At 71.1% G+C, this 57,671-nt stretch carries 39 protein-coding genes (2 of these 39 cut by a window edge); 16 read left to right on the forward strand and 23 right to left on the reverse strand.

Features of this window, described 5'->3' with window-relative positions; genetic code table 11:
* The 4 genes in view from AB0L53_RS29775 to AB0L53_RS29790 are tightly spaced (at most 22 nt apart) and all read left to right on the forward strand, a layout consistent with a single transcriptional unit that may run on beyond the window.
* A protein-coding gene (locus tag AB0L53_RS29775; protein ID WP_364000572.1) for an activator-dependent family glycosyltransferase crosses the window boundary here: on the forward strand, positions 1-756 show its 3' portion. 528 nt of this gene lie to the left of the window's left edge; the window shows 756 of its 1,284 coding nt (coding positions 529-1,284); its start codon lies beyond the left edge, outside the window; it ends in the stop codon at positions 754-756.
* 3 nt (positions 757-759) lie between these two features.
* Positions 760-7,224 (forward strand): SDR family NAD(P)-dependent oxidoreductase, encoded by a 6,465-nt coding sequence (locus AB0L53_RS29780; RefSeq protein WP_364000574.1) that lies wholly within the window; start codon positions 760-762, stop codon positions 7,222-7,224.
* A complete protein-coding gene (locus AB0L53_RS29785) occupies positions 7,214-13,645 on the forward strand; it encodes a type I polyketide synthase (protein ID WP_364000577.1) in 6,432 nt (2,143 codons plus the stop codon). Before AB0L53_RS29780 ends, AB0L53_RS29785 begins: the two co-directional genes overlap by 11 nt.
* 22 nt (positions 13,646-13,667) lie before the next feature.
* A complete protein-coding gene (locus AB0L53_RS29790) occupies positions 13,668-19,196 on the forward strand; it encodes a type I polyketide synthase (protein ID WP_364000580.1) in 5,529 nt (1,842 codons plus the stop codon).
* Between the two features lie 5 nt (positions 19,197-19,201).
* On the opposite strand, the gene AB0L53_RS29795 is transcribed toward AB0L53_RS29790, so the two are convergent.
* The 3 genes from AB0L53_RS29795 to AB0L53_RS29805 all read right to left on the reverse strand — a co-directional run bounded on the left by AB0L53_RS29795 (position 19,202) and on the right by AB0L53_RS29805 (position 22,825).
* Positions 19,202-20,401: a cytochrome P450 gene (locus AB0L53_RS29795; protein ID WP_364000583.1), complete on the reverse strand. Its 1,200-nt coding sequence runs from the start codon at positions 20,399-20,401 to the stop codon at positions 19,202-19,204.
* A gap of 36 nt (positions 20,402-20,437) precedes the next feature.
* Positions 20,438-22,054 (reverse strand): FAD-dependent oxidoreductase, encoded by a 1,617-nt coding sequence (locus tag AB0L53_RS29800; RefSeq protein ID WP_364000585.1) that lies wholly within the window; start codon positions 22,052-22,054, stop codon positions 20,438-20,440.
* Positions 22,055-22,147: 93 nt separating this feature from the next.
* Positions 22,148-22,825 (reverse strand): hypothetical protein, encoded by a 678-nt coding sequence (locus AB0L53_RS29805; protein WP_364000588.1) that lies wholly within the window; start codon positions 22,823-22,825, stop codon positions 22,148-22,150.
* 125 nt (positions 22,826-22,950) lie between these two features.
* Here AB0L53_RS29805 and AB0L53_RS29810 point away from each other — a divergent pair, with 125 nt between their 5' ends.
* Positions 22,951-24,624 carry an SMI1/KNR4 family protein gene (locus tag AB0L53_RS29810; RefSeq protein WP_364000590.1) on the forward strand — a complete coding sequence of 558 codons (1,674 nt, stop codon included), beginning with the start codon at positions 22,951-22,953 and terminating at the stop codon, positions 24,622-24,624.
* A gap of 12 nt (positions 24,625-24,636) precedes the next feature.
* On the opposite strand, the gene AB0L53_RS29815 is transcribed toward AB0L53_RS29810, so the two are convergent.
* Positions 24,637-25,536, reverse strand: coding sequence for a hypothetical protein (locus tag AB0L53_RS29815; protein WP_364000593.1), 900 nt, complete (start codon positions 25,534-25,536; stop codon positions 24,637-24,639).
* Positions 25,537-25,643: 107 nt separating this feature from the next.
* On the reverse strand, positions 25,644-26,429 hold the full coding sequence (locus AB0L53_RS29820; protein WP_364000596.1) for a DeoR/GlpR family DNA-binding transcription regulator: 786 nt from the start codon (positions 26,427-26,429) through the stop codon (positions 25,644-25,646).
* A 97-nt stretch (positions 26,430-26,526) separates the two neighbouring features.
* Between AB0L53_RS29820 and AB0L53_RS29825 the strand changes: the two genes are divergently transcribed.
* A complete protein-coding gene (locus AB0L53_RS29825) occupies positions 26,527-28,458 on the forward strand; it encodes a DUF5107 domain-containing protein (RefSeq protein WP_364000599.1) in 1,932 nt (643 codons plus the stop codon).
* Here the strand turns inward: AB0L53_RS29825 and AB0L53_RS29830 are convergent.
* Complete coding sequence (locus AB0L53_RS29830; RefSeq protein WP_364000602.1) at positions 28,445-29,341, reverse strand: hypothetical protein; 897 nt, start codon at positions 29,339-29,341, stop codon at positions 28,445-28,447. The two genes, AB0L53_RS29825 and AB0L53_RS29830, sit on opposite strands and share 14 nt — an antisense overlap.
* 112 nt (positions 29,342-29,453) lie before the next feature.
* On the reverse strand, positions 29,454-30,689 hold the full coding sequence (glgC, locus tag AB0L53_RS29835) for a glucose-1-phosphate adenylyltransferase (RefSeq protein ID WP_364000604.1): 1,236 nt from the start codon (positions 30,687-30,689) through the stop codon (positions 29,454-29,456).
* A gap of 153 nt (positions 30,690-30,842) precedes the next feature.
* On the opposite strand from glgC, the gene glgA reads away from it, so the two are divergent.
* A complete protein-coding gene (gene glgA / locus AB0L53_RS29840) occupies positions 30,843-32,018 on the forward strand; it encodes a glycogen synthase (RefSeq protein WP_364000607.1) in 1,176 nt (391 codons plus the stop codon).
* 4 nt (positions 32,019-32,022) lie between these two features.
* On the opposite strand, the gene AB0L53_RS29845 is transcribed toward glgA, so the two are convergent.
* Together AB0L53_RS29845 and AB0L53_RS29850 are read right to left on the reverse strand one after the other, a co-directional pair.
* On the reverse strand, positions 32,023-33,327 hold the full coding sequence (locus tag AB0L53_RS29845; protein ID WP_364000610.1) for a hypothetical protein: 1,305 nt from the start codon (positions 33,325-33,327) through the stop codon (positions 32,023-32,025).
* Between the two features lie 115 nt (positions 33,328-33,442).
* Positions 33,443-33,811, reverse strand: a complete 369-nt coding sequence (locus tag AB0L53_RS29850; protein ID WP_214638874.1) for a PH domain-containing protein — start codon at positions 33,809-33,811, stop codon at positions 33,443-33,445.
* Between the two features lie 102 nt (positions 33,812-33,913).
* On the opposite strand from AB0L53_RS29850, the gene AB0L53_RS29855 reads away from it, so the two are divergent.
* Complete coding sequence (locus AB0L53_RS29855; RefSeq protein ID WP_364000613.1) at positions 33,914-35,392, forward strand: Nramp family divalent metal transporter; 1,479 nt, start codon at positions 33,914-33,916, stop codon at positions 35,390-35,392.
* Positions 35,393-35,397: 5 nt separating this feature from the next.
* On the opposite strand, the gene AB0L53_RS29860 is transcribed toward AB0L53_RS29855, so the two are convergent.
* Complete coding sequence (locus tag AB0L53_RS29860; protein ID WP_364000616.1) at positions 35,398-35,880, reverse strand: OsmC family protein; 483 nt, start codon at positions 35,878-35,880, stop codon at positions 35,398-35,400.
* 145 nt (positions 35,881-36,025) lie between these two features.
* Positions 36,026-36,433, reverse strand: a complete 408-nt coding sequence (locus AB0L53_RS29865; protein WP_364000619.1) for a nitroreductase family deazaflavin-dependent oxidoreductase — start codon at positions 36,431-36,433, stop codon at positions 36,026-36,028.
* Between the two features lie 144 nt (positions 36,434-36,577).
* On the opposite strand from AB0L53_RS29865, the gene AB0L53_RS29870 reads away from it, so the two are divergent.
* Genes AB0L53_RS29870 through AB0L53_RS29895 form a run of 6 tightly spaced genes read left to right on the forward strand, consistent with a single transcriptional unit; the run spans position 36,578 to position 43,904 of the window.
* On the forward strand, positions 36,578-37,576 hold the full coding sequence (locus AB0L53_RS29870) for a LacI family DNA-binding transcriptional regulator (protein ID WP_364000622.1): 999 nt from the start codon (positions 36,578-36,580) through the stop codon (positions 37,574-37,576).
* The gene (locus AB0L53_RS29875) at positions 37,573-38,835 is read left to right on the forward strand and encodes a sugar ABC transporter substrate-binding protein (protein ID WP_364000625.1); all 1,263 of its coding nucleotides are present in this window, start codon (positions 37,573-37,575) and stop codon (positions 38,833-38,835) included. Before AB0L53_RS29870 ends, AB0L53_RS29875 begins: the two co-directional genes overlap by 4 nt.
* Positions 38,836-38,837: 2 nt before the next feature.
* The gene (locus tag AB0L53_RS29880) at positions 38,838-39,716 is read left to right on the forward strand and encodes a sugar ABC transporter permease (RefSeq protein WP_364000627.1); all 879 of its coding nucleotides are present in this window, start codon (positions 38,838-38,840) and stop codon (positions 39,714-39,716) included.
* The gene (locus AB0L53_RS29885) at positions 39,713-40,534 is read left to right on the forward strand and encodes a carbohydrate ABC transporter permease (protein WP_364000630.1); all 822 of its coding nucleotides are present in this window, start codon (positions 39,713-39,715) and stop codon (positions 40,532-40,534) included. The genes AB0L53_RS29880 and AB0L53_RS29885 overlap by 4 nt, the downstream gene beginning before the upstream one ends.
* A 13-nt stretch (positions 40,535-40,547) precedes the next feature.
* Entirely contained in the window at positions 40,548-42,074 is a 1,527-nt protein-coding gene (locus AB0L53_RS29890; protein WP_364000633.1) for a glucoamylase family protein, read from the forward strand.
* Between the two features lie 27 nt (positions 42,075-42,101).
* Positions 42,102-43,904, forward strand: coding sequence for a hypothetical protein (locus AB0L53_RS29895; protein ID WP_364000636.1), 1,803 nt, complete (start codon positions 42,102-42,104; stop codon positions 43,902-43,904).
* Positions 43,905-43,942: 38 nt separating this feature from the next.
* Here the strand turns inward: AB0L53_RS29895 and AB0L53_RS29900 are convergent, their stop codons facing one another.
* The 5 genes from AB0L53_RS29900 to AB0L53_RS29920 form a co-directional block, all read right to left on the reverse strand.
* Complete coding sequence (locus AB0L53_RS29900; protein ID WP_364000639.1) at positions 43,943-44,398, reverse strand: hypothetical protein; 456 nt, start codon at positions 44,396-44,398, stop codon at positions 43,943-43,945.
* 139 nt (positions 44,399-44,537) lie between these two features.
* Positions 44,538-45,905, reverse strand: coding sequence for a cellulase family glycosylhydrolase (locus AB0L53_RS29905; protein WP_364000641.1), 1,368 nt, complete (start codon positions 45,903-45,905; stop codon positions 44,538-44,540).
* A 2-nt stretch (positions 45,906-45,907) separates the two neighbouring features.
* Positions 45,908-46,726 (reverse strand): carbohydrate ABC transporter permease, encoded by an 819-nt coding sequence (locus AB0L53_RS29910; protein ID WP_364000644.1) that lies wholly within the window; start codon positions 46,724-46,726, stop codon positions 45,908-45,910.
* Positions 46,723-47,685, reverse strand: a complete 963-nt coding sequence (locus AB0L53_RS29915) for a sugar ABC transporter permease (RefSeq protein ID WP_364000647.1) — start codon at positions 47,683-47,685, stop codon at positions 46,723-46,725. Before AB0L53_RS29915 ends, AB0L53_RS29910 begins: the two co-directional genes overlap by 4 nt.
* Complete coding sequence (locus AB0L53_RS29920) at positions 47,682-48,962, reverse strand: extracellular solute-binding protein (protein WP_364000650.1); 1,281 nt, start codon at positions 48,960-48,962, stop codon at positions 47,682-47,684. The genes AB0L53_RS29915 and AB0L53_RS29920 overlap by 4 nt, the downstream gene beginning before the upstream one ends.
* A 148-nt stretch (positions 48,963-49,110) precedes the next feature.
* Between AB0L53_RS29920 and AB0L53_RS29925 the strand changes: the two genes are divergently transcribed.
* Positions 49,111-50,133: a LacI family DNA-binding transcriptional regulator gene (locus AB0L53_RS29925; protein WP_357951517.1), complete on the forward strand. Its 1,023-nt coding sequence runs from the start codon at positions 49,111-49,113 to the stop codon at positions 50,131-50,133.
* Between the two features lie 45 nt (positions 50,134-50,178).
* On the opposite strand, the gene AB0L53_RS29930 is transcribed toward AB0L53_RS29925, so the two are convergent.
* On the reverse strand, positions 50,179-50,886 hold the full coding sequence (locus AB0L53_RS29930; RefSeq protein WP_364000654.1) for a hypothetical protein: 708 nt from the start codon (positions 50,884-50,886) through the stop codon (positions 50,179-50,181).
* 257 nt (positions 50,887-51,143) lie between these two features.
* Entirely contained in the window at positions 51,144-52,373 is a 1,230-nt protein-coding gene (locus AB0L53_RS29935; RefSeq protein WP_364000657.1) for a transposase, read from the reverse strand.
* A 166-nt stretch (positions 52,374-52,539) separates the two neighbouring features.
* Between AB0L53_RS29935 and AB0L53_RS29940 the strand changes: the two genes are divergently transcribed.
* Positions 52,540-53,811, forward strand: coding sequence for an MFS transporter (locus tag AB0L53_RS29940; RefSeq protein ID WP_364001038.1), 1,272 nt, complete (start codon positions 52,540-52,542; stop codon positions 53,809-53,811).
* Here AB0L53_RS29940 and AB0L53_RS29945 read toward each other — a convergent pair.
* From AB0L53_RS29945 to AB0L53_RS29965, 5 genes are all read right to left on the reverse strand, one after another.
* Complete coding sequence (locus tag AB0L53_RS29945) at positions 53,791-54,528, reverse strand: hypothetical protein (RefSeq protein ID WP_364000660.1); 738 nt, start codon at positions 54,526-54,528, stop codon at positions 53,791-53,793. The two genes, AB0L53_RS29940 and AB0L53_RS29945, sit on opposite strands and share 21 nt — an antisense overlap.
* Positions 54,525-55,931 carry a hypothetical protein gene (locus AB0L53_RS29950; protein WP_364000662.1) on the reverse strand — a complete coding sequence of 469 codons (1,407 nt, stop codon included), beginning with the start codon at positions 55,929-55,931 and terminating at the stop codon, positions 54,525-54,527. The genes AB0L53_RS29945 and AB0L53_RS29950 overlap by 4 nt, the downstream gene beginning before the upstream one ends.
* Positions 55,932-55,999: 68 nt before the next feature.
* Positions 56,000-56,836 (reverse strand): ATP-binding cassette domain-containing protein, encoded by an 837-nt coding sequence (locus tag AB0L53_RS29955; RefSeq protein WP_364000665.1) that lies wholly within the window; start codon positions 56,834-56,836, stop codon positions 56,000-56,002.
* Positions 56,836-57,624 carry a zf-HC2 domain-containing protein gene (locus AB0L53_RS29960; RefSeq protein ID WP_364000668.1) on the reverse strand — a complete coding sequence of 263 codons (789 nt, stop codon included), beginning with the start codon at positions 57,622-57,624 and terminating at the stop codon, positions 56,836-56,838. Before AB0L53_RS29960 ends, AB0L53_RS29955 begins: the two co-directional genes overlap by 1 nt.
* A protein-coding gene (locus tag AB0L53_RS29965) for an RNA polymerase sigma factor (protein ID WP_364000670.1) crosses the window boundary here: on the reverse strand, positions 57,621-57,671 show its end. 561 nt of this gene lie beyond the right edge of the window; the window shows 51 of its 612 coding nt (coding positions 562-612); its start codon lies off the right edge, out of view; it ends in the stop codon at positions 57,621-57,623. Before AB0L53_RS29965 ends, AB0L53_RS29960 begins: the two co-directional genes overlap by 4 nt.

The raw sequence follows: 57,671 nt of genomic DNA on the forward strand, positions 1-57,671 counted from the left end.
CCGCGTGAGGACCCCGTGGTCGAGTGGATCACGGCGAAGCTGGCCGCGTACGGCTGCGACTTCGACGAGGAGGTGATCCTCGGCCAGGCCACGGTCGACTCCATGCCGGCCTGGCTGCGCTTCCCCGGCGAGGAAGACCACCTGCGCGTCCGTTTCATCCCCTACAACGGCCCCTCGACCATCCCGGCCTGGCTCAGGGAGCCGCCGTCCCGGCGGCGCGTCTGCTTCACCCTAGGGGTGTCCGGCAGGGAGGTCTGGGGTGGGCGCGGCAGCGTCAGGGCCGCCGAGCTGTTCGAGGCCGTGGCCGACCTGGACGTCGAGGTGGTCGCGACCCTGAAGGAGAACCAGCTGGACGGCGCGAAGGTCCCGGCGAACGTCCGCATCGTGGACTTCGTCCCGCTCAACTCCCTGCTGCCCGGCTGCTCGGCCATCGTCCACCACGGCGGCACCGGGACCACCTGCACGGCCATCACCCAGGGCGTGCCCCAGCTCATCGTCCCCGCCCAGCTCTACGACGAGACGGGCATGGCCCTTCAGATAGCCCAGCAGGGAGCGGGCCTGGTCATCGAGCCCGATCAGCTCTCGGCGCGGACGCTGCGCGACGGGCTGGTGCGGCTGCTGGACGACGAGGGGTTCCGTCGGAACGCGGTCCGGATCCAGCAGGACATGGCGAAGACGCCGACCCCCGCCGACGGCGTACGTGATCTAGAAGAGCTGGTCGCCCGTCACCAGGCGGCTTCCCCGACCCGGAGATGAGCCGTGGACAACGAGACCAGGCTGCTGGAATACCTCAGGCGGGCCACCGCCGACCTGCGGGAGACCCGCCGCCGGCTGCGGCAGGCCGAGGACAGGGACGCCGAGCCCATCGCGATCGTCGGGATGAGCTGCCGCTTCCCCGGCGACGCCGGCACGCCCGAGGAGCTGTGGCGGCTGCTGGTCGCCGGGACCGACGCGATCTCGCCGTTCCCCTCCGACCGGGGCTGGGACGTCGACCTCTATGACCCGGATCCGGACAGTCCCGGCAAGAGCCTGACGAGTTCCGGCGGATTCCTTCACGACGCCGCTCAGTTCGACCCGCACTTCTTCGGGATCAGCCCGCGGGAGGCCCTGGCGATGGATCCGCAGCAGCGGCTGCTGCTGGAGACCGCGTGGGAGGCATTCGAAGGCGCGGGCATCGATCCGGCCTCGGCCCGGGGCAGCTCCACGGGCGTCTTCGCCGGAGTCATCTACCACGACTACGGCTCCAGGGTCCGCGCCGTGCCCGCCGACCTCGGCGGCTACATCGGCAACGGCAGCGACGGCAGCATCGCCTCCGGCCGGGTCTCCTACCTGATGGGCCTGGAAGGCCCGGCGATCACGGTGGACACGGCGTGCTCGTCCTCCCTGGTGGCGCTGCACCTCGCGGCCCAGGCCCTGCGCCAGGACGAATGCGCCATGGCACTGGCCGGCGGGGTCACGGTGATGTCGACCCCGAGCACGTTCGTGGAGTTCAGCAGGCAGCGCGGGCTGTCGCCGGACGGCCGGTGCAAGGCGTTCTCGGCGGCCGCCGACGGGACGGGCTGGGGTGAGGGCGCGGGCATGCTCCTGCTGGAGCGGCTCTCGGACGCCACCCGCAACGGCCACCAGGTGCTGGCCGTGATCCGCGGCAGCGCGATCAACCAGGACGGCGCCAGCAGCGGGCTGACCGTGCCCAACGGCCCGTCCCAGCAGCGGGTGATCGCCCGGGCGCTGGCCGCCGCGGGCCTGACGCCCGCCGAGGTCGATGTGGTCGAGGCGCACGGCACCGGTACGACGCTGGGCGACCCCATCGAGGCGCGCGCCCTGTTCGCCGCCTATGGTCAGGGCCGCCCGGAGGACAGACCCCTTTACCTGGGCTCGATCAAGTCGAACATCGGCCACACCCAGGCCGCCGCCGGCGTGGCCGGTGTGATCAAGATGGTGCTCGCGATGCGGCACGGCACCCTGCCCAAGACCTTGTACGCCGACGAGCCCTCGCCGAACGTGGACTGGTCGTCCGGCAGCATCGCCCTGCTGACCGAGAACGTCCCCTGGGACACGGCGGAGGACACCCCGCGCCGCGCGGCCATCTCCTCGTTCGGCGTCAGCGGCACCAACGCGCACGTCATCATCGAGGAACACCCGCGCGCCGAGACCCCCCGCGCAGAGACGGCCTGCCCCGTGGTGCCTTGGATGGTCACGGCCAAGAGCGAGCAGGCGCTGCGGGCCCAGGCCGGGCGACTGGCCGCCCGCGTCGAGCAGGACCCCGGGCTGTCGCCGGTCGACGTCGGCCACTCCCTGGTCAGCTCGCGCGCCGCCCTCCCGTACCGCGCGGCGGTGATCGGCGACGACCGTGACGCCCTCCTGGCGGGCCTGCGCGCCGTCGCGGACGCGGTCCCCGCGCCGAACGTCGTGTACGGCACGGCGACCGCCTCGCCCCGGGTGGCCTTCGTCTTCCCCGGCCAGGCTGTCCTGTCGAAGGACATGATCCTCGGGCTGCTCGACGCCGCGCCGCCGTTCGCCGCCCGCATGGCGGAGTGCGCGGACGCGCTCGAGAAGTTCGTGGACTGGAAGCTGATGGACGTCCTGCGCGGCGAGTCGCCCGCGTGGCCACTCGACCGGATGGACGTGATCCAGCCCGCGGCCTGGGCGGTCATGGTCTCGCTGGCGCACCTGTGGCGCTCCTACGGCGTCGAACCCGAGGCCGTCGTGGGGCACTCCCAGGGCGAGATCGCCGCCGCCTGCGTGGCGGGAGCGCTGTCCCTCGAAGACGCGGCCAAGGTGGTGGCCCTCCGCAGCCGGGCCATCACCGAGGACCTGTCCGGCCGCGGCGGCATGCTGGCCGTCTCGCTCCCGCCCGCCGAGGCGCTCGACCGGCTCGCCCCCTGGGCGGAGCGCCTGTCGATAGCGGCGGTGAACAGCCCGACCGCGGTCGTGGTCGCCGGCGACTCGGCGGCACTGAACGAACTGCTCGATCTCCTGAAGGCCGAGGACGTCAGAGCCAAGATGATCCCGGTCGACTATCCTTCGCACACGGCCTACGCCGAGCCGCTGCACGACCGGCTGCTGGCCGACCTGGCCGGGATCGTCCCCTGGACGGCCGAGGTGGCGTTCTGCTCCACGGTGACCGGCGAGCCGCTCGACACCGCCGAACTCGACGCCGCCTACTGGTACACCAACCTGCGCCGCCCGGTGCGCTTCGAGCAGGCGGTCCAGAGCCTGGTCCAGCAGGGCTACGGAATGTTCGTCGAGGTCAGCCCGCACCCGACGCTGACCGCCGCGGTCCAGGAGACGGCCGAGGCCGCGGGCGTCACCGTGGTGGCCATCGGCTCGCTGCGCCGCGACGAGGACGCGGCGGCCAGGTTCGTCACCTCGGTCGCGGAGTCCTGCGCGCACGGCGTGCCGGTCGACTGGACCCCCCTGTTCGCCTCGGCCGACGCCCGCAGGGTGGACCTGCCCACGTACGCCTTCCAGCGCGAACGCTACTGGCTGGAGGCCGGCGACTCGGCCGACGTCGAGCACGCGGGCCTGACCGCGGCCGACCACCCCTTCCTCGGCGGGGCGCTGTCCCTGGCCGACTCCGACGAGGTCGTCCTCACCGGCCGGCTGTCGCTGCGCTCCCACCCCTGGCTGGCCGGTCACACGGTGTCCGGCACGGTCCTGTTCCCCGGAGCGGCCTTCGCCGAGCTGGCCGTCAGCGCGGGCCGCCAGGTCGGCTGCGCCCTGCTGGAGGAGCTGGTCCTGGAGGCGCCACTGGCGCTGCCCGCGCAGAGCGCCGTGGTGGTGCAGGTACGGATCGACGCGCCGGACGAGACCGGCCGCCGGCCGCTGACGCTGCACGCGCGCCCCGAGGACGACACGGACTGGACCCGGCACGCGACCGGCGTCGTGTCGGCCGCCCGTCCCGCCGCGGACTTCGACCTGTCCGCCTGGCCGCCGCCGGGCGCCGAGGCCGTCGACGTGACCGATGTCTACGACCGCCTCGCCGAGCGTGGTCTGGACTACGACGGGCCGTTCCGCGGGCTCCAGGCCGCGTGGCGGCTCGGGGACGAGGTGTTCGCCGAGGTCACCCTGCCACAGCGGGAGGCGGGGGGCTTCGGCCTGCATCCCGCCCTGCTCGACGCCGCGCTGCACGCGGAGTCCCTGCTGGACGACGCCGCCGCCGGGGCGAGCCTGCCGTTCACCTGGTCCGGCCTGTCGCTGTACGCGGAAGGCGCGTCCACGTTGCGGGTCCGCCTGACCCCGTCGGGGCCCGACGAGATCTCGCTGCGGCTGGCGGACCCCTCGGGAGCCCCGGTGGCCGCGGTGGAGTCGCTGCTGTCCCGGCCGCTCGTGTCGTCGGCGCCGGATCCGCGCCGCGAGTCGCTGTTCCGCGTCGGCTGGATCGCCTCGCCGTACACCGGCGACCCGACGCCGACGCCGAGCCGCTGCGCCGTGGTCGACGCGAGCGGGCTCGCCGACGCACCCGGAGCGGGCGAGAGCGGGCTGGGTTCTGGGCTCGCCGCCGCCTTGGGTGCCCCCGTCCATCCCGATCTAGCTTCCTTGCCGTCGGCTCCCGAGCTGGTGTTCGTCACCTTCTCGGGCGGCGGAGACGTGCGGGAAGCGATCCATCGGGCCCTGGCCACCGTACGGTCCTGGCTGGCCGACGACCGGTTCGAGGAGTCCACGTTCGCCCTGGTCACCAGGGGAGCGGTCGCCCTGGACGGCGAGGACGTGACCGACCTGGCCGCCGCCGCGGTGCTCGGCCTGATGCGGTCCGCGCAGTCGGAGCACCCCGGCCGGTTCGTGACGCTGGATCTCGACGACTCCGAGGTCCCGGTGCCCGCCGTGCTCGCCGCGCTCTCCGAGCCGCGGCTGGCCGTACGCGGGGGAGCGGTATGGGTGCCCAGGCTGGCGCGGGCCACGACCGGCGAGGCGCTGCTGCCGCCCTTGGGCGGCGAGCCGTGGCGGCTCGAAGCCACCGGCGCGGGCACGCTGGACGGCCTGGCGCTGGTCTTGTGCCCGGAGGCGGCGCGCCCGCTGGAACCGGGCGAGGTACGGCTGTCGATACGGGCGGCCGGGATGAACTTCCGCGACGTCGTCGTGGCGCTGGGCATGGTCCCGGAGCGCGACGTCCCGATCGGCGGCGAGGTCGCCGGTGTGGTGCTGGAGGTGGGCTCGGCCGTGGCCGACCTGGTGCCCGGTGATCGGGTGCTGGGGCTGCTGGACGGCGCGTACGGTCCCGTGGGAGTGACGGATCGGCGGTTGCTGGCTCCCATGCCCGCCGGTTGGTCGTTCGCGGAGGCCGCGTCGGTGCCGGCGGCGTTCCTGACGGCGTTCTACGGCCTGGTGGACGTGGCCGGTGTGCGGGCCGGTGATCGGGTGCTGGTGCACGCGGCCGCCGGTGGGGTCGGCATGGCCGCCGTACAGGTGGCTCGCTGGCTGGGCGCGGAGGTGTTCGGTACGGCGAGTCCCGGCAAGTGGGCGTCGCTGCCGCTGGATGAGGAGCATGTGGCCTCGTCGCGGACGCTGGCGTTCGCGGAGAAGTTCGGCCAGGTGGACGTGGTGCTCAACTCGCTGACCGGGGAGTTCATCGACGCCTCGCTGGACATGTTGCCGGTCGGTGGCCGGTTCGTGGAGATGGGCAAGACCGACATCCGGGAAGCGGAGACGATCGCCCCCGGAGTCCGTTACACCGCCTTCGACCTGATCGACACGGGGCCAGACCGTCTGGGCGAGATGCTGGCAGAGGTCCTGGGCCTGTTCGAGGAGGGCGTGTTCGAGCGGTCGCCCATCCAGGTGTGGGATGTGCGGCGGGCGCGGGAGGCGTTCCGGTTCATGTCGCAGGCCCGGCATGTCGGGAAGGTCGTACTCACGCTGCCGGTCCCGTTCGACCGGGACGGCACCGTGCTCGTGACCGGAGGCACCGGGATGATCGGCGGGCTGGTGGCCCGGCACCTGGTGGCCGAGCACGGCGTACGCGATCTGGTGCTGGTAGGACGCAGGGGCATCGAGGCCCCCGGCGCGGAGGAACTGCGCGCCGACCTCGCGGCCTCGGGGGCGCGGGCCGAGATCGTGGCGTGCGACGTCGCCGACCGTACGGCGCTGGCCGGGCTCCTGGACCGTCTGCGTGCGGAACACCGGCTGTCGGCCGTGGTGCACGCGGCCGGGGCGCTGGATGACGGAATGGTGGAGTCGCTCACGGCCGAGCAGGTCGACGCGGTGGTGGGCGCCAAGGCGGAGGCGGCCTGGCAGCTGCACCAGCTGACCGAGGGCCTGGATCTGTCGGCGTTCGTGCTGTTCTCCTCGGCGGCGGGCGTACTTGGTGAGGCCGGGCAGGGCAACTACGCGGCGGCGAACGCGTTCCTGGACGCGCTGGCGGCCCACCGGCGGGCGCACGGCCTCGCCGCGATGTCGCTGGCCTGGGGCTTCTGGGAGCAACGCAGCGGCATGACCGCGCACCTCGACGACACCGCCATGAGCGGCATGGCACGGTCCGGCTTCGTCCAGATCCCCTCCGCCGACGGCCTGGCGTTGTTCGACGCGGCGCGGACAGTGGACGAGCCTGTGCTGCTGCCGATCCGGCTGGACCTCGCCGCGCTGCGGGCGAGCGCCACCCCGCCGCCGGCGCTGCTGCGCGGCCTGGTCCGCGACCAGACCCGCACCCACGTACGGCGGGCCGCCCAGCCCGGCGTCTCGACACTGAAACACCGGCTCGACGGCCTGCCCGAGGAGGAACGCAAGGCCGAACTCGTGCGGCTCGTCCGCGCCGAGGCGGCCGGCGTGCTCGGGCACCCGAGTCCCGACTCGGTGCTGCCCGACCGGGCCTTCAAGGAGCTGGGCTTCGACTCGCTGACCGGCGTCGAGCTGCGCAACCGGCTCAGCGCCGCCACCGGCCTGCGCCTGCCCAGCACCCTCGTCTTCGACCACCCCACGCCGAACGCCCTCGCGGACCGGGTGGGAGAGGCGTTCCGCCCGGCCGCCCAGGACTCCGCCGCCACCGTACTCGCCGAGGTCGACCGGCTGGAAGCCGCACTCGCCGCGGTGACGGCGACCGGCGACCGGCCCGCGATCACCGCCCGGCTGCGGTCACTGGTCCGCAAATGGAACGACCTGGGGGGCGAGACCCCCGAGTCCGAGCAGGACGAGTCCGAGCAGTACGAGTCGGCCACGGACGACGAGCTCTTCACAATTCTCGACAACGCGATTGGCTCCTCGCGACGGAGGTCTGAGTCTGATGGCGAATGACGGCAAGCTCCGCGAATACCTGAGGCTGGCGACCGCCGAACTCCAGTCGGTCCATCGCCGGATGGACGAGATGGAGGCCCGGCGGCACGAGCCCATCGCGATCGTGGCCATGAGCTGCCGCCTGCCCGGCGGAGTGAACGACCCCGAACAGCTCTGGCGCCTGGTCGCCGAAGGCCGGGACGCCATGTCGGAGTTCCCCGCCGACCGGAGCTGGGACCTGGAGCGGCTCTACGACCCCGATCCCGAGCGCGCGGGTACGTGCTATGTCCGCACGGGCGGCTTCCTGACGGACGCGGGTGACTTCGACGCGGGCTTCTTCGGGATGAGCCCGCGAGAGGCCCTGGCCACGGATCCGCAGCAGCGGCTCCTGCTGGAGACCTCATGGGAACTGCTCGAACAGGCCGGCCTCGACCCGGCGGCGCTGCGGGGCAGCGAGACGGGCGTCTTCGTCGGCGCCGCCTCCACCGGCTACGGCGTCGGCCCGGCCGGATTCCCAGACGGGGTCGAGGGCCATCTGCTGACCGGCGGCTCCACGGCCGTGATGTCCGGCCGCATCGCGTACGTCCTCGGCCTGGAGGGTCCGGCCGTCACCTTGGACACGGCGTGCTCGTCGTCCCTGGTCGCGCTCCATCTTGCCTGCGAGTCGCTGCGCAGGGGCGAGTGCGCCTTGGCCATCAGCGGCGGCGCCACCATCATCTTCACGCCGGAGATCTTCGTGGAGTTCAGCCGGCAGCGGGGTCTGGCGCGGGACGGGCGGTGCAAGGCGTTCGCGGAGGCGGCGGACGGTACGGCGTTCGCCGAAGGTGTGGGTCTGCTGCTGCTGGAGCGGCTGTCGGACGCGCGCCGTCACGGTCACCGGGTGCTGGCGGTCGTACGGGGGAGCGCGGTCAATCAGGACGGTGCGAGCAATGGGCTCACGGCGCCGAACGGGCCTTCCCAGCAGCGGGTGATCCGCCAGGCGCTGGTCGACGCCGAGCTGTCTCCCGCCGACGTGGACGCCGTGGAAGCCCACGGCACCGGTACGACCCTGGGCGATCCGATCGAGGCGCAGGCGCTGCTGGCCACGTACGGCAGGGACCGGCCGCAGGATCGGCCGCTGTGGCTGGGCACGGTCAAGTCCAACATCGGGCACACCCAGGCCGCCGCCGGCGTCGCCGGTGTGATCAAGATGGTCATGGCGATGCGGCACGGCGTACTGCCCAGGACGCTGCACGTCGACACCCCCTCCTCGCACGTGGACTGGTCGGCCGGGAACGTCCGGCTGCTGACCGAGCCGATCCCCTGGCCCGGTGGCGAGCGCCCGCGCCGGGCCGGGGTGTCGTCGTTCGGCATCAGCGGGACCAACGCCCATGTCGTCCTGGAAGCGGTCGAGGCCGAACACGAAGAGCCGGCGGCCCTGGCTTTGCCGGCCCTGCCGCTGCCGATCTCCGGGAGGAGCGCGGCGGGGCTGCGCGCTCAGGCGGAGCGGCTGAGGTCCTACCTGGAGGAGCGGGAAGACGCTTCTCTGCCGGACGTGGCCTACTCGCTGGCGACGGCGCGGGCGGCTCTGGAGCATCGTGCCGTGGTGACCGCGTCGGATCGCGCCGGGCTGCTGGCGGGTCTGTCGCAGGTGGCCGACGGCGTGGTGAGCGGCGGGAAGCTGGCGTTCCTGTTCACCGGACAGGGGAGCCAGCGCGTGGGGATGGGGCGCGAGCTGGTGGCGGCCTATCCGGTGTTCGCCGAGCACCTGGCGGCGGTGTGTGCGCGGCTGGACCCGCTGCTGGAGCGTCCCCTGACGGAGGTGATGTGGGAGCGGCCGGAGCTGCTGGACCAGACGGGGTACACCCAGGCCGCGTTGTTCGCGGTGGAGGTGGCGCTCTATCGGCTGGTCGAGTCGTGGGGCGTCGTTCCCGACTTCCTGCTCGGGCACTCCATCGGGGAGGTGGCGGCCGCGCACGCGGCGGGAGTGCTGTCGCTGGACGACGCGTGCACGCTCGTGGCGGCCCGGGGCAGGCTGATGCAGGCGTTGCCGACCGGCGGGGCGATGGTCGCGGTCCAGGCCGGAGAAGAGGAGGCCAGGCGGATTCTCGCCGAGGTTGGCGAAGAGGACGCCGGGCAGGTTCTTGCGGGCGCCGGTGGAGTGGTGATCGCGGCGGTCAACGGGCCCGCCTCGGTGGTCCTGTCCGGTGACGAGGAGGCGGTGCTGCGGGTCGCGGGCCGGTTCGCCAAGTCCCGCCGGTTGCCGGTCAGTCACGCCTTCCACTCGCCCCGGATGGAGCCGATGCTGGCCGCCTTCCGCGAGGTGGCCGAGGGCCTGTCGTACGGGAGCGCGTCGGTCCCGGTCGTATCGAACGTGACCGGTGCGCCGGTGCGGGAGTTCACGGCCGAGTACTGGGTGCGCCATGTCCGCGAAGCGGTGCGGTTCGCCGACGGCGTCGCCTTTCTCCATGGCCAGGACGTACGGACCTTCGTCGAGCTTGGCCCCGACGGGGTGCTGTCGGGGATGGGGCAGGAGTGCGTGCCCGAGCCCCAGGACGGGCGCGGCCCGGTGTTCGTACCGGCGCTTCGTCGCGGCCGGGACGAAGCCGAGCAGGTGGTGACGGCGGTCGGGCAGGCGCACGCCGGTGGCGCGGCGGTGGACTGGGAACGGTTCTTCGCCGGGACCGGCGCCCGCCGGGTGGACCTGCCCACGTACGCCTTCCAGCACCGGCGCTACTGGCTGAACCCCGCGCAGTCGAGCGGCGATCCCTCGTCCATCGGGCTGGACGCCCCGGACCATCCGCTGCTGGGCGCCGGGGTCGAGCTGCCCGACTCGGGCGGATTCCTGTTCACCGCCCGACTCTCCCTCGCCTCGCACCCCTGGCTTGCCGATCACGTGGTCGGCGAGGCGGCCGTGTTCCCCGGCACCGGCCTGGTGGAACTCGCCATCAGGGCGGCCGACCAGGTCGGCTGCGGGAAGGTCGAGGAGCTGACCTTGGAGCGGCCGCTGCTCGTTCCGGGACACGGCAGCGTCCGGCTGCAGATCGTGGTGAGCGATCCGGACGACTCGGGCACCCGAACGATCACGATGTACTCACAGACCGACGACGCCCCATGGGACAGACACGCCACCGGCGCCCTCGCCCCGGCCTCCCCGGGCACCCCGGCCACCGCGTTCGAGGCGAGTTCGTGGCCGCCGGCCGACGCCCAGCAGGTCGAGGTGGATGGACTCTACGAGCGGCTTGCCGATCTGGGGCTTCCTTACGGTCCGACCTTTCGTGGGCTGCGGGCTGCCTGGATCCGTGGCGAGGAGGTCTTCGCCGAGATCGAGCTGCCCGAGCACGCGGCGGCGGACGCGGCCCGCTTCGGTCTGCATCCCGCACTCCTCGACGCCGCGCTGCACGCCTTCGGGTTCAGCCCCTCCTCGGCCGAGCACACCGCGTTGCCGTTCACGTGGGCCGATGTGGAACTGCACGCCGCCGGGGCGTCCAGCCTGCGCGTACGGGTGACCCCGATGGGAGAGGACTCCTTCCGCCTGGAGGCGGCCGACCCGCTCGGTCAGCCGGTGGTGTCGATCGGCTCGCTGGTCCTGCGCCAGATCACCCTCGACACGCTCACCGGTCCACGACCCGGCGCGGAACGCTCGCTGTACCGCCTGGACTGGACGCCGATCCCGGCCGAGCCGGTGTCCCTGCCGCGGTGCTGGACCATCGGCGGCGGTGAGATCGCCGGCGCCGAGGCGTACGACGACCTGGCCGCGCTGCTCCGGGCCATCGACTCGGGAGAGGACCCGCCCGAGCTCGTCATCGTGAACCCCGTCGACACTGCCGACGCCACTGTCGACGCGGTCCGTTCGGCGGTTCATCGCGCGCTCGACCTGGTGCGGACCTGGATCGCCGACTCGCGCCTCGCCGAATCGCGGCTCCTCTTCGTGACCAGGAAGGCGGTCGCCCCCGACAGCGGGCGCGACCTCGCGGGCGCCGCGGTGTGGGGCCTGGTCCGGTCCGCGCAGGCCGAGAACCCCGGCCAGTTCGTCCTCCTGGACCTCGACGACCGAAACGGCCGCGACGACCCCAACAACCGCAACGATCGCGACGACCTCAGCGACCACGCCGCCGCCGGTCTGATCGCCGCCGCGGCCCTCAGCGGCGAGCCGCAGCTCGTCCTGCGAGAGGGCACCCTGCTCGCGGCCCGACTCACCCCCGCGCCCGACCCCGGCCTCACACCGCCGGCCGACGGCGCCACTTGGCGGCTGGACAGTCGCGCCAAGGGCACGCTGGACGGTCTGGCCTTCGTCGACGCGCCCGAGGCCGTCGCGCCCCTGCGGCCGGGAGAGATCCGGATCGCCGTACGCGCGGCCGGCATGAACTTCCGCGACGTCCTCAACGCCCTCGGCATGTACCCGGGCGAGAGCGGCGCGATGGGGCTCGAGGGCGCCGGCGTGGTCGTCGAGGTCGGCTCCGGCGTCACCGGGTTCGCTCCCGGAGACAAAGTGTTCGGGCTGTTCGACGGCGGCGCGTTCGGCCCGTTGATGGTCACGGATCACCGGCAGGTGGCGCCGATGCCCGCCGGTTGGTCGTTCGCGGAGGCGGCGTCGGTGCCGGTGGCGTTCCTGACCGCCTACTACGGGCTGGTCGATCTGGCCGGCCTCCAAGAAGGGGACCGGGTGCTGGTGCACGCGGCCGCCGGTGGGGTCGGCATGGCGGCGGTGCAGCTTGCCCGCTGGCTGGGCGCGGAGGTGTTCGGTACGGCGAGTCCCGCCAAGTGGGCGTCGACGACCCTGGACGACGCGCATGTGGCCTCCTCGCGGACGTTGGAGTTCGCGGAGAAGTTCGGCCAGGTCGATGTGGTGCTCAACTCGCTGGCCGGGGAGTTCATCGACGCCTCCCTGGGCATGCTGTCTGCGGGCGGCCGGTTCGTGGAGATGGGCAAGACCGACATCCGGGACACGGAGCCGATCGCCCCCGGGGTCCGCTACACGCCGTTCGACCTCGTCGAGGCCGGTCCCGAGCGGATCGGTCACATGCTGCGCGAGATTCTGCGCCTGTTCGAGCAGGCTGAGATCCAGCCGCTCCCCATGAGGGCCTGGGACCTCCGGCGCGCCCCCGAGGCGTTCCGGTACATGTCGCAGGCCCGGCATATCGGGAAGGTCGTGCTGACGGTCCCGGCGCCCCTCGATCCTGAGGGGACCGTGCTGGTGACCGGCGGCACCGGCGCGCTCGGCAGGCTCGTCGCCCGCCATCTCGTCGCCCGGCACGGCGTACGCGATCTGCTGCTGACCAGCCGTCGCGGCGCCGCCGTCGAGGGTGCCGAGAAGCTCCGCGCCGAGCTCGCGGAGCTCGGTGCGCGGGTCGAGATCGCGGCCTGCGACGTCGCCGACCGCGACGCGCTCGCCGAGCTGCTCGCGGGCCGTCCGCTCACGGCCGTGGTGCACGCCGCGGGCGTCCTGGACGACGGACCGATCACCGCGCTCTCCCCCGAGCGGATGGACGGTGTGCTGCGGCCCAAGGCGGACGCGGCGCTGAACCTGCACGAGCTGACGCACGACCTCGACCTGTCGGCGTTCGTCATGTTCTCCTCGGCCGCCGGGACGATGGGCAGCACGGGACAGGGCAACTACGCGGCCGCCAACGCGTTCCTGGACGCGCTGGCCCACCGGCGGCGGGCGCAGGGGCTCCCGGCGACCTCGCTGGCCTGGGGTCCGTGGACAGGCGGCGGAGGCATGCTCGACACCCTCGCCGAGGCGGAGGTCGCCCGGATGGCTCGCGAGGGCATCGTCCCGTTCACCCCGGAGACGGGCCTGGCGCTGTTCGACACCGCCCTGCTCCGACCCGAGGCGGCCCTGGTGCCGATTCGCCTGGACGTCAAGGCGCTGGGCGCGCGCGGCGACTCACTGCCGCCGATGCTCAGCGAGCTGGTACGCGCCCGCCCGCGCCGCGCCGCCTCCGCCGACCGCGGCTCCGGCGCCGGTCTGCAGGCCAGACTGGCCGGGCTTCCGGAACCGGAGCGGCGGCGGATCCTGCTCGACCTGGTGCTCGACCAGGTCACCGCCGTGCTCGGGCACGCCTCCGCCGAAGAGGTGGACCCGCACCGGCCGTTCGATGAGCTGGGGTTCGACTCGCTGACCGCGGTGGAGCTGCGCAATCGGCTGAACGCCGCCGTCGATCGGCGGCTGCCGTCGACGCTGGCGTTCGACCACGCCTCGCCGATCGCGCTGGCCGAATACCTGCTCACGGAGATCGCGCCCGACGACCGGCCCACGGGCGAGCGGGCGCTGGAGGAACTCGACCGGCTGGGACGCCTGCTCGGCGCGCTCACGCCCGACGAGGAGACACGGTCGACGGTCACCGCCCGGCTGCGCGGATTGCTGGCGCAATGGCGCGGCGAACAGGCGGACACCGGCCAGACCGTGGAGTCGGCGAGCGCCGACGAGCTGTTCGCGTTGATCGACAAGGGGCTCTGAAACTTCCGGAAGGTGACGTGACGTGGCGGACGAGCAGAAGCTCCTCGACTACCTCCGGCGGGTGACCGCCGATCTCCAGCAGGCCAGGGAACGGCTGCGCGAGGCTGAGGCCCGCGAACACGAGCCGATCGCGGTGGTCGCCATGAGCTGCCGGTTCCCCGGGGACGTGCACGACCCCGAGGCGCTCTGGCAGCTCGTGGCGGACGGCCGCGACGGTGTGTCGCTGTTCCCCGACGACCGGGGCTGGCAGCTGTCCACCCTGTACGACCCGGATCTGACCCGTCCGGGCACCACGTACACGCGCGAGGGCGGGTTCCTGCACGACGCCGCCGACTTCGACGCCGGATTCTTCGGCATCTCGCCCCGGGAGGCGCTGGCCGCCGACCCGCAGCAGCGCCTGATGCTGGAGGTGGCGCTGGAGGCGTTCGAGCGAGGCGGCATCGACCCGCGCTCGCTGAAGGGCAGCCAGGTGGGCGTCTTCGTCGGCGCCTTCGCCGACGGGTACGGAGGCAGCCTCGGCGCACCCGCCGAAGGAGCGGAGGGCCACCTGCTGACGGGCAACTCCACCGCGGTCATCTCGGGCCGGATCTCGTACGTGTTCGGGCTCAAGGGCCCCGCGGCCACCATCGACACCGCCTGCTCATCGTCGCTGGTGGCGCTGCACTGGGCGTGCGAGTCCCTGCGCAGCGGAGAGAGCACGCTCGCGCTGGCCGGCGGGGTGACCGTCATGCCCACCCCCGACATCTTCGTGGAGTTCAGCCGCCAGCGCGGCCTGGCGCCCGACGGGCGATGCAAGGCCTTCTCCGACGACGCCGACGGCACCGGCTGGGGCGAAGGCGCCGGTCTGTTGCTGCTGGAGCGGTTGTCCGACGCGCGCCGCAACGGTCATCCGGTGCTCGCGGTCGTCCGCGGCTCCGCGATCAACCAGGACGGCGCCAGCAACGGCCTGTCCGCCCCGAACGGGGTGTCCCAGCGGCGGGTCATCCGCCGCGCGCTGGCCGACGCCGGAGTCGCAGCGGCCGACGTGGACCTCGTCGAGGCGCATGGCACCGGCACCACGCTGGGCGATCCGATCGAGGCGCAGGCGTTGCTGGCCACCTACGGCGCCGACCGCCCGGCCGACCGGCCGCTCTGGCTGGGGTCGATCAAGTCCAACATCGGCCACACCCAGTCCGCCGCCGGGGTCGCCGGAGTGATCAAGGCGGTGCTGGCCATGCGGGCAGGTCTCCTGCCTAAGACGTTGCACGTGTCCGAGCCCTCGTCCCACGTGGACTGGTCCGCGGGGAACGTCCGGCTGCTGACCGAAGCCGTCGACTGGCCGGACAGCGGCGGGCCCCGGCGCGCCGGGGTGTCCGCGTTCGGCGTGAGCGGCACGAACGCGCACGTGATCCTCGAACAGGCCCCAACAGACGACACCGCCCCGACCGACCCCACCTCGACCGACCCCACCCCAACCGACGCCGCCCCGGCCGCCCTCGCATCTCCGGCGGACGCGACGGCGGCTGCGGGCGCGGTCGCGTGGACGGTGTCGGCCAAGAGCGCGGCCGCCCTGCGTGCCCAGCTCGACCGGCTCGGCGCCCACGTGGAGCGTCACCCCGGCCAGTCCGCCGCCGACATCGGCTTCTCCCTGGCCACCACCCGTACGGCCTACCGTCATCGCGTCGTAGCAGTGGGCCGGGACCGTGCGGAGCTGCTGGCCGCCGTCCGCGCACTCGCCGCGGGCGAACAGGTCCCCGCCGGGGTCGGCGGGGTTGCCGGAGCGCCGGGTAAGACGGTGTTCGTCTTCCCCGGCCAGGGCTCGCAGTGGACGGGCATGGCCACCGAACTGCTCGACGAGTCGCCGGCCTTCGCCGAGCACTTCGCCGCCTGCGAGCGCGCGCTCCAGCCGTTCGTGGACTGGTCGCCGGCCCAGGTGCTGCGCGGCGAGCCGGGCACGCCGCCGCTGGAGCGGGTGGACGTGGTCCAGCCGCTGCTCTGGGCGGTCATGGTGGCGCTGGCCGGGCTGTGGCGCTCGTACGGCGTGCTTCCCGACGCGGTGATCGGCCACTCCCAGGGCGAGATCGCCGCCGCCACGGTGGCGGGCGGCCTGTCGCTGGAGGACGGCGCCCGCGTGGTCGCCCTGCGCAGCCAGGCCATCGGCGCCGTGCTCGCGGGCCGTGGCGGCATGGCGTCCGTCGGGCTGCCGGTCGAGGAGCTGACCGAGCGCCTTGCCCGGCGTCCGGGTGAGTGCTCCCTGGCCGCGGTCAATGGAGCACGCTCGGCCGTGGTCTCCGGGGCGCCCGGCGCGCTCGGCGACCTGGTCGCGGAGCTAACCGCCGAGGGGATCCGGGCCAAGCTGATACCGGTCGACTACGCCTCACACTCGGCCCAGGTCGACGAGCTGCGCGAGCGCCTGCTGCGCGACCTCGCGCCGATCACCCCGAAAACGGGCGACGTGCCGATGATGTCGACGGTGACCGGTGACTGGATCGGCACCTCCGGGCTCGACGCCGCGTACTGGCACGCCAACCTGCGTCAGACCGTACGGTTCGACGCGGCCGTACACGAGCTGGTCGGGCAGGGACACACGGTCTTCGTCGAGTCCAGCCCGCACCCGGTGCTCACCATGGGCATCCAGGAGACCCTCGACGCGCTCGGCCGGGACGCCGTGGTCATCGGCACGCTCCGCCGTGAGCAGGGCGGGCAGGTCCGCATGCTCACCTCGCTCGCCGAGCTGCACGTACGCGGCGTCGGCGTGGACTGGTCCGCGCTCTACCCCGGCGCCCGCCGGGTGGACCTGCCGACCTACGCCTTCCAGCGGGAGCGCTACTGGCTGGAGTCCGCGCCCGCGATCGCCGCGCCCGCCGACCCGCTCGACGGGCGGTTCTGGGAAGCGGTGGACCGGGGGGAGGTGCCGCGGTTCGCCGAGGTGGACCCGGCCGCCCTGGACGAGGTGTTGCCGGCGTTGTCCGCGTGGCGACGCCGGCTGCGGCAGGCGGCGACGCTGGACTCCTGGCGCTACCAGGTGGCCTGGCGGCCGGTACGGGAGGCGGCCGACGCGACGCTGACCGGAGCCTGGATCGTCGCCCTGCCGGACACCGACGGCGTCGACGCCGCTTCGATCGTCAACGGGCTGGCCAAGGCGGGCGCCCAGGTGGTGCCGCTCCAGGTGCGGGACCACGACCGGGCCGCGCTCGGGCGTACCCTGCGCGACGCGCTCCCCGACGAGCCGGTCACCGGAGTGCTGTCCCTGCTGGCACTCGACGACCGCCCCCACCCGGCCCACCCCGTCCTGTCCCGCGGCTCGGTCATGACCGTCACGCTGGTGCAGGCGCTCGCGGACGCGGAGATCTCCGCGCCGCTGTGGGCGCTCACCTCGGGCGCGGTGGCCGTGGAGCGCGCGGCCGAACTCCAGTCCCCCGCCCAGGCGGTGGCGTGGGGCATCGGCACGGTCCTCGCGCTGGATCATCCCGACACCTGGGGCGGACTGATCGACATGCCCGCCGAACTGGACGAACGCGGCGTCGCCCGCCTCTGCGGCGCGCTGTCCGGGCTGGACAGCGAGGATCAACTGGCGGTACGGGCGGCGGGCGTCTTCGCCCGGCGGATGGAACGCGCGCCGCTCAGCGAGGCGGCACCCGAGACCCCCTGGAGGCCGCACGGCACCGTGCTCATCACCGGCGGCACCGGCGGCGTCGGCGCCAACCTCGCCCGCCGCCTGGCGGCCCGAGGCGCCGAGCACCTCGCGCTGATCAGCCGCCGCGGCCCGGCCGCCCCGGGCGTGGCCGAGCTGGAGGCCGAGCTGACGGCGCTCGGCGCCAAGGTCACCGTCACCGCCTGCGACGTCGGCGACCGCGACGGGCTGCGCCGCGTGCTCGGCTCCCTGCCCGACGGGCACCCGCTGACCGCGATCGTGCACGCGGCCGGGGTCGTGGGCGACGACGTGCCGCTCGCCGACAGCACGCTCGCGGAGTTCGCGGAGACGGTCGAAGGCAAGATCACCGGAGCGCTGCTCCTCGACGAGCTGTCGGCCGGCCACCCGGTGGAGCGATTCGTGCTGTTCTCCTCGGGTTCGGCGGTGTGGGGCCAGGCGGGACAGGCCGCGTACGCGGGAGCCAACGCGTTCCTGGACGCGCTGGCCCACACGCGACGCGCCCGAGGGCTCCCGGCCACCTCGGTCGCCTGGGGCGCGTGGGGCGGCGGCGGCATGGTGGACGAGGAGGTCGGCGCGCGGCTGCGCCGGCTCGGCGTCCGCGTCATGGAGCCCGACGCGGCGGTGAGCGCCCTGGAGCAGGTCCTCGACCACGACGAGTCGCACCGCGTGGTGGCCGACATCGACTGGACCCGCTTCGCCTCCGTGTTCACCCTCGCCAGGCCGCGGCCGCTGCTCCGCGCGCTGCCCGACGTACAGGCGATCCTGGCCGCCGACGGCGAAGCGGCCGGTCAGGACGCGCACGACCCGTCGCTCGCGGCGGAGCTGGCCGGGCTGCCGGCCGACCAGCGGGTCGAGCGGCTGCGTGACCTGGTGCGGGCGCACGCCGCGCGGGCGCTGGGTCATTCCGGGGCCGACTCGATCGCCCCCGACCAGAACTTCCTGGAGGCCGGGTTCGACTCACTGACCTCGGTCGAGCTGCGCAACAGCCTCGCCGCGGCCACCGGGCTGCGCATGCCCGCTACCGTGGTCTTCGACCACCCCAGCCCCGCCGCCCTGGCCCGGCACCTGTCGGAGGAGTTCGGCGGTACGCGGACCGGCGACCCGCACGCGGGCGACAGCCTCAGCGCGTTGTTCGGCGAGGCGGCCCGCACCGGCAAGACGCACCAGGGCCTGGCCGTGCTGCGGGCCGTGGCCGACCTGCGCCCCTCCTTCGACTCGCCCGACGAGCTCGGTGAGATCCCGCCGCCGCTCAAGCTGGCGACCGGTCCCGCCGAGCCCGCGCTGTTCTGCTTCAGCACGCCCATGGCGCTGGGGGGAGCCGCCCAGTTCGCCCGGCTCGCGGCCAACTTCCAGGGGGTGCGCGACCTGCTCGCCCTGCCCGTCCTCGGCTTCGCCCCCGAGGAGAGCCTCCCCGGTACGGCCGACGCCGCGGTGCGCATGTGGGCGCACAGCGTGCTCAACGCGGCGGACGGCAAACCCTTCGCCCTCCTCGGCTACTGCGCCGGCGGGATCTTCGCGCACGCCGCGGCCACCTATCTGGAGGGCATCGGCGTCCACCCGGCCGGGCTGATCCTGCTCGACACCTTCATGCCGGAGGACAAGGTGATCGACGACCTCGGGACGCAGATGGTCGAGGGCATGTTCGACAGGGAAGACGCGTTCGGGCCCTTCACCAACTCCCGCCTGTCGGCGATGGGCCGCTACTACAAGCTGTTCCGCGAATGCGAGCTCGGCGAGGTGGCGGCGCCCATCCTCTTCCTCCATCCGGACACGCCGCTGTCGCAGACCCCCTCGGGGGACTGGCGCGCCACCTGGCACACCGAGCACACCGAGCGGGAGGTGAAGGGCGACCACTTCACGATGCTGGAGGACCAGGCTCCGTCCATGGCGCACGCCATCGAAACCTGGCTCTCCTGACCGGGCTACGTGGCCGGTAGTTCGCTGTACGGGTTGACGCCGTCGTACTGGACCTCCAGGTGACGCGGACCCCGCAGGGTGGAGCTCGGGCGGTAGGGCGGCGGGTCGGTGACCAGGCGGGGGTTCACCAGCCGCCGCGCGAGCTCGCGGAGCGCGATCTGGGCTTCCAGGCGCGCCAGCGGAGCGCCGAAGCAGTGGTGGACGCCACCGCCGAAGCCCAGATGCTGGATGTAGGGACGGTCGGGGTCGAAATGGTCGGGATCGCGCAGGTGCGCGGGGTCGCGGCTGCCCGAGGCGAGCGCGAGGATGATGTGGGCGCCCTTGGGGATGGTGACACCCGCGATGGGGATGTCGTCGAGGGCGACCCGGTTGGGCAGGAAGTGCACCGGCGGCTCGTAGCGCAGCAGCTCCTCGATGGTGTGGATGGCCAGGTCCGGCTCCTTGCGCAGCCGGTCGAGCAGCCACGGATTGCGCAGCATGGTGAGCATGCCGTTGGTGATGAGGTTGACCGTGGTCTCGTGGCCGGCGATCAGCAACAGCGTGCCGGTCGCGATCACCTCGTGCTGCGACATCGTCCCGTCGGGGCCCTCGTCGGTGATCATCCCGGACAGGAGGTTGTCGCCCGGGTTCTCGCGGTGGGCGTCGATCAGCCCGGCCAGGTACTCGCCCAGCGTGAGCAGCACGGCCTGGCGTCTCTTCACCCGCTCCACCAGGTCGTCCTCACCGGGGCCGAGGGCCTCCACGAGCTCGTCCGCCCATTGGTGGAAGCGGGGTTCGTCCTCCAGCGGCACGCCGAGCAGGCGGCAGATCACCGTGACCGGGAACGGGTAGGCGAAATCGTCGACGATATCGGCCTGTTCCCGGTTCCCGAGGCCGTCGATCAACTCCGTCACGATCTGGAGCAGCTCGCCGCGCAGGCTGTCGACCTTGCGCGGCGAATGCGGCGGCCCGAAATGACGCATCGCCAGCCGCCGGAGCCGGTCGTGCTCGGGCGGATCGGTGGAGATGAAGGAGGGCAGCTGCCCCGCGGTGGAGCTGACCCGCGGATCGTGCAGCAGCGCCACGATCTCCTCGTACGTGCTGACGACGTAGCTGCCGTCCTCCTGCCGCGCGACAGGCGTCTTGCGCAGCTCGGCGTACAGCGGGTACGGGTCGGCCCGGTTGGAGTACTGGAGAATCTGCTGGTAGCTGCTTGCCGGCTCCACGAAGTGCCTCCCTGGACGCGTGGGTTCGAGATGGTCTTACCGCTGGGGGCGTACGAGCGTGACGCGGCGTTCGCCCGGATCGTGGCCGGTCACCACCACGGTCGCTCCTTCGGCGGGCTTGATCCGCTCCGGCACTTCGGCCGGAACGGGCCGTGATCCGTCGAGCCGGTCGACCGTACGGAAGTCAGGCGGGAACGGCGCGGCCTGCTCGATCAGGCGCCGGTAGAAGTCCAGCCACATCCCGTGGTCGAAGGTGACCGCGGCGGTGATCCTGCCCCGGTAGCCGTAGACGGCGACGAACCGCCGCTCGGCCAGCGAACCCTGCGCGATCATGAGCTCGTCGGCGAAGCTCGGCACGCCGACCGACTTGATGTTGACGCCGAACTGGTTGGACCAGAAGACCGGCAGTGACAGATGCGGCCAGCGATGCGCCTGGTCGCTGATCATGTTGTGGGCCGCGACCTCGGCTTGGGCGACGGCGTTGCCCCAGTGCTCCAGCGCGAGGAACTGGTAGTGGAAGACCGGGTGCGGGAAGCGGGCCACATCACCGGCGACGAACACGTTGTCGGTGACCACGCCGTTGACGTCGAAGGCCCGGCAGCCCGCGTCGGTGGCGACCCCCCACACCCCGCACGCCAGCCCGGACCCTTCCAGCCATTCGATGTTGCGGACCGCGCCGAGCGCGACCACCGCCACGTCGGCCTCCACGGTGCTGCCGTCGGACAGCCGAGCGCCGCGCAGCCGTCCGTCCGCGTCCCCTTCCAGCTCCGCCACCGTGACCTCGCAGCGCAGGTCGACACCGGCCGCGCGCTGCATGTCCGCCGCGACCGCGCCGATCACGCCGCCCAGCGCGCCGCGCAGCGGAACGGGCCCGTGGTCGACGAGAGTCACCGGCAGGCCCATCTCGCGGCAGACCGACGCCACTTCCGACCCGGTGAATCCGCCCCCGATGATCAGCACCCTGCTGGCGCCGGCGGCCAGCCGCTCCCGCAGGCGTCTGGCCTCGTCGAGCGTGCGCAGGACGTACACACCGTCGAGCGCGGCCTCCGCCTCCTTCGGCCACGGCCGGGCCCGCGCGCCGGTGGCGATCAGGACCTTGTCGAAGCCGATCTCCCCGCCGTCGGCGAGTCGTACTTTCTGGGCGGACAGGTCCAGCCCGGTCGCCCGGGTCTCCGGCAGCCAGGTGACATCGACCTCGCGAAGCTGGGGGAGCAGGGTGCGCTCGGCGGGCACCTTGCCGGTCAGGACCTGCTTGGACAGCGGCGGCCGGTCGTACGGCTGGTACGGCTCGTCCCCGATCAGGGTCAGCGAACCCGTGAAGCCGTCTCTGCGCAGCACTCCGGCGGCCCGCCCGCCGGCCAGGGAGGCGCCGACGATGACGATGCGGCCCTGGCGTTTGAACGCCTCGCCGTCGCCCGTGGGGGAGGGGCCCAGCTCCGGCCGCATGGTTCTGTGCTGGGTGGTCATCCGGTCGAGGTGGATGGCCTGGACCGGGCAGGCCGCCGCCGCCTGGAGCACCCGCTCGCGCTGGTCGTCGTCCGGGCCGGTGTCGTACATGAGCGCTTCCTGGCCGTGCATCGAGAACACGTCCGGCGCCAGGAAGACGCACTGCCCGTAGCCCTGGCAGCGCGTGAGATCAACGACAACTCGCACAATGAACTCCCCGTCGGGCCGGGCGGCCACCTGCCGCCGAGCCGCCCTCACCAGCACGTACCCGACGCAACATGGCTGATATGGCGCTAAGGGTCATTTGTTGGGCAGGTCTGCGGAGATCATCCGGGAATGGGCGACGATCAGGAAGCAGCCCACGATCAGGACCCAGACGGGGAAGAGGATCTCCGACCAGGCGACGTGGCTGACGACCAGGAGGAGCACCAGCCCGACGAGGTAGCCGAGCCAGGACAGCCACCGGGGGAAGATGCCGAGACGCGTCGCGATGGTCGTGGTCGTCAGGGTGAACACCGCGGCCATGCGCGGCGCGTACTCGGTCAGCAGGGCCAGGGTGAGGTGGCGCCCGTAGTGCCAGAAGGCCATGGGCTGCGACGGGTCCCGCATCGTGCCGATCGTGGCCAGAAAGGCGTCCGCCGCCGCGCCGAAGACGAAGAGCGTGGCCACGAACAGCAGGCCGGAGCCGAGGAAGACGGTCGCGAAGAACCGGTCCTCCCTGGCCCCGATGGAGTCGCGTACGGCGCCCATGAACCACAGGAAGAAGATCCCCCCGAACGGCAGCAGGACCAGCGCCACCCGCAGGGCGTGATGGCCGGTGGCGTCGGCGAGATAGGCGGCCGCGCCGATCGGCTGGTCGGGCACCGCCCTGCGCACCAGGATCATGGCGCCGCCCAGCGGCAGGGCGGCGAGGATCCCTGCGGCTCCCGCGGCGCGCGGCGTCCGCAACGCCGCCGGCGATCCGGCAATGCCCTGCATGGAGCCCTTCCTCCCACGACGCCAAAGCCTGTACAGCCTGTACGACGCTACGTGTCCAGCCGATACGCTCGGTAATCATCGTGCGTGGTACGAAGCGGGCGCCTGGCGATGATTAGGTGTGTCCTGTGACCCATGATCGTGATTCCGAGATCGCCGATGTGCTCCGTACGATGGCCGAGAAGATCGCGGCCGGAGCGCCCGCGGGATGGCGGCGGGCCGAGCTGCAGGGGTTCGCGACCGGCCCGGACGGGTCCGGCCACCGCGGACTGAGGGTCGAGCCCGGTGAGGCGGATGACATCGACCTGCACGCGGAGATGTGCGAGATCTATACCCTGGCCGGGGCGAGCGGCGACCACCTCGCCATCGAGCTGGTGGTCGAGGCCAAGGGCCGGTTCGAAGCGGTGGTCAGCGAGTCGCTGGACCGCATGGATCACGGCGAGCACGGCTTCCTGTACGTCCTCGATCGGGGCGTGTTGCCGCCCGAGCCCGCGGAGTTCCAGCGGGGCCGGCCGGATGCCGCCCCGGCGGGCGATCCGAAGGAGGCCGTCGCGCTGCTCGGCGCGTACTTACGCGAGCGTGACCGGGTCCTGGGCGGTCCCGGCACGGACAAGTACGCCCCGCCTCCCGCGCTCCCCGAAGCGCGCCGCGCCTGGCTGGAGGCCCAGCTCCGGGTCCGGTACGGCGTGACGCTCCCCGAGGACCTGCGCGCCCTTTACGCGCTGGTCGACGGTGACGGCGGTGAGGGCCTCCTGGACCGGCACCCCTGGTTCGGCCTCGAACTGCTGGAGGACCAGAGCCGCCCGGAGAACCGCTGGTGGGCGGCCGGTCGTAGCTGGAGCCACCAGCCGTTCATCACCGGCGTGGGCCCCTCGCTGGCGATGCGGCGGGCCTCGGACCACCCGTGCTGGATCCCGTTCGCCACCAGCACCGGGGGCGACTTCCTGGCGGTGGACCTGGCGCCCGGCCCGGACGGGCGGCCGGGCCAGGTCATCCGCATGGGCACGCACCACGACGAAGGCCCTGTCTATGTCGCCGACTCCGTGACCAGCCTGCTGCGGCGGCACGTCACCGCCTTGCAGGCCGGCGCCTACGCGGTCGAGAACGGCGAGTTGTGGATCGACCTCGGTGACATGAAGGAGCCGAACCGGCACGCCCATGAGCAGACCCGTTCACTGACGGTCGCCGGCCCCGACGCGGCCTCCATCCGGGGCTGGGAGCCGCGGATCCAGCGCCTGTCGGTGCTGAACGCCCCCTGGGTCGACTTCGGGCCCGTGCGCGGGGCGCCGGTGCTGTGGCAGGTGAAGGTGGACAACTGCCCGGGCGCGGACCTGACCCCGCTGCGCGACACTCCGGTGGAACTGCTCGACCTGGCCATGGACGGGATCGACCTGGCGCCGCTGGCGGGCCACGCCACGCTGCGGTCGCTGACCCTGCGCACCGAGCGGCCCGTGGACCTGACTCCGCTGCTGTCCTGCCCGCGGTTGTACGCGCTGGACCTGTCCCGCGCCGCCGTCAGCGACCTCGGCGTGCTGAGCGAGCTGAAGGGCCTGCTCTACCTCAACCTGCGCCGGGGGCAGTGGGCGGAGCTGTGGGAGCGGGGCGGTCTCCCGGCGGGGCTGGCGGCGGCCGGGCTCGCCGCCGAGCCGCGCCGGGAGAAGACCTGGTGGTGGTCGGTCGACCGGGCCTACCACGCCCCGGAACCGTCGCTGAAGACGGCGGTCAGATGGGCGAGCGACCTGGCCGGGGAGGCGGCGGACGTACGGGTCTTCACGGGCCGCTTCCCCCGGCGGCGGCGCTGAGACTCGCGCGGGTCAGCCTCGGGTGGAGATCAGCCGCAGGGCGAGGTCGTGCTGCTCCTGTGACGGCGGCCGGGTCCACGTGATCCCGGGGCGTCGCTCGGTGAGCATCCGCGCCAGGGCGGCGGACATGACGTCCACGGGCTGGGCGTGCGGCATGTGCGGGCGAAGCTCCTGGTAATCGGCGAGCACCCGGCTGTAGTCGTACATCAGCGTGTTGGTGAAGCGGCTCTGCTCGCCGTCGGCGCGTTCGAGCCCCGCGACGAACTCGGGCTCCGGCTCCTCGATCACCGCCTTGTAGACGTCGAGGCGGTTGCGGATCTCGCCGGGCGAGGCGTGGCTGTGCGCTTCGTCGTACATTCTCCGCACATGCGCCGGCACCTCGGTGAGCACCGTGAGCATGCCGTAGCCGGCGTCCTCGTTCCCATAGCCGCCGACGCCCCCGTCGACACCCTGTGCGTGCGTGGCCATGCCCATCTCGCGGGTGAAGTCGTACTTGTCCAGGCCGTCGACGGGCTCCTCGATCCACTCGTCGTCGATGTAGAGCACACCGTCGATCTCCGCCTCCGCGGCGCGGCCGATCAGGTGCCGTACGGCGCCCGCCGGATCCGCGAGCGCCCCTGGGCCCATCGCGGCGAACTGCTCGGTGAGGAGGAACAGCGAGACCATCATCTGCGGGTTGTAGACGTGCAGCGCCCCCGCCTCCCGGTGCGGGAAGACGGTCCGCTCCTCGTCATAGGCCTCCAGCCCGGCCATGAACGCCCGCTCCTGCTCCTCGGTGAGGACGAGCTCCCAGGCCCACGTACGCTCGACGTGGAACTTGTAGAAGTCCTCACCCCTGAGCGGGTCGCGGAACTTCCACCACAGCGCGACGCCGACGATCAGCGCGACGATCACGCCCAGTGCGATCAACATCTAGATCCCCCACTTCCTGACATATCCCGTTTCCTGGCGTCAAGCACAGAGCGGGAAGCCTAGCGGTGAGGGTCCGCCGGAGCATCGGAAACGATCAAATGCGGGCCCTAGACCCGGATGACCCGGATGCCGGCGTCCGCGAATCCGGCGGTCAGCTCCGGCGCGGCCGTGGAGTCCGTCACCAGGACGTTGATCCTGCTCAGCGGGCAGACCAGGGCGAACGCCCGGCGGCCCAGCTTCGAGCCTTCGGCCACCACGATCACCTGGCGGGCCTTGGTGGCCATCAGCCGGTTGACGGCGGCCTCGCCCTCGCCATGGGCGCTGGCGCCGTGCTTGACGTCGAGCGCGTCGACGCCCAGCACCACCACGTCGAGCGCGACGTCGGCCAGCATGCCCGTCGCCACCGGGCCCACCAGCTCGTACGACTCGGCGCGGGCGGAGCCGCCCGTGGTGAGCACGTGCAGATGCGGCCGCACGGCCAGCTCGTGGGCGATGTTCAGGGCGTTGGTCACCACGGTGAACGCCGGGCCGCGGCGGCCGGAGGGCGGGTCGGGGCGGTTGGCCAGCACCCTGGCCACCTCCGTCGTCGTGGTGCCGCCGTTGAGCCCGACCGTCGCTCCCACCGGCACCAGGGCCGCCGCCGCGGCGCCGATGCGCTGGTTGTCCGGCGCGTGCTGGGCGACCTTGTAGCGCTGCGGCAGGTCGTACGAGACGCTGTGCGCGATGACGCCGCCTCTGGTCCTGGTCAGCAACTGCTGGTCGGCGAGTTCGTCGAAGTCGCGCCTGATCGTGGCCGCGGACACGCCGAGCTTGCGCGCCGTCTCCGACACGTTCAGGCGGCCGGCCTCGGCGACGAGCTCTAACAGCATGTTCCAGCGTTCGTACCGGTTCACCGTCCAATCATGCCCGAAACCCGGCTGAAGCTCTTATCTGTCGGGTTTATGGGAAAATACTCGCCAAATGCTACGGACATCCACAGTCGTGCTCCCCGTGTCCCCGTTGGGCCCGGAGAACCCGCTGCCGCCGCTGCGCACGCTCCCCGATCCGCGTGGCGGGCTGAAGACGGCCGCCGCCGACGCCGAGATGGCGGCCCAGCTGGCTTACGGGCACGCCGAATCGCTCCTGCCGTACACCTTCCAGGACGGCTACGGCCGCGAGCGGGAGGAGCGGGAGCTGAAGACGGCGGTGCTGGAGAACGAGCTGCTGCGCGCGGAGTTCCTGCTGGAGTACGGCGGGCGGCTGCGCTCGCTGGTGCACCTGCCGACCGGGCGCGAGCTCCTGCACAAGCCGCCCCACCTGCAGCTGGCCAACCTCGGGCTGCGCAACGCGTGGTTCGCGGGGGGAGTGGAGTGGAACCTCGGCACGTTCGGGCACACCGCGCTGGCCTGCGCGCCCGTCCACGCCGTACGGGTGGCGAGGCCCGACGGGGTGCCGGTGCTGCGGATGTACGAGTGGGAACGGATGCGGCGGCTGGTCTACCAGCTCGATGTCCACCTGCCGCCCGGGTCCCCGGTGCTCCTCGTACACATCCGGATTTATAACCCTTCGGCGGTGGATGCCCCGGTCTACTGGTGGTCGAACGCGGCGGTGCCGCAGACGCCGGGCAGCCGGGTCCTGGCGCCGGCACGCCAGGCGTACCACTTCTCCTACGACGGGATGCTGCGCCGGGTGCCGGTGCCGCGCTGGCGCGAGGCCGACCAGTCCTACCCGGCCCGCAACGAGCAGGCCGCCGACTTCTTCTACGAGCTGCTGCGCGGCGAACGCCGCTGGATCGCCGCCCTCGACGCGGACGGCGGCGGGCTCGCGCAGGTCTCCACCGACCTGCTGCGCGGCCGCAAGCACTTCCGCTGGGGCACCGGCGCGGCGGGCCGCAACTGGCAGGACTGGCTGTCCGGCCCCGACCGGCCGTACCTGGAGATCCAGGCGGGCCTGACCCGCACCCAGCTGGAGCACGTACGCCTGCCCGCCCGCTCCGCCCTGTCCTGGACCGAGGCGTACGGCCTGCTCCAGGCCGACCCCGCGCGATCCCACGGCCCCTGGCCCGAGGCGCTCGGCCACGTGAGCCGGGCCGTGGACCGGCTGATCTCCCGCGAGCGCCTCCAGGCCGCGCACGAGCAGGCCGGAGGGCTGGCCTCGGCGGTGCCCGTGGAGGTTCTGCACGTCGGCAGCGGCTGGGGCGCGCTGGAGCGCCGGGCCCTGGCCAAGCGGCGCAGCCGGGCGCTCAACCTGCCCGGTACGCCGTTCGCCGACTGGACGATCGGACGCGACCAGCAGTCGTGGCTCGCCCTGGTGCGCAAGGGCTCGATCCCCACACCCGCCCCCGCCCTGCCGCCATCCTCCTACACCGTCGGCCCCGAGTGGCGCGCGCTGCTGGAGAAGTCGGTCGAGGAGTCGGGCGGCACCTGGTTCACCCTGCTCCACCTGGGCGTGAACCTCTATCACGACGGCGACCACGACGGCGCCCGGGCCGCCTGGGAACGCTCCCTGGCCTGCGTCGAGAACGCGTGGGCCCTGCGCAACCTGGCCGTCCTCGCTCCGTCGCGCGCCGCCGACCTGTACCAGCGGGCGCACGCGCTGTCGCCGCGGCTGCGCCCCCTCACCATCGAGACCCTCGTCGCCCTGCTCGCCGCCGGCCGCCCGGCCGCAGCCCTGGTACTGATCGACAAACTCGGCCCGAAGGACCGCTGGCACGGCCGGATCCGCCTCCTGGAGTGCCGCGCGGCCCTGGACGCGGGCGATGTCGGCCGGGCCGGGCGGGTGCTGGAGACGGGACTGGTGGTGGACGACCTGCGGGAGGGGGAGGACACGCTGGACGAGCTGTGGTGGGACTATCACGAGCGGCTCAATCCGACGGGGCGGGCGCGGGTGCGGGCGGAGAATCCGTTGCCCTGCCGGTATGACTACAGCGTCAAGCAGTATTAGGGCCGAAGACGTCGTCGACGGTCGATGCGGTGACTGCTCGGTCGATCCACTCGTCTATCTGGTCGAGGTCTGTGCAGTGGATGATGTGGTCGTGGGCGTCTTGGGGGACGCTTATGCCACGCGCCTTGAGTATCTTGATCACGGCGATGGCCTCGCCCTCGGCCTTGCCCTCGGCCTTGCCCTCGGCCTTGCCTTCGGCTTTCCCCTTGCCGAAGTGCTCTTTGGCGAAGGGGCTGTATACCGGCCATGCGGTAGACGACATGATCTCCTCCATGATGCGCCGAGCGACGAATGAAGCTAGTCGGTATCCGTATTCATAATACTGCGGAGCGTTACCGTCGGCGAGCTTGCTCACGGCTGCCATGAAGGCCTCCGTCACGGCTCTCCGCTCGCCATGCATCATGACCGACATCGCGGCCAGTTCAATGCAGTCCACGGCCTCGGACGAATCGGTGATCACAGGGATCCGGTCCGGGCCGACGACTCTGGGCTGCAGGACGAAGCCGGGCAGGCTGGTGACGATCGGTTTCGCCGCCCACTCGGCGACGGGGGTGGTGGGGCAGAGGGTGAGCACCACCACCGGGCACTTCAGCCGCAGCCAAAGCGCCGCCGCATAGCGCGCCCAGGTCGTGCGTTTGGGCTCCTCTTTCTTCTGCTGGATCTCGACGATGATGCCGTGGATCGGGTCCTGGCGCGGGCCCACGACGATCACCGTGTCGGGCTGGAGGTCATGGGAAGGGCGGTCGTTGAAGTCGTTCCCGGCGACCTCTATGAGGGTGTCTGTGGGTAGATCGACGCCGAAGGAGTCGCGGAGGATCTCGACGGCCAATGCCGGACGGTTGCGAAAGAGCGCGTTAAGTGTGTCATGCACGGGGGAAGGCATGTCACGGAACGTTACTAGTTATTTACTCTGCGTGGCGGATCTTCGATCAACTCCGTCGTGAAGGGCTTGATGGATCGGGCCGCGGCTGCTCAGCCTGCCCAGATGAGGGTGGTCAGCGGTCGACGATCTCGTTCTTGCCGATGACCACGATCCCGCCTCTGGTCAGCGCGAAGCGGGTGCGGTCGTAGTCCAGGTCGAAGCCGATCCGCGCCCCGTCGGGGATCACCACGTTCTTGTCGATGATCGCCTTGCGGACGATCGCGCCCCTGCCGACCTTGACGTTGTCCATCAGCACCGAGTCCTCGACCAGCGAGTGCGAGTGCAGCACGACCCTGGGCGACAGGATCGACCTGTTCGCCGTGCCGCCGGACACGATGACGCCCGGGGACACGAGCGAGTCGATCGCCCGGCCCACCCGGTCGCCGTCGTTGTGCACGAACTTGGCCGGCGGCAGCGGGTCGTGGCCGGTGTGGATCGGCCACTTGTCGTTGTAGAGGTTGAAGATCGGGTGCGCCGAGATGAGGTCCATGTGCGCCTCGTAGTAGGCGTCGAGCGTGCCCACGTCGCGCCAGTAGCCGCGGTCGCGCTCGCTCGAACCCGGCACCACGTTGTTCGCGAAGTCGTAGACGTCCGCGCCGCCGGACTTGACGAGCATCGGGATGATGTTGCCGCCCAGGTCGTGCTTGCTCGTGGGGTCGAGGGCGTCCTCCCGCAGCGCGTCGATCATCGCCTGGGTCTTGAAGACGTAGTTGCCCATCGAGGCGTACACCTCGTCGGGGGAGTCGGCGAGCCCCACCGCGTCCTTCGGCTTCTCCCGGAACGCGACGATCCGCCGTCCCTGCGGATCGGTCTCGATGACGCCGAACTGGTCGGCCAGCGACAGCGGCTGCCGGATCGCCGCCACCGTCACGTCCGCGCCGGAGTCCTCGTGCTGCTCGACCATCTGCCGCGGGTCCATACGGTAGATGTGGTCGGCGCCGAACACGATCACATGCTCGGGCATCTCGTCGTAGATCAGGTTCAGGTTCTGGAACAGCGCGTCGGCCGAGCCGGAGAACCACCGCGGGCCGAGCCGCTGCTGGGCGGGCACCGGGGTCACGTAGTTGCCGAGCATCGCCGTCAGCCGCCACGTGCGCGAGATATGGCGGTCGAGACTGTGATTCTTGTACTGGGTCAGTACGACGATCTGCAGGTATCCGCCGTTGGCGAGGTTGGACAGCACGAAGTCGATGAGCCGATACATTCCGCCGAACGGAACGGCCGGTTTGGCGCGATCCGCCGTGAGCGGCATGAGCCGCTTTCCCTCTCCACCTGCCAGTACGACCGCAAGAACCCTCCTGGACCTCATATCCGTGACGCTACCCTCAAAATGCCGATCTATCGACGAAACGCCCACCGAACGTAGTTCGTGCCTGGGGCTCACGGAAGATGGCGTCCCACAGCCCGCCGCTACGGCTTGTCTGGCTGTGCCCGGCGGCCCGATGGATCGTAAGGTCGTGTCATGCGCGTTGATCTGCTCACCCGGGAGTACCCGCCGGATGTGTACGGCGGTGCCGGGGTGCACATGGAATATCTGGCCAGAGAGCTGCGGCGGCTGGCCGACGTCCGGGTGCGGTGTTTCGGGGCCGCACGGGACGAGCCGGGTGTCTCCGCCTACCAGGTGCCCGCCGGGCTCGCCGACGCCAACGCGGCCCTGCAGGTGCTCGGGGTGGATCTGGAGATGGCCGCCGCGTGCGCGGGCGCCGGGGTGGTCCACTCCCACACCTGGTACGCGAACTTCGCCGGGCACGTCGCCAAGATGCTGCACGGCATCCCGCACGTCGTCACCACCCACAGCCTCGAACCGCTCCGGCCATGGAAGGCCGAGCAGCTGGGCGGCGGCTACACCGTCTCCTCCTGGGCGGAGCGGACCGCACTGGCCGGTGCCGACGCGGTCATCGCGGTCTCGGAGGGGATGCGGCGCGACGTACTCCTCGCCTATCCCGAGATCCCGCACGAGCGGGTGAGCGTCATCCACAACGGCATCGACACCGCCCAATACGCCCCTGATCGCAACGACGACGTGCTGAAGAAGCACGGCGTCGACCCGGCGCGCCCGTACGTCATCTTCGTCGGGCGCATCACCCGTCAGAAGGGGCTGGTTCACCTCCTGCACGCGGCGCGGACCTTCGACGCCGGCGCGCAGATCGTGCTCTGCGCGGGCGCGCCCGACACGCCGGAGATCGAGGCCGAGGTGACGAGCCTGGTGCGGGAGCTGGGCCGGGAGCGCGACGGGGTGATCTGGATCTCCGAGATGTTGCCCAAGCCGGAGGTGATCCAGCTGCTCACGCACGCGTCGGTGTTCGTGTGCCCGTCGGTGTACGAGCCGATGGGGATTGTGAACCTGGAGGCGATGGCCTGCGAGACGGCCGTGGTGGCGACGGCGACCGGCGGCATTCCCGAGGTGGTGGCCGGCGGGGAGACCGGGCTGCTGGTGCCGATCGACCAGGGGATCGACGGGACGCCGCACGATCCGGAGCGGTTCGCCGCCGACTTCGCCGAGCGGGTCAACGCGCTGCTGGGGGATCCGGCGCGGGCCGCGGCGATGGGGGTGGCCGGGCGGGCCAGGGCCGTCGAGCACTTCTCGTGGGAACGCATCGCGCACCGGACCATGGAGCTCTACACCTCACTGACCTGAGGACTCAGCCGAGGCTGGTCCGCCAGAGTATGGCGCGGGTCAGGTCCTTCTCGGGGTTGGAGGAGCCGGCCGCGTAGACCTGGCTCGTGCCGGGGCGCTGGGCGAGGGCGTCGATCGTGCCGTCTACGGTCTGCGACGTCCAGCGTTCGCGGCTGAAGTGCAGCAGCCGCGACCCCGTCGAGTCGAGCACCCACATCCCGTCCCGGCCGTCCGGCTCGGCCTGGGTGAACGTCGGCCCCAGCGCGCCCCACCGGCACCGCCACTCGCCGCCGTCCCAGTGCAGGGCGACCGGCCGGGCGCGCTCCAGCGGCTCGTTGTCCTTGGTGAACTCGCCGGGCACCAGCCATGACACCCCGCCGACCACCCACACGTCGGCCGGGCCGAGCACCACGACGTCGTTGAGCCGGACGCGCGGGGACTCCGCCTTGTCCGGCGGCCCGAGCGTGGGCAGGTCGATCCGCTGCCACGCCTCGCCGTCCCAGCGGGCGGCCGGTCCCTGGTCGATCAGCGGACCGCTGACCGTCCACACGTCGCCGCCGCGCTTGCCGCCGCCGCTGTTCCCCGAACCGCCGCCGCTTCCGCTGCCGCCGCCCACCGCGCCGGCCGGGGCCGGGAGGTCGTGGTGCTGCCAGGTCGAGCCGGTCCACCACAGCGCCGACGTGCCGCTGACCGCCCACGCGCCGCGCGCCGCGGTGCCGCCCGCGCCGAAGGTGTCTCCGAGCCGGCCGGTGAGCCGCCGCGCCGCCCACGTGTCGTTCTGGAACGCGCCGACGAGCCCGGTTCTGCCGTCCGCCAGGCCGAACACCCACGCGTTGGCGGCCGAGGTCGCGCTGAGCGCGGTCACCTGAACACTCGGCAGCGGGTACGACGTCCACCCCTTGCCGTCCCACCGCCGCAGGCCCGCGAAGGCCGTCTCCACGGCCTCGGCCGTCAAGCGCTGGGTGAGGTGGGTGGCCCAGACGGCGCCGTCGCGGCCCACGGCGAGGTCGTGCAGCTTGCCGTACCCCTCGTCGGTGGACACGACACGCCAGCCGGAGGCGGCCTTCGTGGCGCGGATGTCGTCGGTGGCCGCCGGTGGCTGGGCGCAGGCGGCGGGCTTGGCGGGGAGCGCGGGCCGCCCGCCCCCGAGCACCGGCACCGGCGAGATCGACGTGCTGGGAGCCGAGGTACTCGGGGTCGCCGTGCCGGGACGCGTGGTGGTGGCGGCGCCCGTGCCCGGCGCCTCGGTCGCCGTCGGCGGGGTGGAGGTGCAGGCGGCGACCGCCAGCACTGCCAGGCCCGCCGTACAGAAGCGGGCGACTCGGCTCACCCAGCCGGCTGTACAGACGCGTGCGACTCGGCTCACCCAGCCCGCCCCCTTCGCGTGACCCCGTGATTTCCGCAGGATAGGTCAGTCCGGGCCGCCGCGCCCCTTACGGAATCGGTTACGTTCGCGATATGTGATGCAAGATCACGTTATGTACGTGGTGCGCCTTGTTGTCGCCGCGGAAGTCGACTTCGTACGTGTGCGTCCCGACGTGAATGGCGATCGCGCCCGAGGAGAAGAACCCGCCGGCGAACGACTTGTTGCTCACCACGCTCACCGCGGAGATCTTGCTGTAGGGGATGCTGGTGATCGCGACGCGCTTGCCGACGAACGACTTGTCCTGCACGATGACCCGCCGATCGGTCAGCCCGAGGAACCCCGTCCCGGCGCCGATGGCGTCGTACACCGCGATGATCTGCTCGCCCGGCATCAGCCCGCTCTCTATCTGCTTGAGCTGTTCTTTCCTGTCATAGGGGATGTCAGCCATGTCTGGGCAACGAACAGGGCAAGCGGCAGCGTTCCGCAAGCGCCGATTGGGTCTTGTAGCCGATGGGGTTCTGGATCACCCTGAACGCACAGGAGGCCTGACATGTCGCATCCACTCGGAGTAAGCCGCCCAGATCTCAACGTCACAGACCTTCCGACGCCGGAAGAGGTGTTCAAGGTCTCCAGGATCGGCCCGAAAGAGCTGGTCAAGTACGCGATCGGGCCCAGCCTGATCGCCCTCGGCATCTCGATAGGAAGCGGCGAGTGGTTGCTTGGGCCGCTGAACGTGGGGCAGTACGGCTTCGTCGGCGTCGGCTGGGTGATTCTGGTCTCCGCCCTCCTCCAGACGTTCTACAACGTCGAGTGCTCCCGCTACGTCCTCGCCACCGGGGAGACCCCGGTGGTCGGCTGGGGCCGGGTGCCGCCGGGCTGGAAGCTGTGGGTCCCGCTGTCCGTACTCGTGGTGATCTTCGCCTTCATCGCGGGAGGGTGGGCCGCCTCGGCAGGCCAGGGCGTCTACGCGCTCGTCCACGGCGTGGTCGCGCCCGCGGACGCCGAGGAGCCGCGGTTATGGGCCATCGCGCTGCTGGTGCTGGTCTTCCTGATCACCGCGTTCGCCAAGCGGATCAGCCGGGCGCTGGAGCTGGCCAACTGGGTGATGGTCGGCACCATCCTCGTCGCCCTGCTCGCCGTCGACCTGCTCATCGTGCCATGGAGCCAGTGGTGGGAGGGCATCCGTGGCTTCGTCACCCCGGCCGCGCCGCCCGCGGGCATCACCGCGACCCAGCTCGGCGGCCTGGCCGGCTTCACCGCCCTGGCCTCCGGCCTGAACTGGTACGTGATGGGCCACTACCGCGACAAGGGCTACGGCATGGGCTATCGCGCGGGGTTCCTGTCGGGGATGCGCGGCGAGCGGCGCGAGATCCTGGCCAGCGGCGTCACCTTCCCCGACGACGACCTCAACCGGGGGCTGTGGCGCAGGTGGTACCGGCTGCTGCTCACCGACATGTGGGGCGTCTTCTTCGTCGGCGCCATCCTCGGCATGCTGCTGCCGACACTGCTCATGTCGCAGGCGGTCACCTTGTCGGGCCAGAAGCCGACGCGGGCGGACGTGCCGACGTTCGTGGCGGGGGTGCTCGGCGACGAGTACGGCCGGGCGCTGTTCTACGTGGCGCTGGTGCTGGGAGTGCTGATCCTGTTCTCCACCCAGCTGGGCATCTTCGAGGCCATGGTCCGGGTGACCACGGACGCGGCGCACGCCACCAGCCCCCGGCTGCGCGGGCTGATCGAGGGCGACCCGCGCCGCTTCTACTACCCGTTCATGATCGTGCTGTTAGTGATCATCTCGGTCATCATCCACTTCTCGCTGCCGGTCGGGCTGGTGGAGTGGTCGGCCAACATGTCGAACCTGGGCGCGCTCATCTACCCGTTCCTGCTGATGTACCTGAACAGCAGGCTGCCCCGCCCCGCCCGCCCCCGGCCGTGGCACTACGTGATCCTGATCCTGAACTTCCTGTTCTTCGGCTTCTTCTTCGTCAACTTCATCGCCGACTTCATCGGCGATCCGCTCGTCACGTTCTAGGGCGGCTACCCCTGCAGGCAGTCGAGGATCCTTGGCTCGTGGTGGATCGGGAAGTTCGTGGAGTTGGCGATGAAGCAGAGCTTGTTGGCCTCGGCGTGCAGTTCCAGGGCCTTGGCGTGCAGGCTCGGTGTGGTGATCATGACCGTGGGGCGCAGGGTGACCTCGGAGAAGCGGCCGCCGCCGGTGCCGGCGTCCACGACCATGGTGCCCTCCGGCTCGTCGACGTAGGAGGTCACGACGATGCCGTTGACCGAGCACAGGTGGAGATACCACAGCATGTGGCACTGCGACAGCGACGCCACCAGCAGTTCCTCCGGGTTCCAGCGGGCCGGGTCGCCACGGAAGCCGGGGTCGGCCGAGCCGGGCAGGGCGGGTTTGCCCTCGGCCGCCACCTCGTGGTCGCGGTTGTAGGACCGGTAGCCGGAGGTGCCCTCGCCGAGGTTGCCGGTCCAGGTGACGGTGACGCGGTAGTGGTGTTCGCTGCTCATGGGTACATCATCTGTCACTCACGTCCCAGGCGGACCGTCCGCCCCGCCGTATCCGAAGGGCGCGACGGCGGTGCGCCGCGTCCGGACGGATATGGCGGACCGTCCGCCCCGCCGTACGACAGTCCGGCCGGGGCGGGCTCAGCGGTCAGCCGGTGATGGGGTCGAGGACGACGATCGGGATCTTCCGGTCGGTCTTCTGCTGGTAGTTGTCGTAGTCGGGCCAGGTGGCGGCCATCAGCCGCCACAGCTCGGGCCGCTCCTCGTCCGTGGCCGTGCGGGCGCGGGCCTTGAACTTCTCGGCCTTCACCTGCACCCCGACCTCGGGATTGGCCTGCAGGTTCTTGTACCACTCGGGATGGTCCGGATCGCCGCCCTTGGAGGCGACGATGACGCAGACGCCTCCGTGCTTCTGGTAAATGAGCGGCGTCGTGTACGACTTGCCGGACTTACGGCCCGTGGTGGTGAGAAGGAGGGTCGTGGTGTTGTTCCAGTCGTGTCCCTCGGCGCCGTCGGTCTCCTGATAGCGCTGGACATGTTCCTTGCCATAGAGCATGCCTGCCGTCTACCCCATATCGCCGTAACCGCACCGTTACCGGACGGGGTCTGTACGAGATGTTGACACGCCTGACAGACTGCCTTTCTGTAAGCGCTTACACAGCTGCGGGTGGAAGCGCTTACACAAAAAGGAGCAGCCTGGATGGACGTGACGATCTACGAGGTGGCGCGGCTCGCCGGCGTGTCGATCGCGACCGTGTCGCGCGCGCTGCGGGGCACCGGGCCGGTCGCGCCCAAGACGCGCGAGAAGGTGCTGAAGGCGGTCGAGGAGCTCCGCTTCACGCCCAGCCGCCTCGGCGTCAGCCTGGCCGAGGGCCGCCACGCCGCCAACGGCATCGTCTTCCCCAACCTCGCGGGCCCGTACTACACCGAGGTGCTGCTCGGCTACGAGGAGGTGGCCTCCGAGCTGGGCCGGTCGGTGGTGATCCTGTCCACCAAGGGCCGCAGTCGCGTGCACGACCTGGTCAAGGATCTCGCGGGGCGGGTGGACGGACTGATGGTGTTCGGCCACACGGTTCCGGATGACCTGGTCGCCGAGCTGGTCCGGATGCGGATGCCGCTCGTGTTCGTCTCCCGTGAGCCGCTGGCCGGGGCCGACACGCTGCGCAGCGAGAACACCGCCTCGGCCCGCGCGCTGGCCGAGCACCTGCTGGGACACGGCTACCAGCGGTTCGCCTTCCTCGGCGCGCCGATCGCGACGGGTGATGACGTGGACGAACGCTGGCAGGGGGTCAGGTCCGTCCTCGGCACCGCGATCGAGGCGGTGCCGACGGACCACTACACCGTCGAATGCGGCTACCAGGCCGCCCTGACCCTGCTGCGCGCTCCGGCGCGGCCCGAGGCGATCGTCTGCTCCGACGACGAGGTGGCGCTGGGCGCCCTGCTCGCCGCCGAGGAGCTCGGGCTGGCCGTACCCGATGAGCTGGCCGTGACCGGGTGGGACGACATCATGGCCGCCCGCCACGCCCGCCCGGCGCTGACCACCATCCGCCAGCCGATGCGCGAGCTGGGCGCGCGCGCCGCGCGGGCGCTCGACGAGCTGATCACCGGCGCCCGCGACACCCCGAATCACCTCGTCCTGACCACCGAGCTGGTGCTGCGCGCCAGTTGCGGTCACCACCCCCAGGAGGAACCCAAGTGAACCCCTCGACCCGGCGCTCCGCCGCCGGTCTGCTCACTCTCGCGATACTGATCACCGGCTGCGGGCGCGGTGCCGACAAGGCGCCCGAGAAGGCGCAGGACGTCAAGACCGGCGCGGCCGCCGGCGAGATCACAGTCTGGGGGATCGGCGAGGAGGGCAAGGCGCTCGGCGCGTTCGCCAAGGACTTCGAGAGCGCCAACCCGGGCGTCAAGGTGAACGTGACGCCGATGGGCTGGGACGTCGCCCACGACAAGATCACCTCGGCCATCGCGGGCAGCGCCACCCCCGACATCAGCATGATCGGCTCCACCTGGGCGGGAGAGCTGTCCAAGACCGGCGTGCTGGACCCCACGCCCGGCAACCTCATCGACAAAGCCGCGTTCTTCCCCGGCGCCTGGCAGACCGTGGACGTGAACGGCACCGCGTACGGAGTCCCCTGGTACGTCGAGACCCGCGTCCTGTACTACCGCACGGACCAGGCCGAGAAGGCGGGCGTCAAGCCGCCGGCCACCTGGGCCGAGCTCAACACGTTCGCCAAGGCGCTGAAGGAGAAGGGCGGCGCCAAGAAGGGCTTCCAGCAGGGCTACACCGAGGGCTCCTGGCAGGAGCTGGTGCCGCTGATCTGGCAGGCCGGCGGCGAGATCGTCAAGGACGGCAAGTACACCTTCGACACCCCCGAGGCGGTGACCGCGCTCAAGCAGTACGCCTCGCTCTTCCAGGAGAAGCTGGCCCCGAACGACACGCCCAAGGGCGCCTTCCCGCAGAACTTCATCAAGGGCGAGGTCGGCGGCTTCTTCTCCGGCCCCTGGATGGTCGGCGTGCTGAACAACGATGGCGGCGCGGACTTCAAGGACAAGTTCGACGTCGCGCCCTATCCGAAGGGTCCGGTCTCGGCGACCAGCTTCGTCGGCGGCTCCGATCTGGTGGTCTTCAAGCAGGCCAAGAACCGCGACGCCTCCTGGAAGTTCATCCAGTGGCTCACCGACCCCAAGGTGCAGGCCAAGTGGTACACCACGGTGAAGGCGCTGCCCAGCGTCCAGTCAGCCTGGCAGGAGCCGGAGCTGGCCTCGGACAAGCAGCTCGCGGTCTTCGGCGAGCAGCTCAAGGACGCCAAGACGCCGCCGCCGTATCCGACCTGGGAGCAGGTGGCGAAGGTGTTCGAGACCGAGCTGGAGAAGCTGGCGCTCGGTAAGCAGACGCCGGAGCAGACGGCCAAGGCCATCCAGGCGCAGGCCGACACGATCGGCACCGGCCTGTAGTGATGACGCTGCTTCGCAGGGGCGGGCTCGGCTGGGTGTTCGTGCTGCCGTTCGTGCTCATGTTCGTGGTGTTCTACCTCGGGCCGCTGCTGGCCGGGCTGGGCATGAGCTTCACCGACATGCGCAGTACGGACGTCACCGACCCGCTGGCCGTCGACCCGGTCGGCGTCGAGAACTACATCAGGCTGGCCGGCGACGAGGCGATGCGCAAGGCGGCGCTGAACACCGCGATCTTCGTCATCACCGGGCTGCCGCTGACCATCGGGCTCGGCCTGGCCGCCGCCGTGGCGCTGAACTCCGGCATCGCCCGGCTGCCCGCCGCGTTCTTCCGGCTCGGCTACTACCTGCCGCACATCACCAGCATCATCGGCGTCGCGGTGGCGTGGAAGTTCCTGCTGGAGCCGGAGGCGGGACTGGTCAACCGGCTCTTGGGGCTGGTCGGCCTCCAGGGGGCCGCCTGGCTGCAGGATCAGGCCACCGCGCTGCCGTCGATCATCGTGATGACGGCCTGGCGGAGCTTCGGGTTCGACATGGTGGTCTTCCTCGCGGCGCTGCAGGGGATCCCCCGGGAGCTGTACGAGGCGGCGGAGGTGGACGGGGCCGGGCGGTGGAAGCGGTTCAGGTCGGTCACGCTGCCGCAGCTGCGGCCGGTGATCCTGTTCTGCACCGTCTACAGCTCGACCGGGTTCCTGCAGTTCCTGGAGGAGCCGCTGATCATGACCGGCGGCGGGCCGCTGAACTCCACGCTGTCGGCCTCGCTGGCCATCTTCAAGCAGTTCGGCGTGGGCAACTACGGCTACGCGGGGGCCGCCGCGACCGTGCTGTTCACGGTGATCATCGCGCTGGCCGTACTCCAGCTGAGGATCGGGAGGGCGCGGTGAAGCGGACCCGCAGGCAGAACCTGATCACCTACCTCGGCCTGAGCGTCGGGCTGCTGCTGGTCGTCGGGCCGTTCTTGTGGGCGGGGCTCAGCTCGCTCAAGCCGGAGCCGGAGATCCGGCGCGACCCGCCGACGTTCTGGCCCGAGACGTTCACGCTGGACAACTACTCCGAACTCCTGCAGCGGGTGCACATCGGGCAGGCGTTCGCGAACAGCGTGTTCGTCGCGCTGGTCATCGTCGCCGGCAACCTGCTCTTCTCCTCGATGGTCGGCTACGGGTTCGCCAAGATGCGCTTCCGTGGCAGGGACGCCGTCTTCGGGCTGGTGCTGGTGCAGATGGCGGTGCCGGCGATCGTGCTGATGATCCCGCAGTTCGTGCTGATCGCCAGGCTCGGCATGGTCAACACCTTCCTCGGCATCATCCTGCCGGGGCTGATCACGCCGCTGGGCGTGTTCATGATGCGGCAGTTCATCGCGGAGCTGCCCGACGAGCTCATCCACGCGGCGCGGGTGGACGGGGCGGGGGAGTTCCGGATCTTCTTCAGGATCGTGCTGCCGCTCTGCAAGCCCGCGATGGCCACGCTGGGCCTGATCACCTTTCTCGGATCATGGAACAACTTCCTCTGGCCGGCCGTGGTGGCGCAGTCGGAGGACGTCTACACGCTGCCCGTGGCCCTGAACATCCTCAACAGCCACGAGGGCAGCCACTACAACCTGCTCATCGCCGGGGCGATGATCGTGGTCGCGCCGATCCTCGTCCTGTTCGTCTTCCTGCAGCGCTTCTTCATCCAGGGCATCGCTACATCTGGGCTCAAGTAGAGGAGCACCCCCCATGCGCAAGACCGCCGTGATCGCCGGCCTGCTGGTGCTGGCCGCCGCCGCTGTGCCCAGCCCGGCCAGCGCTTCATCCGGAAATAGCACGTTATTTCAGTACGCAAAGGACACGTGGCGGTCGATGGCCGCCATGGTCGACCCCGGCACCGGCATCCCGTCCGACAAGGTCACCGGCGACCTGAAGACCAGGGCCAAGGTCACCTCGCCCACCAACATCGGCACCTATCTGTGGAGCACGCTCGTCGCCCGCGACCTGCGCGTCATCGCCTCCGGCGAGGCCACGGCCCGCGTCGGCAAGGTGCTCGACGCGCTGGAGCGGATGGACCGCGACACCCCGACCGGCCAGTACTACAACTGGTACGACCCGGCGACCCTCCAGCTCGTCCACACCTGGCCCGACAACGGCGACCCCGTGTCGCTGTTCGCCTCCAGCGTCGACAACGGCTGGCTGGCCACGGCCCTGATGATGGTCCGCAACGCCGTGCCCCGCTACTCCGCGCGGGCCTCGAAGCTGGTCACGTCCATGAACTTCAGGTCGTACTACGACCCGGCCGCCCGCCCCGACGCGGGCACCGGACTGCTGCGCGGCGGCTTCTGGCCGCAGAAGCCGGAGGGCTGCTCGGTCGAGAGCGACTACGCCGGCACCGGCACCACGGTCTGGTCCACCTGCCACCACTACGGCGCGCCCGCCGAGACCCGCATCGGCCAGTACGTGGGCATCGCGCTCGGCCAGATCCCGCCCCAGAGCTACTTCGGCCCCTACCGGACCTTCCCCGACAACGGCTGCGACTTCGGCTGGCAGGATCAGAAGCCGGTCGGGGCGTGGAAGACGTACCTGGGCGTCAACGTCTGGGAGGGCACGTACGGCTATCGCGGCATGCGGTTCGTCCCGAACTGGGGCGGTTCGATGTTCGAGGCGCTGATGCCGGACCTGGTCGTTCCCGAGGCGAAGTGGGCGCCAAAGAGCTGGGGCCGCAACCACCCGGTGTTCGTCAAGGCGCAGATCGAGCACGGCCTGAACGAGGCGAAGTACGGCTACTGGGGCTTCTCGCCGTCCAACGACCCGCGCGGCGGCTACCGCGAGTACGGCGTGGACCCGCTCGGCATGGACACCCCGGGCTACACCTCCGACGAGGAGCGCACCAGCACCGATCCCGGGTACGAGGGCTGCCGCCCGGCCCAGCCGGAACCCGCCGCCTACGGCGAGGGAGTCGTCACCCCGCACGCCAGTTTCCTGGCTCTACCGTACGCGCGGGCCCAGGCGATGGATAACCTGGCCAAGATCCGCAAGAACTTCGACGCCTACGGGCCCGGCGGTTTCTACGACTCCGTCGCGGTCCGCTCGGGCGCCGTGTCGAAGTGGTACCTCGCGCTCGATCAGGGCATGGTCATGGCCGCTCTGGGCAACGTGCTCACCGGCGGCGACCTGCACCGTTACTTCGGTGGCGCGGGCGTCGAGGCGAAACTCCGGCCGGTGATGGAAATCGAGGAGTGGGCCGTTCAGGGGGTCCCTCCCACCAACTGAACCCTCCAACAGATCGGGGAATCCCAGATGAGTACGGCTGATGCCGCGCGCCGTGACTGGCGAGAACGCATCCACCAGGCGTCGGGGCAGGCGGTTCCGGCCGCCGAGCTGAGCCTTCAGGCGCCGGCCGGGCTGCGCGCCGTCCCCGGCGTCGGCCACGTGACGCTGACGTGGGAGCCCGTGCCGCAGGCGATCGGCTACCTGGTGCACAGGGACGGCGTCGCGGTGTCGCAGCCCGACGTGGACGTGGCCGCCGTGCCCGCCTGCCGCTATGTCGACACGGGACACGGCGCGGCGTCGTACACGGTCGCGGCGATCGCCTCCATGGAGACCGTCGGGCCCGTCTCGGAGGCGGTCCCGGCGGCTCCGCTGGCGGGCGGACCGGCGGCGGTCAGCGTGCGGGTCGACGCCGCCGCCGTGGCCCGCGACCTGCCCCGGCCGTGGCGGTACATGATCGGCTCCGAGCACCTGTCGTACCTGCTGAGCAAGGACGAGACGGGCGGCCGGCCCATCGGCGAGGAGCTCACCGAGGCGCTGCGCGTCGTACGCGAGGAGTTCGGGGTCGAGACGGTCCGCGCCCACGCCATCTTCGGCGACGACCTCGGGGTCTACAAGGAGGTCGACGGCCAGGCGGTCTACGACTTCGGCAAGGTCGACGAGGTCTACGACACGATCATGGCGCTCGGCCTGCGGCCGATCGTCGAGCTCGGCTACATGCCGCGCGACCTGGCCGCCGACCCGTCCAAGACGGTGTTCGGCTACGAGGCGATCGTGTCCCCGCCGAAGGACTTCGAGGCGTGGAGCGACCTGGTCAGAGCATTAGTCGAGCACCTGGTCGACAGGTACGGGATCCAGGAGCTCATCGAGAACTGGGCCTTCGAGGTGTGGAACGAGGCCAACCTCGCCGTCTTCTGGACGGGCACGCCCGAGGAGTACTTCCTGCTCTACGACGTCAGCGCCGCCGCTGTGAAGAACGTGCACCCGTCGCTGCGGGTCGGCGGGCCCGCCTCGGCGGCCAACGGCTGGGTGGAGGAGCTGCTGGCGCACGTCGCCGAATCGGGTGCGGAGCTCGACTTCATCTCCACCCACACCTACGGCAACGCCCCGCTCGACTGGCGCCCGGCCCTGGCCAGGTACGGCATGCCGGACACCCCCATCTGGTGGACCGAGTGGGGCCCCACCCCGACCCACTTCCACGGCATCGGGGACGGGCCGTTCGGGGCCACGTTCCTGCTGCACGGCATGAAGTCGGCGGCGGGCCGGCTGGCCGCCGTGTCGCACTGGGTGGCCTCGGACCACTTCGAGGAGCTGGGGCGGCCGCCACGGCTCTTCCACGGCGGCTTCGGCCTGCTGACGGTCGGCAACCTGCGCAAGCCCCGCTTCCACGCGCTCACGCTGGCCACCCGCCTGGGCGATGAGGAATTGGCGACCGTGGTCGAAGGTGACGCCGGCGGGGTCGAGGTCTGGGCGGCGCGGCACGCGGACGGGCGCGTCGGGGTGCTGGCCTGGAACGGCACGCTCAACCAGGCGCAGGCCGACGGGTCCCCGGAGCTGTCGCGCGCGATCTCCTTGACGGTCGCGGGTCTCGACGGGGACTACACGCTCACCCACCACCGCATCGACGAGTGGCACTCCAACATCGGGGCGGTCTGGCGGGCGATGGGCGATGGCGACTGGCCCCAGGAGCACCAGTGGGACAAGCTGCGCTCGGACAACACCCTGGACGAGCTGACCCCGGCGGCCGTGGTCACGGCGGAGGGCGGTGCGGTGACGGTGGACTTCAACCTGCCGATGCCGGGCGTGTCGTTCGTCGAACTGACCCCGCGCTGACGCTCCAGAGCCCCTACCTCTGATGCCGTCGGAGGGGGTCAGAGGTAGGGGCGGGTGACCGTGACCAGGTCGGCGGCGGCGTCGCGGGTGCCGACGTAGACGGCAGTCTCGGGGGTGCGCTCCCGCACGTCGCGGTCGCGGATCGCGAACACGGCGGGCGCCGCCCCCACGTCGCCGTAGCGGGAGGTGACGGCGGCGTCGATCGCCCGGCGCGCGTCGGCCACCACGTCGCGCGAGGTGTGCCCGGTCCCGGAGGCGGCCAGGTAGCCGAGCAGCGCCGCGAACCGGGGCTCACCCTCGGCCGCGGGCCGCTGCCGGGGCAGCACCGGCCGGTCGAGCCAGAACACCTTGCCCGCCAGGAACGCGGCGTAGCTCACGTCGTCATGGTCCAGCGTCCGTGCCGTCTCTGCCAGCAACTCCCCGAACTCGGCCAGGTCCGCCTGCGGCGGCAGGTCCGTGGTGACGAACAGGGGCACGATCAGCGAGTCCAGCATGTGGGTATCCCTCCGTGAGGAGCCTCATCGTAGGGTGCGCCACCGACAATCCCGCGTGACACCACCGCCGTGTCACCAGAAGTAGACAGCGCGCCGGAACGCCACGCCGGAAGACCGCGCCGGAACGCGGCGCCGCGAGCTACTTGCCCAGGTTCGCGGCCAGCAGGTCGAGCAGCGGCTGCCGCCGTACGCACCGCTCCAGTGCGAAGGAGTCGGCCAGTTCCACCACGTCGTCGTCGGACAACCCCCTGAACAACTCGGCGTACTCGGGCAGCATCGCCTGCGCGATGAGGATGTGCCTGATCAGGTCGTCGGCCTGGTATCGCGCCCCCCACGGATAGGGAGCCCAGCCGGGCGCCTCGGTGTCGAGCAGCGTGTGCAGCGGCGCCAGGACGTCGGCCGACTCCTCCATGGTGGAGCCCCACCGGTCCGCGCCGAGCCGCCGCTTCTTGCCGATGAACGCCCCGAACCTGTCGAGGTACGGCCCCGCCGTGTGGACCAGCCCCTGCAACCCCACATCCTTGTACGTCCACAGCGACCAGCCGGCCCCGTGCTCGTCGTAGATGTCGAGCTGGTCGCGCAGGATCCGGTAGCGCTGCTCGTCGATCTCGGGGCGACCGGTGTAGACGGGCCCGAACTCACCCACCCACAGCGGCGTCCCCGTCTCGCGCTGGAACCGGCACCGCTTCTGGAAGGTCCGCTCCAGCTCTTTCCGGTCGCACCACTCGCCGCGGGTGTAGCCGGGGTACGGCCCGCCGTGCGCGAACCCGGCCAGGGCGTAGTCGTGGCAGACGAAGACCGTGTTCCCGTACACCTCCCGGAAGATCGAGAAGTCCGTGGCGTAGGTGTTGCCGTCGAGGAACAGCACGTGCCGCGGATCGGCGGCGCGCATCGCCTTGACCAGCCGGTCGTAGAACGGCCCGATCACCTTGCCGCTCGGATCGCCGGGCTCGTTGACCGGGTTGTACCCGGCCACCCACGGGTGCTCGCGGTAGCGGTCGGCGATGGCCTCCCAGAGGTGGATGGCCCGGTCCTGGAAGTGGCGATGGTTCCAGAACGCGGCGACATGGGTGGGATTGTCGGAGTGCCAGTGCTGGTTCTGCGCGCCGGGCAGGGCGTGCAGGCCGATGACGCTGTACACGCCGTACGAGCCGAGCAGGTCGACCACCCGGTCCAGGTGGCGGAAGCCGTGCTCGATGACCTCGAAGGGCCGCTGGTCGGATTCGAGGCGGCGGTAGTTGACCGGGATGCGCACGCAGTTCACCCCCAGCCCGGCCAGCAGCGCCGCGTCCTGTTCGGTGAAGAACGAGGTCAGCAGCCGCTCGAAGAACAGCTCCGTCCGATCCTCGCCCAGCACCCCCTGTACGGCCTCGCGCATCGCCGTCTCGTTGGCGGGGTAGCCGGTGATGAAGTTCTCCATGCTCAGCCAGCCCCCGAGTCCCACTCCGCGTAGCCGTACCGGAGTGGAGTCGGCGGTGACGAGCCGGCTTCCGGACACCTGCAGCATGTTCACCCTTTCGTGGCACCAGCGGTGAGGCCACCGATCAGGTGGCGTTCGGCGATGGCGTAGAACCCGAGTGCGGGCACCATGGCCAGGACGAGGTAGGCGAGGATCCGGGCGGTGTCGGAGCTGTACTGGCCCTGGAACTGCTGGATGCCCAGCGGCAGCGTCCATCCGGACTCGTCGCTGAAGACGACCAGCGGCAGCATGAAGTTGTTCCAGCTCCCGACGATCGCCAGGACGGAGACGGTGGCCAGCGCGGGCCGGGCCATCGGCAGCAGGATGCGCCAGAAGAAGCCGAAGGCCGAGCAGCCGTCGATGGTGGCCGCCTCCTCGATCTCGCCGGGGATGCTCCTGAAGAAGCCGCGCAGGATGAGGATCGTCAGCGGCAGCCCGAAGGCGGCCTGCGTCAGGATCACGCCGAGTGGGCTGTCGAGCAGGCCGAACGTACGCAGCAGCACGAAGATCGGCAGGATGGCCACCGCGAACGGGAACATCAGCCCCATCGTGAACAGCGTGAACAGCACCTCCCTGCCGCGGAAGGCGAACCTGGCGAAGACGAAGGCGGCCAGCGCCGACAGCGCGACGACGAGCACGGTCGAGGCCAGCGCGATGAACGTGCTGTTCCACAGCTGCCGCCAGAACGAGCCCTGGGTGAGCACGTCGGTGTAGTTCGCCGGGACCCACGGGTCGGGCAGGCCGAACGGGTTGACGGACAGCTGGGCGGTGCTCTTGAAGCCGCCGAGCAGCGCGTAGACGACCGGGATGAGAATGAACGCGCCGACGATCCACGCGATCACGTGCAGGGGCAGCGTCTGCCGTCTCATCGGCGGTCTCCCATCCTGGTTGTGGCGCCCTCGAGATCGCGGCGCATCACGAAGCGCTGGTAGGCGAGGGCGAAGACGAGGCTGAGGGCGAACATCACCACGCTGATCGCGCTGGCGTAGCCGACCTGGGACCGCTTGAACCCGAACTCCAGCATCGTGACGGCCATCGTCTCCGAGGAGTGCGAGGGCCCGCCCTGGGTGAGGATCCAGACCAGGTCGAACAGCTGGATCGTGTAGATGACCGACAGGAACACGCTGATCCTGATCGTCGGCCCCAGCAACGGCAGCGTGACGTGCCAGAACACCCGCCACGGCGTGCCGCCGTCGATCTGGGCGGCCTCGATCAGCTCGTCGGGGATGTTCTGCCGCCCGGCCAGGTAGATCATCATGTGGAAGCCGAAGTACTTCCACGTCATGACCAGGAAGAGCGACAGCATCACCGTGTCAGGGTCGGCGAGCCAGTCGGAGTTCAGTCCGACCAGGCCCAGGATCCGGTTGGCCACCCCCGCGTCCGGCGACAGGATCAGTGAGAACAGCACGCCGGTGATCACTTCGGAGAGCACGTACGGCGCGAAGAACACCAGCCTGTACAGCGTCCGCCCGCGGATGCGCTGGTTGAGCAGCATGGCGATGCCGAGCGCGATGGGCAGCTGCACCACGACGGTCAGGACGACGAGGACCACCAGGTGCCAGACGTCGTCCCGGAAGACGTCCGTGCCGAACAGCCGGGTGAAGTTGTCCAGCCCGATGAAGTTGGTCGGCAGCCCGCCGAAGCCGTTCCATTTGAAGGCGCTGGCGTAGAAGGCGATGAGGATCGGCGCCACGACGAGCAGCAGGAACAGCACCAGCGCGGGCAGGACGAACAGCGCGATCGTCAGCCAGCCGCGCCGCCGCCCCCGGGAGGGAGAGGCGGGGGCCGGGAGCGCGGTCGCCTCCGGTCCCCGGGTCAGCGTCGTCATTCGCTCTTGGCCACTTCCGTGATGGCCTCGACGACCTGCTGGGGCGTCTTGGTGCCGCCGATGAGCTGCGCCACGCTGTCGTTGACCTCCTGGCCGACCGCGGGCGGGTACGCCTGGTCGAGGAAGAGCTGGAAGCCGGTGGCGGAGGCCAGCGACTGGGCCACCACCTTCAGGTTGGCGTCCTTGACCGCGCTCTCCTCGCCCTTCAGCACGGGAAGCACCCCGCCGGCCTCGACGGCCTTGGCGTGATTGCCCTTCTCGGTCATGAACTTCACGAACTCCACCGCCTCCGGAGGCGCGTCGGCGCCCACCGCGATGCCCCCGCCGCCGCCGAACGCCTCGGTGATCGCGCCCTTGCCGCCCTCGACCGTGGGGAAGGGGAAGAAGCCCAGGTTGTCGCGGAGTCCCTTGCCCGACGACGCCTGGACGCTCGGCGCCCACTGGCCCATCAGCTCCATCGCGGCCTTGCCGTTGGACATGGTCGCGGCCTGGCCGTCAGGGGTGCCGTAGCCGGCTCCGAGGAAGCCCTTCTGGAACGGTTGCAGGTCGACCAGCGCCTTGAGCTGCTGGCCGGCGGCGACGAAGTCGGGCTTAGTGAAGTCGTGGTCCACCCCGGCCTGCTGCAGGGCGGGCAGCCCGCCGATGCGCATGGCCAGGTAGGCCCAGTAGTAGTGGCCGGGCCACTTCTCCTTGCCGGCCAGCGCGATCGGGGTGGTTCCCGACGCCTTCAGCTTTTTGACGGCCTCCAGGAACTCCGTCCACGTGGCGGGCGGCGCGGTGATGCCCGCCTTGGCGAAGAGCTGCTTGTTGTACCAGAAGCCGACCATCCCGATGTCGGTCGGCAGCGCGTACGTCTTGCCGTCGAACTGGTAGGCCGCCAGCGACGCCTTGGTGAAGCCGTCCACGACGGGAGTGACGTCGCTGGTGATGTCCTTGACCAGGCCCGCGTCGATCTGTTGCTTCAGGACGCCGCCGCCCCACGTGGCGAACAGGTCGGGCGCCTTGCCCGACTGCGTGAGCGTGGTGATCTTGGCCTTATAGGCGTCGTTCTCCAGGACGGTGAGTTTCATGGTGACGTTGGGATGCGCGGCCTCGAACTCCTTGGCCCTGGTCGCCCAGAGCGTCTTCAACGGCTCGGAGGTCGACAAGTGCCACCACTCGAGCGTCACCTTCGCGGCCGAGGCCGGCTTGCCACTCTGCGCGGGCTCCGCGGTCCCGCCACCGCCGCAGCCGGCGAGGAGTAAGGCCGTGGCGACCAGTACGAGACTGCGCCTCATAGGGGTTCCCTTCTCCGCTGCTGAAAGTTTCGTAAAACCCCCGATAATTTCGTTGCCCGGAGCATAAGTAACCTGTCTGTAATGCGTCAATAGCCATCGTGGAGGTGATCCCGACTCTGGGCCGAAAGTTTCGGTTAGACTCCGGCTCATGCCAGCGAAGAGGCGGGTGACGATCGCCCTGATAGCCGAGGAGGCCGGGGTCTCGATCCCCACGGTGTCCAAGGTCATCAACGGCCGTCCCGAAGTGGCCCCGGAGACTCGCCACCGTGTCGAACGGCTGCTGCACGAGCACGGCTACCAGCGGCGCACCAGCCAGGACGACACGCCCTCGGGCCTGGTGGACCTGGTGTTCGCCGAGATCGAGTCGCCGTGGGCGATGGAGATCGTCCGCGGCGCCGAGTCCGCGGCCCGCGACGCGGGAGCGAGTGTCGTCATGTCGGTCCTGCACACCCACGCGGGACCCGGCAGAGACTGGCTGGACCGGCTGGCCTCGCGGCGGACGGACGGCGTGGTCGTCGTGGCCTCCAAGCTCTCGACCGGGGTCCAGGCGCAGCTGAGCGCCCGTTCACTGCCGTTCGTGGTGGTCGATCCGGAGGGCGAGCCGGCGCCGGGAGTGGTCTCGGTGGGCGCCACCAACTGGCACGGCGGCCTGGCGGCCACCCGCCACCTGCTGGAGCTGGGCCACCGCAGGGTCGGCATGATCAGCGGGCCGGGCGACATGCTCTGCAGCCAGGCGCGCATCGACGGCTACCGGGCGGCGCTGGAGACCGCGGGCGTCGAGGTGGACCCCACACTGATCCGCCGAGGGACTTTCTTGGTCGACTCCGGCCACGACCAGGGCCATGCCCTGCTCTCCCTGCCCGACCCGCCGACGGCGATCTTCGCGGGCAGCGACCTCATGGCCTTCGGCGTCTTCGAGGCGGCCCGCCAGCGCGGCCTGCGCGTACCCGAAGATCTGAGCGTCGTCGGCTTCGACGACCTGCCCCTGTCGAAGTCGGCCTGGCCCCCGCTCACCACGGTCCGCCAGCCGCTGCAGGAGATGGCCGCCCTGGCGACGCGCACGGTCCTGGCGATGAAGCGCGGGGAGGCGCCGGAGAGCCGGCGGGTGGAACTGGCCACGGACCTCATCGTCCGCGAGAGCACGGCGGCACTGGTCAAGCCCGAGGCTTGAAGCCCAGGCCGCCGCGGTTGGTCCGTGGCGGCCTGGACAGCGTTGTCAGGTCGCGAGCTGGCTTCCGTAAGCCCGCGCGACGAGCTCGGCGACCGCGCTGTGCGCGCCGAGCGGCTCGGAGTGGCCCGCGCGGACCGTCGTGGCGGCCTGCTCGACCACCTCCGCCGACGCCTCGTGGCCGATCAGGCAGGGGGCGATGGCCAGGCGGGTGGCGCCGGCGGCTCGCAGCCGTTCGGCCGCCACCGGCACGCCCGGATCACTGTCGAGAGAGGCGGCGACCACGGGGAGCGTGAGCCGCGAGGCGAGCAGCACCGCAGTCGCCTGGACGGCGTGCACGGCCCGCTCGCCACCCACCGTGCCGAGGATGATGGCGTCGACGGGGCTGGAGACGTTCAGCAGCCGGACCCGGTCGGCCCTGGCCAGGCCGCGCTCGGCCAGCCTGATGTGCAGCGCCTCGGCCAGCAGCGGGTGCGGGCCGAGTGCCTCCGTCACGACCGCGTTCGACCCGGCCGCCGCGACGGCCTTGCCGATCTCGGCCAGGATGATCGGATCGTCCCACGTCAGCAGTGGCACCACGATCGACTCGCGCCCCGAGGGGAGCGAATCGGCAAGATCGGTAACGCTGGTGAGGCGTACCTCGATCTGAGGGTTGTCGACGCGTACCACGGCCGCGATCTCCGCTGCCACGCCCGAGGTGCTGCCCGGCACCGCGAGGACGAGGACAGGGGCGTCCGGCGGCAGGGACGTGGGCACGGGACGGCGGTGTCGACCGCCGCCCGGCCGGGGGGAACGTTCACGTACAGGCAGGCTCACAGGCGCGCAGTTTATGCCTATAAAGGGACCTGTGTTCTGCGAAATGGCCGCGATTCAATCACAACGCTGGCCGTGTGACCGAGATCACATCGTGATAGCCGCAAATCTTGACTTATCTGGATAAAGCGGCAGGCTCAACAGCAACTAGAAACGCGTTCTAGAGCGACAGGCGCGCACCGTCCCCCTAAGGACTGGTATCAACTACCACCGGTTGAAGCTGGTGGTTTGCTCTCACGGTCCCGTCTGGGTGAGGGGAGGTCGGTAGCGTGTGGCTGGTTGATGACAGCCCAGCCCGCGACGCCGCGTGTGGCGATGTTGCGGGCCGCGATGTGGTCGGCGTGCCCAGCGAGGCCACACCTTTTGCAGACGAACCGGCCCCGCGCCGGACGATTCGCCCTGGACACGCACCCGCAGTCCGGACACGCCTGCGAGGTGTAGGCGGGGTTGACCAGCAGAAACGCGACTCCGGCGCGGGCGGCTTTGTAGCGGGTGAAGGCGATCTGCTGGGCGAAGGCCCAGTTGTGCAGGGTGCGCCGCTGGAACCGATGAGCCCTTACCCGGCCGCGGATGCCCTGAAGGTCCTCCAGGGCGATGCCGCGGCCGGTGCGTTCGGCTTCGCGCACCACATACGTGCTGATTTGGTGGTTGAGGTCGGTCATCATCCGGTGTTCACGACCGGACAGGCGGCGCAGCACCCGCCGCGCCGCAGACGTCCCCTTCTTCGGCAACCGCCGGCGTTGGCGATGGCGCCGCTCCCGCAGCGTGCGGACGTGCCCGTTGCCGCCGACCGGGCCAGCCAGCGCAGGGCCGGGCAACACCGCACCATCGGAGGTGACCGCCAGGTTCGCCACCCCCTGATCCACCCCAAGAAAGCCGCCGACCGGCTCACGCACCACCGGCTTCGGCAGAGTGAGGGCGACCTGCAGCAGCCACACCCCACGCCGGCAGATCAGGTCGGCCTCCCCCACCGGCAACCCATCCACGGCCTTGAGGTCTTCTGGTCGGCCGGTGTAGGGGATGGTGACGCGGCCGGTGGGGGTCCACAGCGACACGGTCCGGGCGTCCCGGTTGAAGCTCATCAGCCGGGCGTCGTAGGGGACGGCGCCGTGCGGCCGGAAGATGTGCGCGCGTTTCTTGGACGCGCGCCGGTTGGCATACGCGGCGGCGACCCGGGCGATCGCTCGCACGGCCGCTTGCGCGCCCAGCCCGGCCACCTGCCCGCGCACCTCGTAATAGGCCAGCCGGTGCAACTCCACCACAGCGAAGACGTGGTACTGCCAGGCCAGCCGGGAGACGACGGTGGCCGCCTGATTGCACACCTGCACCGCCGCAGCCAGCGCGTCGGCCTGGGCCGATGTTGGCGTGAGCCGCAGCTGTACCACCGAGGGCAGGCCGTGGCGTTTGGCGGTGGAGCGGCGGATCGCCATCGCGCACCTCCTGTCACAGCGCCAACACCCACCGCACACATTACCGAACGTGACCAAATCTTTCCATGCTGTTTTCGAAAGGAGGGTGGCGCTTCCTCCCGGGCCTGAATGGCCGGGTCTCCGCGCCGCGATTCAGATGAAGCCGTTCTATGTCCGTGAGTTGAGCGTGTACCCCGTCGGCCGCCGACGGGTCTGGCTCCTGGCGATAGCCGTGCTGGCGAGTCTGGTGGCCAATTTCGAGACGACGATCGCCACCATCCTGCCGTTACTGCTGGACGACCTGAAGATGTCCTTGACGGTCTACGGGCAGATCGCCGCCGTCTCGGTGCTGGTGGGCGGGCTGTCGGCCGGGTTCGGCGGCATCCTGTCCGACCGGTGGGGCCGGGTCACGATCCTGGTGCCCACGCTGACCGTCACCGCAGCCTGCAATTTCCTCCTGGCCACCGTGGACTCGGTCGGCGAGCTGTTCGCGGTGCGCTGCCTGATGCTGTTCATCGAGGGCGCGGGCATCACGATCACCGCCTCGCTCGTCCGCGACTTCTCGCCGCGCCTGGGCCGTGCGCAGGCGTTCGCGTTCTGGACCTGGGGGCCGGTCGGCGCCTCCTTCCTCGCTTCGTTCATCGCCGGCTTCACGCTGCCGATGTTCGGCAACGCCTGGCAGTCGCAGGCGATCATCATGGGCGTCGTCTCGCTGATCCTGTGCGGGGTCATCATCTGGCAGATCGCCGAGCCGTCGGCGGCCCTGCGGGCGCAGATCATGCGGCAGGAAGAGGCGGTGGTCTCCGAGGAGAAGATCGATCCGGGCAAGGTGAAGGAGTTGTTCCGGCATCCGCACCTCTGGGCCCACGTGCTCGGCAACACCGGCTGGCAGGTGCTCTACTGGACCTTCGCGATCTTCGGTCAGACGATCCTCGCCGACTCCTTCCGGATGGAGACCGCTGAGGCCAACCGCGTCGTCGCCTTGGGCATCCTGCTCAACGCGCTGGCCGTCATCGTGGTCGGCCGGATCTCCGACCGGTTGGAGCTGCGCAAGCCGTTCACGGCCGTGGGCATCGTGCTGACGGTCGCGACGCTCGCCTACTTCATCAGCCTCATCGGCACGGGCGCCACGGTCGGCACGGTCACTCTGGTCTACGCGATCCTGTTCCTGGTCCTGGGTGTCGCCTACGTCCCTTGGATGGCGAACTTCTCCGAGGACGCCGAAGACGTCGACTCCCGGCTCCAGGGCGCGGCACTGGGTCTGTGGGGCATGGTGGTCCGGGTCATGATCGTGGCCCTGCTGGTGATCTCGCCGACGGTGGTGAAGGCCGGCGGCGGGTGGGGAACCTGGCTGTGGGTGGCGCTGGCCGGCCAGGTGGTCTTCCTGCTCTCGATCGCCGCCTTCAAGGGCTCCTGGCGCCGCCCCCGCGCCGACGAGTCACCGAAGGTCACGGCCTGACACCACCAGCCACAGGTACGGCACCGGCAACACGAACAGCCAGAACCGGTGCGCCTCGTCCCAATGCCCGAACCCGCACGTCGGCGGCCACAGCCTGACCTCCGGCGGCAGCAGGATCGTGCCCAGCACCAGAACGAGCTGCACGACCACGGCGGCCATGGCGGCCTGCCGTCCGGCGGCGTACCGGACGGCGGTCGCCGCGGCCGCCAGCCCGATCCCCAGGCAGACACCCACCTCGATCAGCATGTCCCCGACGGGGAACAGGGCCTCCTCGGGCAGCCTCGACAGTACGTAGGCGAAGGCGCCCAGCCAGACGGCGACCGCGAAGCCGCCGGCGAGCAGGCACCGCTGAGCTTGCCGCAGCCGGTACCGCACCGGCTCCGGGCCGCCGGACATGGCGTCGACCAGCGCGAAGGCGGCGGCGGAGCCCAGGAGCGTGCCGGCGATCCGCAGCAGGATGAGCCCCATGGCGCTGGTGAGCGGCTGCCCGAAGTCGGCCAGCGTGACCAGCCCCGCGGTGAAGAGCGTGACCACCGCCAGTGGGGCCCAGTCGATGGCCCGGACGAGCGGCCGCAGGAGCAGGAGCGGCACAACGAGCCGCGCCGTCTTCGGCACGGTTGCCGGCGAGGTCGTCGGCGGGCTTGTCGGCGCGGTCTCAGGCGTGGGCGGAGGCGCGGTCCCAGGCGTGGGCATGGGCGCGGTTCTTTGCGCGGTCATCGACATGGGGTCCCTTTCGGCTTGGTGATCGGGTAGCGCTGGGGGAGTCCGAGCAGCGGAAGCGCCTGCTCGAAGGTGGTGGCGGGGCGCATGAGCGTGTCCCAGTTGGTCCAGACGCGTTCCCGGGCACCGGGGGACTGGAGCAGGAGCTTGGCGTATCCGATCTCGCTGTCCCCGTAGTCGATGCGGGAGCGTAGGGCCATACGCCCGTCCATGTTCAGGGTTTCCTGAGGGCGGGCGATCGTCGAAGCTTGCCCCATCAACCAGAGGGCGACGACCATGCGGGCCTGGCCACGCGCGTCGCACGCGTCGTCGAAGCCGCCGATGATGTCGAGCACGAGGCTCTGCGCCAGCAGTTTGCGCTGGTCGTCCGCGCCCCACGCCATGGGCGCGATGGCGACCCGGTCTTCCATCGTGTACGACCAGGTCGAGGTGTACTGCTTCACCAGGGGAACGCGATCGCGCGCGCCCGGTGGCACGGCGCGAACTATAGGCGCGACCACCCCGGCCCACAGCGGGATCCACGACGCGTAGTCCGACAGAGCGCAGTAGCGAACTCCCTCACGCCGCTCGCACCGGTAGGCGTCCCGGCCGAAGTATTTCTCCCGCACGCGCGCGTCGACGTCGTCAATGGTCAGCGTTCTTCCGGTCGGGAAGAGGGCCACGGGCCGTACCGCCGCCGCGCTGGCCCCCGCGGGCACCGCGACGGCCAGCGCGACCACGGCCGCGACGAGCGTTACCGACCGGCGCCCGTGCCGCAGCAACGCGACCAGGCCCGCCAGTACGGCCAGGGCCAGGACGTAGATCAGGTGCGGGCCGGTCGGCCGGTCGGGCCAGTCCATCCAGTGCGTCTGCATCACCGGCAGCCACCAGGTGCCGGGGTTGGTGTTGAAGAAGATGAGCAACCCCAGCCCGGCCACGACCACCGGCCCCGCGATCAGCCAGCGGACCCATCGGCCCACGGCCACGCCGAGAGCGGCGGCCAGCGCGCCGACGCCGAGCGCGGTCAGCGGCTCGAACACGTCCAGCCGCCCGCCGGCGGGCCCGCTCAGCGCCCGTACCAGCAGGTAGCCGCCGACGACCAGCGCCTGTCCCACCACGGCGACCAGGACAGCCGCGAACAGCACCGCCCTGGTACGCACCTCGGCCCGCCCCGGCAGACCCGCGAGGAGCTCCGGCATCCGGTGCCGCCCGTCGCGCGACACGGCCAGGCTCGCCACCACGAGCAGCGCCCCGGCCAGGCAGGAGGCGATCCCGGTGGTGTGGACCGGATCGACGGTGAGGTCCGGCTGCTGGTCCCGGCTCAGGTGCAGCTGCACGGCCAGCACCAGCGCGGCCATGCCCCACACCAGTGGATGCCTGGCCATCCGGCGCAGCTCGACCCGGAACAGCTGCCCGGTCATACTGCCGCTCCCTTCGGCGGACAGTCGCTCGGTCATGGGGCGGCTTCCGTCGGTGGACAACCGGCCGGTCACGCGGCCTCCCCGATCAGCAGCAGATAGCCGTCCTCCACACCTGGATCGGTGGGCTCGGCCCCGGGCGGGCGGTCGCCGAGGGTGCGGTAGCGGCCGTCGGCGGTGCGCCAGAACAGCCGCGACTCCGTCGGCGGCCGGTCCGACAACCACACCTGCCCGGCCGCGGTGGCGGCCAGCCCGCCCGGGGTTCCGTCGAAGACGACGCGGCCGCGGGCCATGGTGACCACGCGCTCGCAGAGCGCCGCGACGTCCTCCGTCTGGTGGGTGGAAAGGAGCACCGTACGGCTCTCGCCGAGCCGGGAGACGAGCGCTCTGAACAGCATCCGCTGCTCCGGGTCCAGGCCCACGGTCGGCTCGTCAAGGATCAGCAGCTCCGGCTCGCCCAGCAAGGCCTGGGCCAGGGCCAGCCGCTGGCGCATGCCGCCGGACAGTTTGCGGACCTTCGTCCTGGCCTGGTCGGTAAGGTCCACCTCGGCCAGTACCCGCCGCACCTCGCTGTGACGGTGCCGTCTGTCGGTCAGCTCCTTGAGTATCGCCACGTAGTCGACCAGGTCGAACGCGGTGAAGTGCGGGTAGTGGCCCGGGTCCTGCGGCAGGTAGCCGAGCCTGCGCCGCAGCGCGGTGCGCTGGGTCGCCTGCGCGGGGTCCAGGCCGAAAGCGTCGACGTGGCCGCCGTCGTACGAGAGCGTGGTCGCCAGGCAGCGCAGCAGCGTGGTCTTGCCCGCGCCATTCGGGCCGAGCAGCCCGGTCACGCCGGGCCCGACGGACAGGGTCAGCCCGTCGAGCACCTGCTTGTGGCCGTACTTCTTGGTCAGGTCACGGATATGAAGCATCAGGCGGTCACCTTGGAGTAGAGGCGTAGGGACATCAGCAGGGCCGCGCAGCCGTACCCGATCTGCGCGGCGAGCCCGAAGGCGGCGAGCAGGTCACCGGTGGCGCCGCCGACGGCGGCCACCCCCAGGAGCCAGAGGCCGCCCGTCGTGAGCGCGGACACCGGCACCGGCAGGCGCGACGACAGGAGGAGGCAGCAGGACGTTGTCGCGAGCGATGGCATCAGCCACGCGGCGCTCAGCCACGCGGGGGCGGGCAGCAGCGGCGACGCCCCCGCGGCCAGCACCACGGCCACGGCCAGTGTGCCGGTGGCCCTGATCAGCAGCAGGCGCGCTCCCGACAGCGGGGTCGCGGCCAGCATCTCGTGCACCGGATCCACCCGCGGCCCGTAGGCGAGGGCGATTCCGGCCAGCGGCAGTATCGGCGCGACGGCCAGGAACATCGGCAGGAACGTGGCCGACTCTCTGGCCGCCAGCACCGCGAACGTCAGCGCCGCGACTACCCCGGCGACCCATGCCCCGCTCATCGTCGGCGTGGCGGTCAGCAGCCTGGCCATGTGCTGGGGGACGCCGCAGGTCCGCAGCAGCCGCTCCATCGGCGACGGGCGCGGGCTGAGCACCTCGGCCTCCAGCCGCTGCCAGGAGTCCCGCAGCCAGTCCTCTTCGTACGGCACCGCCGCCCGGCAGTCCGGGCAGCCGCCGAGGTGCGCGTCCACGGACATCGCCCGGGCGGGATCGAGCCCGCCCGACAGGTAGGCGTCCATGAGATCGTCGGTGATGTGCCAGCTCATGCGAGTTCCTCCCTGAGCCGAGCCCGCGCCCGCATCGCCCGGGTCTT

Origin of the sequence: Nonomuraea sp. NPDC052129 (assembly GCF_040680095.1) — a bacterium.
In the GTDB taxonomy this organism is placed as follows: Bacteria; Actinomycetota; Actinomycetes; order Streptosporangiales; family Streptosporangiaceae; genus Nonomuraea.

What these genes read in the sequence shown, in the direction of transcription:
- AB0L53_RS29890 (WP_364000633.1), top strand. Translation starts at nt 40,548, where the DNA reads ATGCGCAAGACCGCCGTGATCGCCGGCCTGCTGGTGCTGGCCGCCGCC.
- AB0L53_RS29805 (WP_364000588.1), bottom strand. Translation starts at nt 22,825, where the DNA reads ATGCAGGGCATTGCCGGATCGCCGGCGGCGTTGCGGACGCCGCGCGCC.
- AB0L53_RS29905 (WP_364000641.1), bottom strand. Translation starts at nt 45,905, where the DNA reads ATGCTGCAGGTGTCCGGAAGCCGGCTCGTCACCGCCGACTCCACTCCG.
- AB0L53_RS29900 (WP_364000639.1), bottom strand. Translation starts at nt 44,398, where the DNA reads ATGCTGGACTCGCTGATCGTGCCCCTGTTCGTCACCACGGACCTGCCG.
- AB0L53_RS29910 (WP_364000644.1), bottom strand. Translation starts at nt 46,726, where the DNA reads ATGAGACGGCAGACGCTGCCCCTGCACGTGATCGCGTGGATCGTCGGC.
- AB0L53_RS29925 (WP_357951517.1), top strand. Translation starts at nt 49,111, where the DNA reads ATGCCAGCGAAGAGGCGGGTGACGATCGCCCTGATAGCCGAGGAGGCC.
- AB0L53_RS29865 (WP_364000619.1), bottom strand. Translation starts at nt 36,433, where the DNA reads ATGCTCTATGGCAAGGAACATGTCCAGCGCTATCAGGAGACCGACGGC.
- AB0L53_RS29920 (WP_364000650.1), bottom strand. Translation starts at nt 48,962, where the DNA reads ATGAGGCGCAGTCTCGTACTGGTCGCCACGGCCTTACTCCTCGCCGGC.
- AB0L53_RS29785 (WP_364000577.1), top strand. Translation starts at nt 7,214, where the DNA reads ATGGCGAATGACGGCAAGCTCCGCGAATACCTGAGGCTGGCGACCGCC.
- AB0L53_RS29955 (WP_364000665.1), bottom strand. Translation starts at nt 56,836, where the DNA reads ATGCTTCATATCCGTGACCTGACCAAGAAGTACGGCCACAAGCAGGTG.
- AB0L53_RS29915 (WP_364000647.1), bottom strand. Translation starts at nt 47,685, where the DNA reads ATGACGACGCTGACCCGGGGACCGGAGGCGACCGCGCTCCCGGCCCCC.
- AB0L53_RS29815 (WP_364000593.1), bottom strand. Translation starts at nt 25,536, where the DNA reads ATGTTGATCGCACTGGGCGTGATCGTCGCGCTGATCGTCGGCGTCGCG.
- AB0L53_RS29895 (WP_364000636.1), top strand. Translation starts at nt 42,102, where the DNA reads ATGAGTACGGCTGATGCCGCGCGCCGTGACTGGCGAGAACGCATCCAC.
- AB0L53_RS29850 (WP_214638874.1), bottom strand. Translation starts at nt 33,811, where the DNA reads ATGGCTGACATCCCCTATGACAGGAAAGAACAGCTCAAGCAGATAGAG.
- AB0L53_RS29960 (WP_364000668.1), bottom strand. Translation starts at nt 57,624, where the DNA reads ATGAGCTGGCACATCACCGACGATCTCATGGACGCCTACCTGTCGGGC.
- AB0L53_RS29945 (WP_364000660.1), bottom strand. Translation starts at nt 54,528, where the DNA reads ATGACCGCGCAAAGAACCGCGCCCATGCCCACGCCTGGGACCGCGCCT.
- AB0L53_RS29870 (WP_364000622.1), top strand. Translation starts at nt 36,578, where the DNA reads ATGGACGTGACGATCTACGAGGTGGCGCGGCTCGCCGGCGTGTCGATC.
- AB0L53_RS29855 (WP_364000613.1), top strand. Translation starts at nt 33,914, where the DNA reads ATGTCGCATCCACTCGGAGTAAGCCGCCCAGATCTCAACGTCACAGAC.
- glgA (WP_364000607.1), top strand. Translation starts at nt 30,843, where the DNA reads ATGCGCGTTGATCTGCTCACCCGGGAGTACCCGCCGGATGTGTACGGC.
- AB0L53_RS29950 (WP_364000662.1), bottom strand. Translation starts at nt 55,931, where the DNA reads ATGACCGGGCAGCTGTTCCGGGTCGAGCTGCGCCGGATGGCCAGGCAT.
- AB0L53_RS29860 (WP_364000616.1), bottom strand. Translation starts at nt 35,880, where the DNA reads ATGAGCAGCGAACACCACTACCGCGTCACCGTCACCTGGACCGGCAAC.
- AB0L53_RS29880 (WP_364000627.1), top strand. Translation starts at nt 38,838, where the DNA reads ATGACGCTGCTTCGCAGGGGCGGGCTCGGCTGGGTGTTCGTGCTGCCG.
- glgC (WP_364000604.1), bottom strand. Translation starts at nt 30,689, where the DNA reads ATGAGGTCCAGGAGGGTTCTTGCGGTCGTACTGGCAGGTGGAGAGGGA.
- AB0L53_RS29830 (WP_364000602.1), bottom strand. Translation starts at nt 29,341, where the DNA reads ATGCCTTCCCCCGTGCATGACACACTTAACGCGCTCTTTCGCAACCGT.
- AB0L53_RS29935 (WP_364000657.1), bottom strand. Translation starts at nt 52,373, where the DNA reads ATGGCGATCCGCCGCTCCACCGCCAAACGCCACGGCCTGCCCTCGGTG.